The sequence below is a fragment of the Streptomyces sp. NBC_01381 genome (assembly GCF_026340305.1).
Lineage (GTDB): Bacteria > Actinomycetota > Actinomycetes > Streptomycetales > Streptomycetaceae > Streptomyces.
The window spans coordinates 1-56264 of record NZ_JAPEPI010000001.1; the positions used below are offsets into that span (position 1 = coordinate 1).

Here is a 56264-nt window from a genome sequence, read left to right on the forward strand (position 1 = left end):
CCAGGATCTCCTCGTCGTCCACCATGTCGGCCTTGTTCAGGGCGACGACGATGTACGGAACGCCGACCTGGCGGGCCAGGAGCACGTGCTCCTTGGTCTGCGGCATCGGGCCGTCGGTGGCGGCGACCACGAGGATGGCGCCGTCCATCTGCGCGGCACCCGTGATCATGTTCTTGATGTAGTCCGCGTGACCGGGGCAGTCGACGTGGGCGTAGTGACGGGTCTCCGTCTGGTACTCGACGTGCGCGATCGAGATCGTGATACCGCGCTGGCGCTCCTCAGGAGCCTTGTCGATCTGGTCGAAGGCCGAGGCCTCGTTCAGGTCCGGGTACGCGTCGTGCAGCACCTTGGTAATGGCGGCCGTGAGGGTCGTCTTACCGTGGTCAATGTGACCGATGGTGCCGATGTTGACGTGCGGCTTAGTCCGCTCGAACTTCGCCTTCGCCACTGGGTCCTCCTGTGGAGTGGTTCTGTACGCCTTGCTTCATCGGCGCCAGGTGATCTTTGCTGGGATGCCCGGGGCCCGGGACACCCGGCCCGAAGAGGGCCGGAATGCCCCGGAGGCTCCGGAGTCAAGCCTAAAGCGTGAACTCGGGTGAGTTACTCGCCCTTGGCCTTCGCGATGATCTCCTCGGCGACGTTCCGCGGAACCTCGGCGTAGGAGTCGAACTGCATTGAGTAGCTTGCGCGACCCGACGTCTTGCTGCGGAGGTCTCCGACGTAGCCGAACATCTCCGAGAGGGGCACGAGGCCCTTCACGACGCGAGCGCCGCTGCGCTCCTCCATGGCCTGGATCTGGCCACGGCGGGAGTTGATGTCACCGATGACATCGCCCATGTAGTCCTCGGGCGTGGTGACCTCGACGGCCATCATCGGCTCGAGCAGCACGGGCTTGGCCTGGCGCGCGGCCTCCTTGAAGGCCTGCGAACCGGCGATCTTGAACGCCAGCTCGGAGGAGTCGACCTCGTGGTAGGCGCCGTCGAGAAGCGTGATGCGAACACCAGTCATCTCGTAGCCGGCCAGGATGCCGAACTGCATGGCCTCCTGCGCACCGGCGTCCACCGACGGGATGTACTCCCGCGGGATACGGCCACCGGTGACCTTGTTCACGAACTCGTACGACGCCTCGCCGCCCTCGATGGGCTCGATCGCGATCTGCACCTTGGCGAACTGACCGGTACCACCGGTCTGCTTCTTGTGGGTGTAGTCCACGCGCTCGACGGCCCGACGGATCGTCTCGCGGTACGCGACCTGGGGCTTGCCGACGTTCGCCTCGACGCGGAATTCGCGCTTCATGCGGTCGACGAGCACCTCGAGGTGAAGCTCGCCCATACCACCGATGATGGTCTGGCCGGTCTCCTCGTCCGAGTGGACCTGGAAGGAGGGGTCCTCCTCCGAGAGACGCTGGATGGCTACACCCAGCTTCTCCTGGTCACCCTTGGACTTGGGCTCGATGGCGACCTGAATGACCGGCGCCGGGAAGTCCATGGACTCCAGGATGACCGGCTTCTTGTCGTCACACAGCGTCTCACCGGTGGTGGTCTGCTTCAGGCCCATGACGGCGACGATGTCGCCGGCGCCCACCGAGTCGATCTCCTCACGCTTGTTCGCGTGCATGCGGTAGATCTTGCCGATGCGCTCCTTCTTGCCCTTGACGGAGTTCAGCACCGCGGTGCCGGCCTCCAGGCGACCGGAGTAGATCCGGACGAAGGTGAGCTTGCCGAGGTGCGGGTCGGACGCGATCTTGAACGCGAGAGCCGAAAGCGGCTCCTCGTCCGAAGGCTTGCGCTTGACGACGACCTCGGGGTCCTTGACGTCGTGGCCCTCGATGGCCTCGACGTCCAGGGGCGACGGGAGGTAACGCACGACCGCGTCGAGCAGGGGCTGAACGCCCTTGTTCTTGAACGCGGTGCCGCAGAACACGGGGGTGACGGTGGTGTCGCCGCCCTTGCCGGAGGCGATGGTGATGCGACGGATCGCCGCGTACAGCTGCTCCTCGGTGGGCTCCTGGCCCTCGAGGTACAGCTCCATCATCTGCTCGTCGTTCTCGGCGACAGCCTCGAGCAGCTTGCCGCGGTACTCCTCGGCAGCCTCGGTGTGCGTGTCCGGGATGTCGACGATGTCGTACGCCTCGCCCATCTTGGTCTCTGCGGACCAGACGAAGGCCTTCATCGTGACGAGGTCGACGACACCCTTGAAGTCAGCCTCTGCGCCGATGGGCAGCTGCATGACGATGGGGGTCGCACCGAGGCGGTCGACGATCATGTCGACGCAGCGGTGGAACTCGGCACCCGTACGGTCGAGCTTGTTGACGAAGCAGATGCGCGGGACGCCGTAGCGGTCCGCCTGACGCCACACGGTCTCGGACTGGGGCTCAACACCGGCGACGCCGTCGAACACCGTCACGGCACCGTCGAGGACACGGAGCGAACGCTCTACCTCGACGGTGAAGTCGACGTGGCCCGGGGTGTCGATGATGTTGATGGTGTGGTCGACATCGTTCAGCGGCCAGTGACAGGTGGTGGCAGCAGAGGTGATCGTGATGCCACGCTCCTGCTCCTGCTCCATCCAGTCCATCGTGGCGGCACCGTCGTGAACCTCACCGATCTTGTACGAGACACCGGTGTAGAACAGGATCCGCTCGGTGGTCGTCGTCTTGCCCGCGTCGATGTGGGCCATGATGCCGATGTTGCGCACCTTGGCCAGGTCAAGTGAAGTGGTAGCCATATCGGCTCAGTCTTCTCTCGGTCTCGATGTGGGTAGCGACTACCAGCGGTAGTGCGCGAAGGCCTTGTTGGACTCGGCCATCTTGTGGGTGTCCTCGCGCTTCTTCACAGCGGCACCAAGGCCGTTGGAGGCGTCGAGGAGCTCGTTGAGCAGACGCTCGGTCATGGTCTTCTCGCGACGGGCGCGGGAGTAACCCACCAGCCAGCGCAGGGCCAGCGTGTTGGCGCGACCGGGCTTGACCTCGATCGGCACCTGGTAGGTGGCGCCACCGACGCGGCGGGACTTGACCTCGAGGGTCGGCTTGATGTTCTCGAGCGCGCGCTTGAGCGTGATGACCGGGTCGTTGCCGGTCTTCTCGCGCAGGCCCTCCATGGCGCCGTACACGATGCGCTCGGCGGTGGAGCGCTTGCCGTTCAGCAGCACCTTGTTGATGAGGGAGGTCACCAGAGGAGAACCGTAGACCGGGTCGATGATGACCGGGCGCTTCGGGGCGGGGCCCTTACGAGGCATTCTTACTTCTCCTTCTTGGCGCCGTAGCGGCTGCGGGCCTGCTTGCGGTTCTTGACGCCCTGGGTGTCAAGGGAGCCGCGGATGATCTTGTAACGAACACCCGGCAGGTCCTTCACACGGCCACCACGCACGAGCACGATGGAGTGCTCCTGCAGGTTGTGTCCCTCACCCGGAATGTAGGCCGTGACCTCGATCCCGGAGGTCAGACGCACACGCGCGACCTTACGGAGGGCCGAGTTCGGCTTCTTCGGGGTGGTCGTGAACACACGCGTGCAGACGCCACGGCGCTGGGGCGAACCCTCAAGTGCGGGCGTCTTGTTCTTCTCGACCTTGTCCTGCCGGCCCTTCCGGACCAGCTGCTGGATCGTAGGCACTACTTCTCCGGTTTCTGTGTGCCGAATAGTAAAGCTAACCTGGAACGTCGCCGACCCACGCGGTCGGGTGTGTCGAATGCTGCAGACTCCCGCCGCAAGGCGGAAAAGAGCGCAGATTACGGTGGCCGTTCTCGGACTCGCACAGCGGCTGAAGACACGCGCACGAGCCCAGGCACACCCCAGGCACAAGGTCTGAGCGTACCTACCTCATCGGGTTCGGTCAAAACAAATGCAGTCCACCACGACACGCCGGGCTTTTCGCTCCTGATGTGACAGGTGGAGCGCCCTCCTCATGCTCCCGAAGCGCCCCCAAGTGTTTCAGCCCGTCCTGGTGCTCCACACGTACTCGTTTGATGTCATGCGCACAGTCAGTACCTTGATCTGTCCGTTGAGTGACGATCAAGGAGGGCCTATGGCGGGAGCGCGATTACCAGGCGGAGGCCTGGACGACCAGGTGCCCTTCCTCGCGAGGCTGGAGAGAGAGGACCGCTCCGCGCTGCTGAACCTGGGGCACGAACTGCGCTTCGGGCCGCGCGTCGCCCTCCTGCACGAACGCGAGCCGTCGTCTCACGTCCTGTTGATCGTGCAAGGCTGGTCCAAGGTGACCGCTGCCGCACCCAACGGGTACGAGGCCCTGCTCGCCCTGCGGGGTCCCGGCGACATCATCGGTGAGTCCGCCGCGCTGACCGGCCGGCCGCGGTCGGCGACCGTGACGGCTCTTGAGGAGGTCCATGCCCTGGCAGTGGAGCGCGAGGCCTTCACCGACTTCCTTGCCCACTCCCCCGCCGTTTCGTTCGCCCTTCTGGGCCTCACGTCCGACCGAACCCGCGCCGCCGACCGGCGGCGCCTCGAGTTCGCCTCGATGAACGTGCGGGAGCGGTTCGCCGTTCTGCTGCTCGACCTGGCCCGCACCCATGGGCGCCGTACCGACGAGGGCATAGAGCTCTCCGTACCCCTGAGCAAGCAGGAGCTCGCGGGTTCCGTCGGCGCGTCCCGCGAAATGGTCCAGCGCCTCCTCCTCGACATCGAGAAGTACAGCGACCGCGACAACGTCGAGCAGGCGTACCTGCGGCGCATGCTCTACAACATCGCCGACCGCGTCCTGGAGAGCTCGGGCATCGACGAGACCCGGCGGCTGCGTGCCGACCGAGGCGACTCGGTGATGGAGCTGATCGACGCCAGTGCGTCGGTGACAGCGCTTCTGCGGGCCCTGCTGACCGAGGCACCCACAGAGCTGCACGCCGTGAACCGGATGGCTTCGAAGTCCGCGCAGATCAGGTTGCGGGCCGTAGTCGCCACGGGATACGTCACCGTCGACGATCTCGACGGCTGGGTGGGGACCGACCTCAACCATGCCTGCCGGCTGCTCGACGCCGACGTGCTGCGCCTGGCTCTGCGGGAACGCCCGGACGACTTCGCCCTGTGCGTCTCGGAGAGCGTCCACCACGGGATCGTCCAGCACGACTACCCAGGTGTTCCCAAGGACGAGTTCCACGCCATCACGGTGCGGAGCAAGAACGGGCTGCTGCAGGCCTGGCTGCACGGGCCCACGCCGAGGGACATGCAGAGCCCCGACGTGACGAGCAGGCCGGAGGAGGGCGCGGCGTCGACCCCCGCGGCAGGCACCAGGGCCACACCTCCGAGCCCCGTCGATCTCAGCAACGCCTCCTTCGGCGGCAGCTACGTGGCCGGCGACCAGCACGGCGTATCCGGAAACGGCACGGTCTACGGTGACGTGCACCTCGGAGGCGGCGGCGCTGCCAGGCGCGGTGAGCGGGAGTGAGCGCGGGCGAGCCGGGCCCCCGCCAAGGGGCAGCCGGCCCCCGCCAGGGAACAGCCGGCCCACGGCAGCAGGCGGGCGACAAGGACGCCGCCGACAGCCCGCAGCAGACAGGCCCCGAGGCCGCTGAGGCAGAGGACAAGCAGGAAGAACAGGACCAGCCGCAGGACGCGTGGTCCGCCCGCAGGGACCTGGTGGACCACAGCCCCAAGACGATGGGCGTCGGTGACAACGCGCGCTTCGGCGGCAGCCTGGTCGCGGGCGATCAACATGGCGTGAGCGGCGGCCTGGTCGCCGGCGACGTCATCATGGGCAGCAAGACGGAGATCTACCAGTTCGGGGCCTCCGGGGTCTCCGCCACGAGCCACGGCTCCGGCGAGGTGCCGGTGTCGACACTGGACCGCCTCGCCCCGTACTTCGTGACCGACGAGTCCCGCTTCGAGAGCCTCCTGTCACGGCTGCGCACGGAGCGGGTCATCGTGCTTTCCGGTCCGCACTTCACCGGGCGCCGAACCGCCGCGCTGATGCTGCTCCGCCGTCTGGGCGTCTCCCCGATCCGCTCCCTCGTCCGCGACACCACACCCGCACAGCTCGTCCAGCAGCTCAGTGACGGCCAGCACTCGGCCAAGGGGTACGTGCTGTGCGACCTGACCACGCGCCGCGACCAGCCGCTCCGGGAACCGCATCTCCTCGCGGCACGCGATCAACTCGCCGAGGAAGACGCGTACTTGGTCATCACGGTCGGCCCGATGGCCGCCCTGGAGGACATCTCCGCCGTCGAATGGAAGCCGCCGAGCCCCGCCGACGTACTGAAGAGGCACCTGCTGGAGCTGACCGGCGAGGCGACCACGGACCGGCTGCTGGCGCTGCCCGCCGTCTCGACGTTCCTGGAGCGCGACCACCAGCTGCGCGAAGTGGCGTCCTTCGCGAGGCACCTCAAGCGGTACGCGGACGGAGAAGCCACCGAAGAGGCCGTCGGAACCTTCTCGCTGTTCACCCTGGAAAGCCAGGTCCAGGAGTGGTTCGACGAGAACGAGGAGCTGATTCCGTTACGGGACAAGGCGTTCCTCATCGCTCTGGCCGCCTTCGACGGCGGCCCCTACGCACTCACGGCCGAACTGAGCGACCTGCTCTACGCCTTCCTGCAGGACACCGCGGACTCGGCTCTGCAGCCACAGGTCCCCGTCTTCGGCACCCACATCGGCAAGCGCCTCCAACTCGCCCGCGCCCAGGGGTATCTGGAGGAAGAGAACACGGAGTGGGGGCCGGTCACCCAGTCCAAGGCCGCGTTCCTCGACAACCGGGTCTCGCTGGTCCTGCTGCGCGAGGTGTGGACCGGGCACCCCTCGGCCAGGCCCGCGCTCGTGCACTGGCTCCAACAGCTCGCCGGTGACGGAAGGCCCCTGGTGCGCACCCGCGCGGCGTCCACCGTCGCCGTCCTCGCGTACGCGGATCTGCCCTCCACCATGGCGCTGATCATCGAGCCATGGGCGGCCTCCCACCTGTTCCGTCACCGCCTCGTCGCGGTCAACTCACTGACGCTCGCGCACCTCCTGGAGGCGCCCAACATTCCGAGCATCCTCGACGCCTGGTGCGAGAGCGAGGATCCCGCGATGCGCTGGGTGGCCATCCGCGCGTACGGACTGATCGGCGCGGAGCGGCCGAAACAGACCCTCGCCGCCCTGCGGAGCGCCGTCCGCAAGGAGTACGAACCCCTCCTCGACGAGGACGGCGACGAGGAAGACATCGATGAAGTCATGGTGAAGCAGCTCGCGCAGTCCGTGGAACTGCTGCTGCTCTCACCCGCCGGCGAGCAGGTCCTCGCCGAACTGCTGCACCGATTCGACCAGGACCGGGCCGTTCACGATCTCGCCCTGCGCGGCTTTCTCAGCGCGTGCGCGCGCCGGAAGGACGACGCGCGCAACGGACGGCCACTGGTCCTCGACTGGTACGCGACATCGGCGGCCGACGGAGGCCGCGCGGCCGGCGGGATCGCACGGCTCTGGCGTTCGGCGCTCGACGATCGCAGACACACGAGGGCCGCGCTGGAGGAGCTGGGTGACTGGGTACGCGCCGCCGACCACGACCCGGCGACGGAGTGGGCGCTTGCCGGCCTGCTCCCGGCCCTGGTCACCACGGCCTCCGAACACCAGCGCCTGAGTCACCTCCTGCGCACCGTGCGCGGCGAGGACGGCGCTGCCCCGCCTCCCGTCGCGACCCGCCTGCTGACCGTGCTGCCGAACCGCCGCTGAGCACGGACCGAACTCCTAGCTGAGCCACGGACCGACCCCCTGAAGGAGACGCCATGCCCGACTTCCGCCGGCCGCCGGACTGGGATCAATCAGCCGACCGGCACACGTCCCTGATCGATCCCGTCATCACCGTGCGGCAGCTCTCGCGGTTCGGATTCGCCCGCAAGTCGCTGACCCGGATCGACCACGCCCTGGTCTTCTCCACCTCCAGGGGCGGGTACGAGGCCTATCTGCCACCCCTGCGCCCGAGCCGCGGCGAGGTGGCGGCGAAACGCTACACATCGGTGTACGAGGTGGACATGGGCGTCCACCCGCACCAGGCCGAGATCCCCCTGCCCAGCGACAACGACGCCTTCGAGTTCATCGCCGCGGTCGACCTGTCGTGGCAGGTCGTCGCCCCCGCCGACTTCGTCAGGAGCGGCCACCGGAACGTACCGGCCCTGCTTCTCGGCGAACTGCAGCAGGCCGCTCGCTCCCTCACGCGCCGGTTCGCCATCCACGACAGTGCGCGCGCCGAGCGACAGCTGCTGCACGCGCTCTCCGGCCAGGCACCGCTCGGCACGGCCGCGGGCCTGCAGGTGCTCTGGACTCTGCGGCTGCGCCGCGACCAGCAGAACATCGACCACCAGCGGCGGCTCCAGTCCATCGACCACAACGCCGCCGAGCAGATACGCACCGAGCAGCAGGGCGTGGCGTACGACATCGAGCTCGACCGGCGGACCCGCCGGCAGGACGCGCTCCAGGCGGGGCGGGCCACGGAGTACGGACGGCTGGACCACGAGCTCGCGCTCCAGCGGCAGGCCTGGCAGCAGGAGCAGGACCAGTTGCGGGCCCGCCACGAGGCGGAGCTCCGGCAGCTCGAGGCCGAGAAGATCGCGTTCTACCAGGGGTACCTGGAGCAGGGGGGTGTGGTGGCCTGGGCCATGCATCTCGCCAAGAACCCACAGGATTCACGGCTCGTCGTCGACAGCATGCGCGAGGACCAGCTCCGCCTGATCCTCGCCGAGGTGGAGCTGGCGAGGGAACTCCTCAGCGGTGACAGCGCGGAGGACTACGAGCTGGAAGGGCCCAAGCGACGGGCACTGGACTTCATGTACGAGATCTTCAGCCAGCACATACCGGGAATCTCCCGGGACCAGTCCTCATCGCAGCCGGCGACGGCGCCCGCGCCGCCGGAGCCACGGCTCACCCGGGCCGACCCGCCGCAAGACACCCCGCAGCCGGCGCACTCGAACGAGGAGTCGGGCACGGAGACAGCGACAGACCAGGCACCCGCACCCACACCCACACCCACACCCACAGAGCAGACCGGCACCTTCCCCGGCTGGCAACCGCCCCCGGGCTACGGCAGCTCACCGAGCGCGCCACCACCGCAGCGCGACGGCGACGAGCAAGAGAGCGAAGGCCTCGCCCCGTGACCGGCACCCGCGCTCACGCGCCCCTGCCGCCCGACGCCGCGCCCGGAGCCAGGACGGCCGAACGCCTTCTCACCGATCTGCGCACCGAGATCGCCCGCGCGGATGCCAAGGCCGCGGTGCTGGTGGCTGCACTCGGCGTGATGGCGGGCGTCTTCAGCGGTCTGCTCGCCCGACGCGAGTGGACGCCCGCCTCCCTCTCCATGCCCGCCAGTTCGACGTGGTGGGCGGGGGTTCTCGCACTCGCCCTGACGCTGCTCGCGCTCCTCATGGCCGTTGTGCCGCGTTACGGCACGAGCAAATGGACACCGGGCGCCCCCTTGTCGTACTTCGGCGACATCCAACGGGCCGCACGCAGCGGCCAGTTGGCAGAAGCGCTGGCTGCCACCGAGCTCGATCCGACGGCCGACGCGATCGCCGCCCTGTCCACGACCAGCCGTATCGCCCAGCGCAAGCACCAGTGGGTACGCACGGGCCTGATCGCCTTCACCATCGCCGCGGTGCTGCTCCCCGTATCCCTCCTCATCGGCTGACTGCCCCTCTCCCGGAGGCTGACCATGGCCCGACCACACTCACCACAACAGCCCGAACCCCCTGACGACGACACGCCTGCCCCTGACGACCTGGACTACCGGCACCGCGGCGGCCGTCTCCACTTCACCGCCCATCAGCGCGGGCTCGACGCCACGGCCTTCGGCCGGCTCGTCCTGCATCTGCCCGGCACGCTCATGAGCCTGTTGGTCCTGCTCCTGATATCCGGCGGTCTGGATGCCTGGCTGGGCCTTCCGTTCTGGATACTGCCGCTGGTCTGGCTGCTGTCCGGGGCCATGGTCTTCCACCGCCCCACGGAAGACTTCTTCGCCCGGTACCTGCTGCGCCTGCAGCGTCCGATGCCCGAGGAGTACGCGCGTCTCGCTCCCGTCTGGCGCGAGGTGACCGCACGCGCGGGCGTCGACGGCCGGGCGTACGAGCTCTGGGTCGAGGACAGCGACGACCTCAACGCCTATGCCGCCGGCGGTCACATCGTCGGGGTCACCCGGTACGCACTCGACCGGCTGTCGAGCTCGCAGCTCGCCGCCGTACTCGCCCATGAGCTGGGCCATCACACCGGTGGCCACGTCTGGGTCTCACTGCTCGGCTACTGGTACGCGCTGCCGGGGCGTGCGGCCTGGTACGCGATCCGACTGATCGTCGCCTACGCCCTGGCGTTCGCCGGCTACTTCTCCTGGGTGGCGACAGCAGCGCTGGTGTTCGTGATCTGCATCATCAGCTACACCACGATCACCCGCCTGTACGGGCTGCCGCTGCTGCTGCTCGTCACTCCGTATCTGATCGCCGCCGTCGGTCGGCGGGCCGAGCTTCGCGCGGACCAGCACGCCGCCGCGCTCGGATTCGCCCCCATGCTGGCCCAGGTGCTGCAGGCCATGTACGCGACCGAGACCGAAGCCAAACGGCAGACCATGGCTGCCTCCGGGCACAGGCTCGCCGCGCCCAGGCTCCTTGACCAGCTGCTCTCCACGCATCCCGACTACCCGACCCGCATCCACCGTCTACGCCCGTACCTGTGACGGGCCCGGCCGGGAAACGCCGAAGGGCGGCCACCCCGTACGAAACGGGGTGACCGCCCTTCAACTCAACTCAACTCAAGCGACCAACTCGCTCAAGAGGAACCACGCCTACTGGTTGTAAGGCCCGTAGTCGTAGTCCTCCAGCGGAACAGCCTGGCCGGAGCCCGTGCCGAACGGCGAGTAGTCGATGTCGTCGTAACCGACGGCCGAGTACATCGCAGCCTTGGCCTCTTCGGTCGGCTCCACCCGGATGTTGCGGTAGCGGGAGAGACCCGTACCGGCCGGGATGAGCTTACCGATGATGACGTTCTCCTTGAGGCCGATCAGGGAGTCGGACTTGGCGTTGATCGCCGCGTCCGTCAGGACCCTGGTCGTCTCCTGGAAGGAAGCCGCGGACAGCCACGACTCCGTCGCCAGCGAGGCCTTGGTGATACCCATCAGCTGCGGACGGCCGGAGGCCGGGTGGCCGCCTTCCGTCACGACCCGACGGTTCTCGGTCTCGAACTTCGAGCGCTCGACGAGCTCGCCCGGCAGCAGCTCCGCGTCGCCGGACTCGATGATCGTCACGCGGCGCAGCATCTGCCGGATGATGATCTCGATGTGCTTGTCGTGGATCGACACACCCTGCGAGTTGTAGACCTTCTGGACCTCGCCGACCAGGTGGACCTGGACCGCGCGCTGACCGAGGATCCGCAGCACGTCGTGCGGGTTGGTGGCACCGAAGGTGAGCTTCTGGCCCACCTCGACGTGGTCACCCTCGCGCACCAGGACCTTGGCACGCTTCGAGATCGGGAACGCCGTCTCGTCGCTGCCGTCGTCCGGGGTCACGACGAGCTTCTTCGTCTTCTCGGTCTCCTCGATGCGGACACGGCCCGCGGCCTCGGAGATCGGGGCGACACCCTTCGGCGTACGAGCCTCGAAGAGCTCGACGACACGGGGCAGACCCTGGGTGATGTCGTCACCGGCCACACCACCGGTGTGGAAGGTACGCATCGTCAGCTGCGTGCCGGGCTCACCGATGGACTGGGCGGCGATGATGCCGACCGCCTCACCGATGTCGACCAGCTTGCCGGTGGCGAGCGAACGGCCGTAGCAGAAGGCACAGGTGCCGACCGCGGACTCACAGGTCAGGACCGAGCGGGTCTTGACCTCCTCGATGCCGTTGGCGACCAGGGCGTCGATCAGGACATCGCCCAGGTCGACGTTGGCCGGCGCGATGACCTTGCCGTCGATGACGACGTCCTCGGCCAGCATGCGGGCGTACACGGACGTCTCGACGTTCTCCGTCTTGCGGAGCACGCCGTCCTCGCCCTTGACCGCGATCTTCAGCTTCAGACCGCGCTCGGTGCCACAGTCCTCCTCGCGAATGATGACGTCCTGGGAGACGTCGACCAGACGACGGGTGAGGTAACCGGAGTCGGCGGTACGGAGAGCCGTGTCCGCCAGACCCTTACGGGCACCGTGCGTGGAGATGAAGTACTCAAGAACGGTCAGGCCCTCACGGAAGGAGGCCTTGATCGGACGCGGGATGGTCTCGTTCTTCGCGTTCGACACCAGACCACGCATACCGGCGATCTGACGCATCTGCATCATGTTTCCTCGGGCACCCGAGTCAACCATCATGAAGATGGGGTTCGTCTTGGGGAAGTTCGCGTTCATCGCCTCGGCAACCTCGTTGGTCGCCTTGGTCCAGATCGCGATGAGCTCCTGCGTGCGCTCGTCCTTGGTGATCAGACCGCGCTCGTACTGCTTCTGGACCTTCTCGTCCTGCGCCTCGTAGCCCGCGACGATCGCCTTCTTGGCCTCGGGGACCACGACGTCGGAGATGGCCACGGTGACACCGGAACGGGTCGCCCAGTAGAAGCCCGCCGCCTTCAGGTTGTCGAGCGTCGCCGCCACGATGACCTTGGGGTAGCGCTCGGCCAGGTCGTTGACGATCTCGGAGAGCTGCTTCTTGCCCACCGAGTAGTCGACGAACGGGTAGTCCTCGGGCAGCAGCTCGTTGAAGAGCGCGCGGCCCAGGGACGTACGCAGCCGGAAGCTGTCGCCCTGCTGGTACTCCTGCTCGCCCTCTTCGACGGTCGGCGGCACCCAGCCACGCGGCGGGATGGTGCCCACCGGGAAGCGGATGTCGACCTGCGACTGCAGCGCGAGTTCCTTGGCGTCGAACGCCATGGTCGCCTCGGCGGTGGAGCCGAAGGCCCGGCCCTCGCCCTTGACGTCACGCAGCTCACCGTCGGTGGTCAGGAAGAACAGACCAAGGACCATGTCCTGGGTCGGCATCGTGACCGGACGGCCGTCGGCCGGCTTGAGGATGTTGTTCGAGGACAGCATCAGGATGCGGGCCTCGGCCTGCGCCTCCGCGGAGAGCGGCAGGTGCACGGCCATCTGGTCACCGTCGAAGTCCGCGTTGAACGCGGTGCAGACGAGCGGGTGAATCTGAATGGCCTTGCCCTCGACCAGCTGCGGCTCGAAGGCCTGGATGCCGAGGCGGTGCAGCGTGGGCGCACGGTTCAGGAGAACCGGGTGCTCGGCGATGACCTCTTCCAGGACGTCGTACACGACCGTGCGGCCGCGCTCGACCATCCGCTTGGCGCTCTTGATGTTCTGCGCGTGGTTCAGGTCGACCAGGCGCTTCATCACGAACGGCTTGAAGAGCTCCAGTGCCATGGCCTTCGGGAGACCACACTGGTGCAGCTTCAGCTGCGGACCGACGACGATCACGGAACGCGCGGAGTAGTCCACACGCTTACCGAGAAGGTTCTGACGGAATCGACCCTGCTTACCCTTCAGCATGTCGCTGAGGGACTTCAGCGGACGGTTGCCGGGGCCCGTGACCGGGCGACCACGACGGCCGTTGTCGAAGAGGGCGTCGACCGCCTCCTGGAGCATGCGCTTCTCGTTGTTCACGATGATCTCGGGAGCACCGAGGTCGAGAAGCCGCTTCAGGCGGTTGTTGCGGTTGATGACGCGGCGGTACAGGTCGTTCAGGTCGGAGGTCGCGAAGCGGCCACCGTCCAGCTGCACCATCGGACGCAGGTCCGGCGGGATGACCGGCACGCAGTCGAGCACCATGCCCTTGGGGCTGTTGCTGGTCTGCAGGAACGCGGAGACGACCTTGAGGCGCTTGAGCGCACGGGTCTTCTTCTGGCCCTTGCCGGTACGGATGATCTCGCGAAGCCGCTCGGCTTCCTCATCCAGGTCGAACGACTCAAGGCGCTTCTGCAGAGCAGCGGCACCCATCGAACCGTCGAAGTACGTGCCGAAGCGGTCACGCAGCTCGCGGTAGAGCAGCTCGTCACCCTCCAGGTCCTGGACCTTGAGGTTCTTGAAGCGGTTCCAGACCTCGTCGAGACGGTCGATCTCGCGCTGCGCACGGTCACGCAGCTGCTTCATCTCACGCTCGGCACCTTCGCGCACCTTGCGGCGTACGTCGGCCTTGGCGCCCTCGGCCTCGAGCTCGGCCAGGTCGGTCTCGAGCTTCTTGGCGCGGGCCTCCAGGTCGGAGTCGCGACGGTTCTCGACCTGCTGACGCTCCACGGAGACGTGCGCCTCCAGGGAGGGCAGGTCACGCGTACGGCGCTCCTCGTCCACGAACGTGATCATGTACGCCGCGAAGTAGATGACCTTCTCGAGGTCCTTCGGGGCGAGATCAAGCAGGTAGCCGAGGCGCGACGGAACGCCCTTGAAGTACCAGATGTGCGTGACAGGGGCGGCCAGCTCAATGTGGCCCATCCGCTCACGACGCACCTTGGCGCGAGTGACCTCGACGCCGCAGCGCTCGCAGATGATGCCCTTGAAGCGGACACGCTTGTACTTACCGCAGTAGCACTCCCAGTCCCGGGTCGGACCGAAGATCTTCTCGCAGAAGAGTCCGTCCTTTTCGGGCTTCAGGGTGCGGTAGTTGATGGTCTCCGGCTTCTTGACCTCGCCGTGCGACCACTGTCGGATGTCGTCCGCGGTGGCAAGGCCGATCCGCAGCTCGTCGAAGAAGTTGACGTCGAGCACTTGTCGTCAATCCCTCTTTCGGGGTCGTGTCTCAATCATGGTCTGTACGGGTCCGGGGCAGGGCCGGGACCTCACGAGGAGGTCCCGGCCAGACCCGTCAGACCTCTTCGACGCTGCTCGGCTCGCGCCGGGACAGGTCGATGCCGAGCTCTTCCGCAGCGCGGAAGACGTCCTCGTCGGTGTCACGCATCTCGATGGACATGCCGTCCGAGGACAGCACCTCCACGTTGAGGCACAGGGACTGCATTTCCTTGATGAGCACCTTGAAGGACTCAGGAATGCCGGGCTCGGGGATGTTCTCGCCCTTGACGATGGCCTCGTAGACCTTCACGCGGCCGGTCACGTCGTCGGACTTGATCGTCAGCAGCTCCTGGAGTGCGTACGCGGCGCCATAAGCCTCGAGCGCCCACACCTCCATCTCACCGAAGCGCTGACCACCGAACTGAGCCTTACCACCCAGCGGCTGCTGGGTGATCATGGAGTACGGACCGGTCGAGCGGGCGTGCAGCTTGTCGTCGACCAGGTGGTGCAGCTTGAGGATGTACATGTACCCGATCGAGATCGGGTCCGGGAACGGCTCGCCGGAGCGCCCGTCGAACAGCCGCGCCTTGCCGGACGGGAGGACCATGCGGTCGCCGTCGCGGTTCGGGATGGTGTGCTCGAGCAGACCGGCCAGCTCGTCCTCGCGGGCGCCGTCGAAGACCGGAGTCGCGACGTTCGTCCGCGGGTCGACCTGGTCGGCGCCAATGCGCTGCAGGCTCTGCGCCCAGTCCTCGCTGAGACCGGAGACGTCCCAGCCCTGGCTGGCGAGCCAGCCGAGGTGGATCTCCAGGACCTGACCCGGGTTCATTCGGGACGGGACACCCAGCGGGTTGAGGATGATGTCGACGGGCGTGCCGTCCTCAAGGAAGGGCATGTCCTCGATCGGAAGGATCTTGGAGATGACGCCCTTGTTTCCGTGACGACCGGCGAGCTTGTCACCGTCCGTGATCTTGCGCTTCTGCGCCACGTAGACACGAACCAGCTGGTTCACGCCCGGCGGCAGCTCGTCGCCCTCTTCACGGTCGAAGACGCGTACGCCGATGACCTTGCCGATCTCGCCGTGCGGCACCTTCAGCGAGGTGTCGCGCACCTCGCGCGCCTTCTCACCGAAGATCGCGCGGAGCAGGCGCTCCTCCGGCGTCAGCTCGGTCTCACCCTTGGGCGTGACCTTGCCGACGAGGATGTCGCCGGCGACGACCTCGGCACCGATACGGATGATGCCGCGCTCGTCGAGGTCGGCGAGGACCTCCTCGGAGACGTTCGGGATGTCCCGGGTGATCTCCTCCGGGCCGAGCTTGGTGTCACGGGCGTCGACCTCGTGCTCCTCGATGTGGATCGAGGAGAGGACGTCGTCCTGCACGAGGCGCTGCGACAGGATGATCGCGTCCTCGTAGTTGTGACCTTCCCAGGGCATGAAGGCGACGAGCAGGTTCTTGCCCAGCGCCATCTCGCCTTCCTCGGTCGCGGGACCGTCGGCCAGAACCTGGCCCTCGATCACGCGGGCGCCCTCGTCGACGACAACCTTCTGGTTGACGGAGGTGCCCTGGTTCGACCGGGAGAACTTGGCGATGCGGTACGTGGTGTACGTGCCGTCGTCGTTGGTGACCGTGACGTAGTCCGCGGAGACCTCCTGGACCACACCCGCCTTCTCGGCCTTGATCACGTCACCGGCGTCGACCGCACAGCGGTACTCCATGCCGGTGCCGACGAGGGGAGCCTCGGCGGTGATCAGCGGCACGGCCTGACGCATCATGTTCGCGCCCATGAGGGCACGGTTGGCGTCGTCGTGCTCGAGGAACGGGATCATCGCGGTCGCGACCGACACCATCTGGCGCGGCGAGACGTCCATGTAGTCGACGTCGTCACCGGGGATGTAGTCGATCTCGCCGCCACGACGGCGGACCAGGACGCGCGACTCGGTGAAGCGCATGTCCTCACCAAGGACGGCGTTGGCCTGGGCGATCACGAAGCGGTCTTCTTCGTCGGCCGTCAGGTAGTCGACGTCGTCGGTGACGACGCCCTCGACGACCTTGCGGTACGGCGTCTCGACGAAGCCGAACGCGTTGACGCGGCCGTACGAGGCGAGCGAACCGATCAGACCGATGTTCGGGCCTTCAGGGGTCTCAATCGGGCACATGCGGCCGTAGTGAGACGGGTGCACGTCACGGACCTCGAAGCCGGCCCGCTCACGGGAGAGACCACCCGGGCCAAGCGCCGACAGACGGCGCTTGTGGGTGAGACCCGACAGCGGGTTGTTCTGGTCCATGAACTGCGACAGCTGGCTGGTGCCGAAGAACTCCTTGATGGAGGCGACGACCGGCCGGATGTTGATCAGGGTCTGCGGCGTGATCGCCTCGACGTCCTGAGTCGTCATGCGCTCACGCACGACGCGCTCCATACGAGCCAGACCCGTGCGGACCTGGTTCTGGATGAGCTCGCCGACGTTGCGCAGACGACGGTTGCCGAAGTGGTCGATGTCGTCGGTCTCGACGACGATCGACGTGCCGCTGTCGCCAACGGTCTCGGTCTCACCGGCGTGCAGCTTCACCAGGTACTTGATCGAGGCGATGATGTCCTCGACCGTGAGGATGCCCGCGTCGAGCGGAGCGTCCGCACCCAGCTTCTTGTTCACCTTGTAGCGGCCGACCTTCGCGAGGTCGTAGCGCTTCGGGTTGAAGTAGAGGTTCTCAAGAAGCGTCTGGGCGGCCTCACGGGTCGGCGGCTCGCCCGGACGCAGCTTGCGGTAGATGTCGAGCAGCGCGTCGTCCTGGCCCTGGGTGTGGTCCTTCTCCAGGGTGGCGCGCATGGACTCGTACTCGCCGAACTCCTCGAGGATCTGCTCGGTCGTCCAACCGAGAGCCTTGAGCAGAACGGTGACCGACTGCTTGCGCTTGCGGTCGATGCGCACACCGACCATGTCGCGCTTGTCGATCTCCATCTCCAGCCAGGCACCCCGGGACGGGATGATCTTGGCGGAGAAGATGTCCTTGTCGGACGTCTTGTCGATCGAGGAATCGAAGTAAACGCCGGGCGAACGGACCAGCTGCGACACGACGACACGCTCGGTGCCGTTGATGACGAAGGTGCCCTTGTTCGTCATGAGCGGGAAATCGCCCATGAAGACCGTCTGGGACTTGATCTCGCCGGTCTCGTTGTTGGTGAACTCAGCCGTGACGAAGAGCGGGGCGGCGAACGTGAAGTCGCGCTCCTTGCACTCGTCGATGGAGTTCTTCGGAGGCTCAAAACGGTGGTCGCGGAACGTCAGCGACATCGACCCAGAGAAGTCCTCGATCGGAGAGATCTCCTCGAAGATCTCTTCCAGACCGGACTTGGTGGGGACGTCCTGTCCGCTGTCCAGAGCCGCCTCGACACGAGCCTTCCACGCTTCATTGCCGAGCAGCCAGTCAAAGCTCTCGGTCTGCAGCGCAAGAAGGTTCGGAACCTCGAGGGGCTCCTTGATCTTTGCAAAGGAGATGCGCAGCGGGGCGGTGCTGGCGCCGTTGTTCGTATTCGCGGTCGAGGCAGTGCGCGAGGCGGCCAAGAGGGGGTCCTTCCGAGGGCTCGGACTCACTACGCGCGTACCGGTCCCAGGCTGGACACAGAGACAGAATTCCCAGGTCAGGGAAGATTCGGTCCACGGTGCTCAAGCATGGGCATGCCCCTGGTGACGGGCAGGAGGCAGCTAACAGGCAGCGCAAAGGGTCAGTGTAGCCACTAGGCCCACTGATGTCCAGTGCGGGTTCTGGGAGACCCTCATTGTTCTCAACACCTGCGGCAAGCCACGTCCTCAACGCACATCGATACTGCCCTCTTCGCCGCCGATCCATGCCTCGGATGCGGATCGTTGTGACGACGCGTCCTGAGAATTGCGCGCTGCGTGCGGTTCGTCAAGGCCCCCCTGTCACGACGTGGCCGCGACGTGACCCCGACGTGCCCTGAGTCCGTCACCGTCACGGGTCGTCCCGAGGGCACAACGAAGATCACCATACTCGTCGCGACCGGCAGTGCAAGGCAACCGTCACGGGTGCGCCGGGGAACGCCGAAGGGCGACCACCCGGATGGGTGATCGCCCTTGGCAAGCGCCGCTGACGGCGCTCAGAGAGAGCCCAGAAGGCTCTCAGAAAGAGTCAGACGACTCGCAAGGTCACTTGACCTCGACGGAGGCGCCGGCAGCCTTGAGGGACTCGGCAGCCTTCTCGGCGGCGTCCTTGGCGACCTTCTCGAGGACCGGCTTCGGGGTGCCGTCGACGAGGTCCTTGGCCTCCTTCAGACCCAGCGAGGTCAGCTCACGCACGACCTTGATGACCTGGATCTTCTTCTCGCCGGCGCCCGTGAGGATGACGTCGAACTCGTCCTGCTCCTCGACGGCCTCGGCAACGGCGCCCGGGCCGGCGGGGCCGGCAACGGCGACCGCGGCGGCGGCGGTGACGTCGAACTTCTCCTCGAAGGCCTTCACGAACTCGGAGAGCTCGATGAGGGTGAGCTCCTCGAACTGGGCGAGCAGGTCTTCCTGGCTGAGCTTCGCCATGATGGGCGATCCTTCCACTAATTCGGCTGGTGCCGGGTGTATATGAAGGCGGGCGTACGTTGGGCCCGCTGCGACCGGCGCCCTAGCGGGCGTCGATCAATGCGCGAGCCGAATTACTCGGCACCGCCCTGCTCGGCCTTCTTGGCACGAAGCGCCTCCGCGGTGCGGACGAACTTCGACGGCAGAGCCTGGAAGAGCTGTGCAGCCTGAGTCTGCTTGCCCTTCATGGCACCGGCCAGCTTGGCGAGCAGAACCTCGCGGGACTCGAGGTCCGCGAGCTTCTTGATCTCATCGGCGGTCAGCGCCTTACCGTCAAGGACACCGCCCTTGATGATGAGGTCGGGGTTGTCCTTGGCGAAGTCACGAAGACCCTTCGCCGACTCCACCGGGTCACCGGTGACGAAGGCAACTGCCGTCGGACCGTTGAACTGGTCGTCGAGCGAGGTGATCCCGGCCGCATTGGCCGCGATCTTGGTCAGCGTGTTCTTCACCACGGCGTACTCGGAGTTCTCACCGAGCGAACGGCGCAGCTGCTTGAGCTGGGCCACGGTGAGACCCCGGTACTCGGTCAGCACGGCGGCGTTCGAGCTGCGGAACTTGTCCGTGAGCTCGGCTACCGCGGCAGCCTTGTCGGGCGTCGGCATAGAGCGTCGGCCTCCTTCCGGGTGATGAGGACCGCTCAGAAGGGGCTGACAAAACAAAACGCCCCGGCACAGGTGCACGGGGCGTGAGCTCGACCTGACGGAATCCCGTCCGGGAGCACTTCCACAGTCACCTGCGCGGGTCGTCCGCAATTTCAGCGGATCCTTCGGCCACCGCACTCTCTTACGAGCGCACGGCAACGACCAGCGGTCTTTGGCTTCTGTGGAAGAATACGCGAACGGGATCGCGTCAAGCAAATCGGTCAGCGGGCCACTCAGAAGCCGCTGTCGGCTCCGGAGCCTGCACCGTCCTTGCCGAGTTCGCCGAGCTCCTTGAACATCTCCATCAGATCGAAGGTCTCCTTGGCCGGCGGCGCGGTCACCTTGGCGGCGGCGCCGTAGTCGGAGAACTTCTGCGAGGTCTTCATCGTGCCCTCGGGGCTCTTGACGTCGATGTCCATGCGGACGGGGTAGTCGTCCTCGTTGACCCAGACCTCGGTGTCGTACCCCTTGATCCCGGACTTCTCGATGCCCTTGAAGAGCTCATCGCGCTCGCTCTTGCTGAGCACGTCATCGAGCCCCTCGTTGCTCTCCATCATTTCCTTGACGGTGAGCCGGCCCTTGTAGCGCTGCGTCTGTACGCCGTCGACCTTCGCGGAGCCGACGTGCTTCAGGTTCGGCGAGTCCAGGAGCAGCGCGAGCTGCTGCGCCGGGTCCTGGTTCATGCTGTCCAGGCCGCCGGTCATCTGCTTCGCGAGCTTCGGGTCACCGGCCTGCTCGGCGATGGCGTTGAGGTCCATCTTCATCCAGCGCTTGCCGTCCATGCCCATGCCCATGCCCTTGGCCGCAGCCTCGCCCATGTCCATGTACATCACGTTGTCGCGCCAGAGCATCCGGACCTTCTCCGGAGCATCCGGGTCGCCCGCCGTGAGCGCGGAGCCCGTCATCGTCATATCCATGACGGTCGGGTCCCAGCCCATGACGCCGGACATCTTCATCGTGCCGCCGCCGTCCATCTTCGACGGCATCGACATCGTCATCTCGACCTTGGCCGACTTGGCGGCCGACGTCTTCTTGTACGCCGCCGTGATGACCTCGGTCACCTGCGACCGGGACTGGGTCTCCCCCGAGCCCGCCCCCTTGGTCTTCTTGCCGCCGTCGGAGCCCTGGCAGGCCACCGCGCCGGTACAGAGCAGCGCGGTGGCGAGCACGGCGCCCGCCACTCTCTTACGTCCCTTGTCCCCACATACGGAAACAACAGTCATGACCCCACCCCTAGGAACACATGAACGACATATTTCGTGGCGAGACTACCTGACCTCCGGGGTCAGGCCTGCGGCTGCTGCTTCATGAGGTCCTTGAAGCTCACCGTGTCCGAGGCCGGGGGCTTCTCGACGGTGACCGGGGTGCCGTAGTCGCTGTAGTAGACCGTCTGGGAGAAGGCGCCGGTCTTCATGTCGGCCTTCTCGGTCTTCTTGACCAGCAGGTCGTCGCCGTTCACCCAGATGTCGATCGTCTCGGTGCTCATGCCGGCCTGGCTGAACTGCTTCTTCAGCTCGGCCAGTTGACCCGCGTCGAGGTCCGCGTTCTTGCCGGTGAAGTCGGCGACGTCGACGACTCCGGAGTAGTGCGTCGTCTTGGTCCCGCGCACCGTCTCCTCGCCCACGCGCTTCACGTCGCCCGAGGCGAGCAGCATCTTGACCGACTGGTTCGGGGTGGTGTTCTGCATCTGGTCCTTGAAGGCGGAGCCGGCGGCGCCGCCCATCTCGGCCAGCGTGGCGTAGTCGTACTCGATCCAGTGCTTGCCACCGCCCGCCTGGGACGCGAACTCGTCGCCCATGTTGGCGTAGAAGCCGGTCTTCAGATAGCGGTAGTCGATCTCCGACTGCCCCATCTGCTTCATCTGCTCGGCCTGGGTGCCGCCGGTGAGCGTCGCGGTGACGTTGCCGGTGATGCCGTCCTTCCAGGCCATGGCGCCGTCCATGTCCATCGACATCTGGGTGCCCATCACCGTCTTGCCCTCGACCTTGGCCGAGTCGGCGTCGTCGGTCTTGTTCTCGATGGTGCGCAGGGCGGCTATCGGGCTGAGGGCCGGCGAGCCCTTGCCCTTGCCTTCGCTTTCCCCGCCCCCGGAACCACCGGAGGAGCCACAGGCCGCGACCCCGGTCAGCGCGGCGGCCACCGCGATCGAGAGACCCGCACGTCGCATGGTCGTGCTGTTCATGCCGTCCCACCCCTTGTACTCGTGTGAAGCCTGCACGCTAGCGCAGTCCTCTGACACCTCAGACAGACATGCGCTAATACGAGGACGGGCCCCGCACCTCGAAAGGTTGCGGGGCCCGTCCACAGAACGCGTTCGCGACGCGGCTGCCGTCAGATTCAGACGGCGGCCGGGTCCTCCTCGACGAGGAGGTTGCGGGTGCGGTTGCTGTCCAGCGGAATGCCGGGGCCCATCGTGGTGGTGATGGCGGCCTTCTTGATGTAGCGACCCTTGGCGGCCGACGGCTTCAGACGGAGGATCTCCTCCAGGGCCGCGGCGTAGTTCTCCACCAGCTTGGTGTCGTCGAAGGACACCTTGCCGATGATGAAGTGCAGGTTCGAGTGCTTGTCGACGCGGAACTCGATCTTGCCGCCCTTGATGTCGTTGACAGCCTTCACGACGTCGGGGGTGACGGTGCCGGTCTTCGGGTTCGGCATCAGACCACGCGGACCGAGCACGCGGCCGAGGCGGCCGACCTTGCCCATGAGGTCCGGGGTGGCGACGACGGCGTCGAAGTCCAGGCGGCCCTTCGCGACCTCGTCGATGAGCTCGTCGGCGCCGACGATGTCGGCCCCAGCGGCTTCCGCGGCCGCAGCACGGTCACCGGTCGCGAAGACCAGGACCCGGGCGGTCTTGCCGGTGCCGTGCGGGAGGTTCACGGTGCCACGGACCATCTGGTCGGCCTTGCGCGGGTCGACGCCCAGACGCATGGCGACCTCGACGGTGCCGTCGAACTTGGTCGCGGAGGTCTCCTTGGCGAGACGGACGGCCTCGAGCGGGGCGTAGAGCTTCTCCCGGTCGATCTTGGCGTCCGCAGCGCGGAGAGTCTTGCTGCGCTTCACTTCTGCTCCTGTTGGTTCAGGTATGGAGTCGTGGTGCGGACCAGCGCTTGGCCCTACCACTGAGAAAGGTCAGACGGGGGAGGTTCTCAGCCCTCGACCGTGATGCCCATGGAGCGGGCGGTGCCGGCGATGATCTTCGACGCGGCGTCCAGGTCGTTGGCGTTGAGGTCTTCCATCTTGGTCGTGGCGATCTCGCGGACCTGCGCCTCGGTGATCTTGGCGACCTTGGTCTTGTGCGGCTCGCCGGAGCCCTTCTCGACACCCGCGGCCTTGAGGATCATCTTGGCGGCCGGCGGAGTCTTGGTCACGAAGGTGAAGGAACGGTCTTCGTAGACCGTGATCTCCACCGGGATGACCCAGCCACGCTGCGACTCGGTCGCGGCGTTGTAGGCCTTGCAGAACTCCATGATGTTGACGCCGTGCTGGCCCAGCGCGGGGCCGACCGGCGGAGCCGGGTTGGCGGCACCGGCCTGGATCTGGAGCTTGATGAGCCCCGTGACCTTCTTCTTCTTGGGAGGCATTGCTCTCTCCGGGTCCTAGTGAGAGTTTTCAGCCACCGTCCGGTCATCCGGATGGAGGCATACCGCACAACGATAACGGGTATAGTCGCGCAGCTAAAAACCGAGCAGGTCAGACCGGCTTTGACAGCCCGTCTGACCTGGTCGGAAGCGTGTGTTCCAGAGAAAGCCGCGAAGGCTAGTTCTTCTGGATCTGGTCGAAGCTGAGCTCGACCGGGGTCTCGCGGCCGAAGATCTCGACGAGGCCCTTGACCTTCTTCGAGTCGGCGTTGATCTCGTTGATCGTCGCCTGCAGCGTCGCGAACGGACCGTCGGTGACGGTGACCGAGTCGCCCACCTCGAAGTCCAGCACCTGGACCTCGACCTTGCGCTGCGGAGCGGGCTTGCCCTCGGCCTCAGCGGCCTCGCGGGCGGCCTTCTCCTCGGCCTCCGGGGCGAGCATCTTGACGATCTCGTCCAGGGTCAGCGGGTACGGGTCGTAGGCGTTGCCCACGAAGCCGGTGACGCCGGGGGTGTTGCGGACGACGCCCCAGGACTCGTTCGTCAGGTCCATGCGCACCAGGACGTACCCGGGGAGCTTGTTCTGACGGATCGTCTTGCGCTCGCCGTTCTTGATCTGCGCGACTTCTTCCTGCGGCACCTCGGCCTGGAAGATGAAGTCCTCGACGTTCAGCGAGACGGCACGCTGCTCGAGGTTGGTCTTCACGCGGTTCTCGTAACCGGCGTACGTGTGGATGACGTACCACTCGCCGGGGAGGGTGCGGAGCTCCTCGCGCAGGGCGACGATCGGGTCGACCGGCTCGGCCTCCTCCTCGTCCTCGCCGGACTCGGCGGCTTCGCCGGCCTCGGTCTCGTCCTCGGCGACGGCCTCGTCGACCTCGGCGTCGGCTTCGTCACCGGGCTCGGTCTCGACGTGCAGGGCCGCCTCTTCGGCGGCTACGCCCGCGGCGGCGTCGGCAGCCTCGGCCTGGTCCGGGTCCTCGGCGTCCGCCGCCTCGACGATGTCGAGCTGGTCCTCCACGGACTCCGCCGACTCGATGGCGTCGTTCAGGTTCGGGTCAGACACGGTGGCTGCTTCTTCCTGGATACAGAGGGGTGGAACGCGCGAAATGGGCGCCGGGAACGGCGCCCTTCGCTCTCGGCTCAGCCGAAGACGTACTTGACGGCCTGGTTGAACCCATAGTCAATCACGGTCACGAGGCCGATCATGATGACGACGAAGACAATCACCACGGTGGTGTACGTCGTGAGTTGACTGCGAGTCGGCCAGACGACCTTGCGGAGCTCCGCGACGATCTGGCGGTAGAAGAGCGCGAGACGGCCGAAGGGGCCCTTCTTGCCGCGCTTGCCGCCCTTGCGGGCCTTCTTCTTGGACTCCGGCGCCTCGTCCTGGGCATCAGGCATGTCGATGGAGCCCACGGCGTCCGTCACTCGTCCTCACCTGATTCCGGGTCGTGGCCGTGCCGCGCCCGGTATGAGCCGCACGGCGGTGCAATGCAGTACGTACATGCGCACACATCCTGGCGAGAGGTGTGTGTAGCAGGGCCGGAGGGACTTGAACCCCCAACCGCTGGTTTTGGAGACCAGTGCTCTACCAATTGAGCTACGACCCTTTGATTTCCCCCAACCTACCGCATCCGTCCCGGTGCACAGAGTGCGTTGAGAGGGCGCGGCCGGTGAGGGCCAACGAGCAGTGAGTGTACGTGCTCAGCGGCGCCCCGTCGAACAGCTTCAGATCCGGTGGTCATGGAAACGGGCGTGCCGGGGCGGTTTCGGGTCTGGAACGATGGGGTCATGAGCGCTGCCACTTCTCCCACCGAGCGCCGGGTCTCCGCCCGCATCGGCGCGATCTCCGAGTCCGCGACCCTCGCCGTAGACGCCAAGGCGAAGGCCCTCAAGGCCGCAGGACGGCCGGTGATCGGGTTCGGTGCGGGTGAGCCCGACTTCCCGACGCCCGACTACATCGTCGAGGCCGCCATCGAGGCCTGCAAGAACCCGAAGTACCACCGCTACACGCCGGCGGGCGGGCTTCCCGAGCTCAAGGCCGCGATCGCCGCGAAGACGCTGCGCGACTCCGGTTACGAGCCCGAGGTCTCCCAGATCCTGGTGACGAACGGCGGCAAGCAGGCCATCTACGAGGCGTTCGCCGCGATCCTCGACCCGGGCGACGAGGTCATCGTCCCGGCTCCCTACTGGACGACGTACCCGGAGTCGATCCGTCTCGCGGGCGGTGTGCCGGTCGAGGTCGTGGCCGACGAGACCACGGGCTACCGCGTGTCCGTGGAGCAGTTGGAGGCCGCTCGCACGGAGCGCACGAAGGTCGTCCTCTTCGTGTCGCCGTCCAACCCGACGGGCGCGGTCTACAACCGGGCCGACGCCGAGGCGATCGGCCGCTGGGCCGTCGAGCACGGCCTGTGGGTCCTGACCGACGAGATCTACGAACACCTCGTCTACGGAGACGCGGCGTTCACCTCGCTCCCCGCGCTCCTGCCCGAACTGCGCGACAAGTGCATCGTGGTCAACGGCGTGGCCAAGACGTATGCGATGACCGGCTGGCGGGTGGGCTGGATCATCGGCCCGAAGGACGTCGTGAAGGCCGCGACGAACCTCCAGTCGCACGCCACGTCGAACGTCTCCAACGTCGCGCAGGTGGCCGCCATCGCCGCCGTCTCCGGCGATCTGACCGCCGTCGAGAAGATGCGCGAGGCCTTCGACCGGCGCCGCAAGACGATCGTGCGGATGCTGAACGAGATCGACGGCGTGTTCTGCCCGGAGCCCGAGGGCGCCTTCTACGCGTACCCCTCGGTGAAGGCCCTCATCGGCAAGGAGATCCGCGGCAAGCGCCCGCAGAACTCCGTCGAGCTCGCCGCGCTGATCCTGGAGGAGGCCGAGGTCGCGGTCGTTCCGGGCGAGGCCTTCGGGACGCCGGGTTACCTGCGTCTTTCGTACGCCCTGGGTGACGAGGACCTCGTCGAGGGCGTCTCGCGGATCCAGAAGCTGCTGGCCGAGGCCCGCGACTAGGGCCGCCGGTTTTCGCGCTCCACGCGCGCGTGCGGGCCGTCTCCCCTCTCCGGGGAGGCGGCCCGTTTCTTCGTTCGGGGAAGGTCCCGAAGGTGGAAAGGCGCTATCGGGACGCCATGTGCGTACGGCAAGATCCTTGGATGGAGCGTGTACGAGACGTAAGAGAGCTGCCGAAGGCCCATCTGCACCTGCACTTCACCGGGTCGATGCGGCCCACGACCCTGCTCGAACTCGCCGACAAGTACGGCGTGCGGCTCCCGGAGGCGCTGACCGGCGCGGAGCCGCCGAAGCTCCGGGCGACCGATGAGCGCGGCTGGTTCCGCTTCCAGCGTCTCTATGACGCCGCGCGCTCCTGTCTGCGCGAGCCCGAGGACATCCAGCGCCTGGTGCGGGAGGCCGCCGAGGAGGATCTGCGGGACGGGTCGGGGTGGCTGGAGATCCAGGTCGACCCGACGTCGTACGCGCCGCGGCTCGGTGGGCTGATCCCGGCCCTGGAAATCATCCTGGACGCCGTCCAGAGCGCCTCGCGGGAGACCGGCCTCGGAATGCGCGTGCTGGTCGCCGCGAACCGCATGAAGCACCCGCTGGACGCCCGCACGCTGGCGCGGCTCGCGGTGCGGTACGCGGACCGGGGCATCGTCGGCTTCGGGCTCTCGAACGACGAACGCCGGGGCATGGCGCGGGACTTCGACCGGGCCTTCGCGATCGCGCGCGACGGCGGTCTGCTGGCGGCGCCGCACGGCGGTGAGCTGACCGGGCCCGCGTCGGTGCGGGACTGCCTGGACGACCTGCACGCGGCGCGGATCGGGCACGGGGTGCGGGCCGCCGAGGACCCGCGGCTCCTGAAGCGGCTCGCGGACCGGGGCGTGACGTGCGAGGTCTGCCCGGCGTCGAACGTCGCGCTCGGGGTCTACGAGAAGCCCGAGGACGTGCCGCTGCGGACGCTGTTCGACGCCGGGGTGCCGATGGCGCTCGGGGCCGACGACCCGCTGCTCTTCGGGTCACGGCTCGCCGCCCAGTACGAGATCGCGCGGGGGCACCACGACTTCTCGGACGCCGAACTCGCCGAACTGGCCCGGCAGTCGGTCCGCGGCTCGGCGGCCCCCGTCGACGTACAGGAGAAGCTGCTGTCCGGGATCGAGCAGTGGCTCAGCGGCTGATGCCCGCCAGGAGGGTGCGGGCGAGGGCGGCCGCGAACTCGTCGACGGGCTGCGGGGGCCGCTTGCCGACCGTGGAGTCGTAGGCGAAGGCTCGCTGGGCACAGGCGCCCAGGAGCAGTGAGGCGGCGGCGAAGGTGTCGGCCCCTGGGTCGATGCGGCCGGCGTCGCGTTCGGCGCGGAGATAGGCGTCGAGGGCCTCGATGGGCATGTGCGGGCCCGTGCCCATCTCCCGCATGGAGTCCTCGTGGCGACGCTTGAGCTTGGTCTCGGCGTAGAGGGACGCGGCGATCGGGAAGCTCTCGGCGTAGAAGTGGCTGGCCAGGCGGGCGATCTCGGCGAGGTTCTCCTCCACCGGGCGCTCCCCCGGGTCCTCGGCGAGGCGATGGAGCAGCGGGCCCAGGCGGGGCAGCCGCTCCTGGAGGACGCCCACGAACAGCTCTTCCTTGCTGGCGAAGTGCTTGTAGAGCGCCGCTTCGGAGCAGCCCGCCGCTTTCGCGATCTCCTTGGTGGTGGCACGGGAGAGGCCGACGGTGAGCATGAGTTCATGGGCCGCGTCGAGGATGCGGGCCCGGGTGGGCTTCATCTGCATGTGCCGTCCAACCAGGCTTGACGAAGGGGTGAGCAGATACTCACTCTAGGGGTGAGTGAACACTTACCCACCTGGGGAGGGTACGCAATGAAGCTCACGGTTTTCGGTGCGACCGGCGGTGTCGGCGGGGAGATCGTCCGGCAGGCGCTCGCCACGGGGCACGAGGTCACGGCCGTCGTGCGCGATCCCGCGCGGCTCTCGGCGACGGGAGCCGGCCTGGAAGTCTTCCGTGCCGACCTGAAGGACCCGGAGTCGCTGCGGGGCGCGGTGGCCGGGCGGGACGCGGTGCTCTCGGGGCTCGGGGCGCGCAAGAAGGCGGACGCGGGGATCGCGGCCGAGCTCACGCGGTCGGTGGTGCTCGCCATGGAGGCCGAGGGGGTGCGCAGGCTGGTGGTCGTGAGCGCCGCGCCGGTCGGCCCGCCGCCCGAGCGTCAGCCGCTGGCCGACCGGATCGCGGGGGTGCTGGTCAGCAGGATCTTGAAGACCGTCTACGACGATCTGCGGGCCATGGAGGCCGAGCTGGCAAGCAGCGCGACGGACTGGACGTCCGTGCGCCCGCCGCGACTCCAGGACAAGCCGGCGACGGGCGTCTACCGCCGGATGGTCGGGGGCACTCCGGCCAGCGGCAGGTTCATCGGCAGGGCCGATGTGGCGCACGCGATGCTGGCGACCATCGACGACCTGGCGACGGTGAAGCAGGGCGTGGGCGTCGCCTACTAGTGGCGGCCTATTGGCCGCCCAGTGGCCGACCGCCCTCTACGTAGAAGGCGGCTACAGGCTGACGCCCACCGTCACCGGCTCGTTGACCAGCGTGACCCCGAAGGCGTCCCGCACCCCGGCGACGACCTCGCGGGCGAGGGCCAGGAGATCCTCCGTGGTCGCGCCGCCGCGGTTGGTGAGGGCGAGGGTGTGCTTGGTGGAGATGCGGGCCCGGCCTTCGCCGTAGCCCTTGGTGAAGCCCGCCTTGTCGATCAGCCAGGCGGCGGAGGTCTTCACGCGGCCGTCGTCCGTCGGGAAGGCGGGAGGCGCGACATCCGGGCCGAGGCGGTCGGCCACGCGCGCGTGGAAGACGGTGAACTCGTCCTCGGTGAGGATCGGGTTGGTGAAGAACGAGCCGGCCGACCAGCTGTCGTGGTCCTCGGGGTCGAGCACCATGCCCTTGCCCGCACGGAGCTTCAGGACGGTCTCGCGGACGACAGCGGCCGGGACCCGGTCGCCCGCCTGCACGCCGAGCGTGCGGGCCGTCTCCGGGTACTTGATCGGGGCGCTCATCCCCTGGGCGTCCTCCAGGGCGAAGCGCACCCGCAGGACCACGAAGCGGTCTGGATCGGCCTTGAAACGACTGTGGCGGTACGAGAAGTCGCACTCGGCGTTCGCAATGGTGACCGTCTCGTGGGTCTTCCTGTCGTAAGCGATCACCTCGGTGATCGTCGACGAGACCTCCTGGCCATACGCCCCCACGTTCTGGATCGGCGTCGCGCCCGCCGAGCCGGGGATTCCGGCGAGGCACTCGATGCCCGCGAGTCCGGCCTCCACGGCGCGGGCGACGGCGTCGGTCCACACCTCACCGGCGGCAAGCTCCAGCTTCGTACCGTCGAGTTCGAAGCCCTTGGTGGCGATGCGCAGCGCCGTGCCGTCGAAGCCCTTGTCCCCGATGACGAGGTTCGAGCCGCCGCCGATGAGCAGCAGCGGGGTCCCGGAGTCATCGGCCTCACGGACGGCGGCGATCACCTCGGCGTCGGTCGTCGCGGTGATCAGACGGGTCGCGGGGCCACCGAGCCGGAAGGTGGTCAGCGGGGCGAGGGGGGCATCGTGGAGTTCCTGCACGTGCTCAAGAGTACGGTCCGTGGCCCCGCCGCTCGGGCGGGGCCACGGACCGTGCGGGCCGAGGGACGTCAGGGCCGGTCAGCGCCGGTTCACACAGCGGCCACGGAGCGCTTCTCGGCCTTCACACGCCCACCGGAGTGCGCTCGGCCACCGGCCCGTCGGATACCGGAGCCGTGAGGGCCGCGCCCTCGGCCGCGGTCCGCCGGGGCAGGAGCCACGCGGCCGCCGCGCCGAGGGCGACCACCGCGGCGCCCACCCAGAGCGAGGGTCCGAGCCCGTCCACGAAGTTCTGCGGGGACGCGTAGCCGCCCTGGGCGGAGAAGACCGAGGCGAGGGCCGCAATGCCGAGGGCGCCGCCGACCTCGCGCAGGGCGTTGTTGGCGCCGGACGCGATGCCCTGCTCGGACGGAATGACGCTGGCCATCACCAGGCTCGCCGCCGGCGCGAAGTACAGCGCCATGCCGACGCCGCTGATGATCAGGGCGGGCAGCTGGGCGGCGTACGACACATCGGTGGCCACGACGGCCGCGAACCAGCCGAGGCCGATGGCCTGGAGGGCGAGGCCCACGGTGACGACCGGGCGGCCGCCGATCTTGTCCGAGAGATAGCCCGCGATGGGGGCGACGAGCATCGGCATGCCGGTCCAGGGCAGCATCCGCAGTCCGGCCTCGGTGGGCGAGTAGCCGAGCACGGTCTGCAGGAACTGGCTGAGCAGGAAGATCGCGCCGAACATCCCTACGAACATCAGCAGGCTCGCCGCGTTGATCGCGGAGAAGGCACGGCTGCGGAAAAGCCGCATCGGCAGCATCGGGTTCTTGCCCCGGATGCCGTGCCGTACGAATCCGGCGAGCAGCGCGAAGCCCACGATCAGACCGGTGAGAACGGGCACGCTGGTCCAGCCGTCGATGTTGCCGCGGATCAGCGCGTAGACGACCCCGAAAAGGCCGCCGCTGGCCAGCACGGTCCCGGTGAAGTCGAGCGGCGCCCCCGTGCCGTGCGACTCGGCCAGGCGGAGACGTGCGAGCGGCAGCAGCGCGAGGCCGAGCGGGACGTTCAGCCAGAAGATCCACTGCCAGGACACATGTTCGGTCAGGCTGCCGCCGATCAGCGGACCGCTGGCGACCGCGAGGCCGTTGACGGCGCCCCAGATGCCGTACGCCATACCGCGCTTGGCCGCGGGCACCGCCGCCGTCAGCAGGGTCAGCGTCAGCGGCATCATGATCGCGGCGCCGACTCCCTGCACCGCGCGGGCGGCGATCAGCGCCTCGATGCCGGGCGCGAGGGCGGCGGCCGCGGAGGCTGCGGTGAAGATCGCGATGCCCACGACGAAGAGCTTGCGGCGGCCGAAGCGGTCACCCAGGGCGGCGCCGAACATGAGGAGCACGGCGAAGGTGAGCGTGTAGGCGCTCACCGTCCATTCGAGGTCGTGCAGCTCTCCCCCGAAGTCCTCGCGGATGGCGGGCAGGGCCGTGGTGACCACGAGATTGTCGAGTGCCGCCATGAATCCGGCGACGCCGGTGATGACGAGGGCCCAGGCGACTCCCCCGCGCTGTGCCGTCTGCTGAGACATTGCTTTCCCCTGTGGTTAGTTATTGATGACTAACTTGTGTGGGCGCAAAAACGCGCACCTGCGTGACGCGCGTGACTCACCCCTTGGGCCGCACCGACTCGTAGAAGCCGGTCCACACCCGGTGATCGGGCTGGAACCCCATCGACACCAGGACATTGACCAGCATCCCGTACGCAAGAAACTGCGTCGCCTCGTCGACGTCCACCCCCATCGCGAGGCGAACCGTGTCGTACATCTCCATCCAGGCGGCCCGCACCACCTGGCCGAACTCCCGATCGCCGGACTCTTCGGCGGAGGCCACGGCGACGTACGTCTGCATCTGCATGAGCAGCTTGTCCGGGTCATCGGCGATGAGCGCCTGATAGGCCTGGCCCATGGCATGCACCACCTCCTCCCCCTCCAGCCCTTCGGCCGCCTTCTGGAAGACCGCGGCGGTCTCCTGGCAGCAGCGCACGGACGCCGCGAGGAAGATGGCCCGCTTACCCGGGAAGAGCCGGAAGAGATAGGGCTGCGAGACACCCACCCGCTTGGCGATCACCTCGGTGGAGGTGCCCTTGTAGCCGCCGCGGGCGAACTCGATCATCGCCGCGCGAATGACGCTCTCGCGTCGTTCCTCTGCGCTCATCCTGACCATGCGACCAAGTTAGTGGTCAATCACTACTTACGTCAAGAGGGAGCGGCCATGGGCGAGCAGGAGGGGCAGCACACGGGTAAGGGGCACCCGCAATGGACGGGTGCCCCTTACTCTCTGTCACTTCCGCTGCCTTACGCAGCCGCCGTACGGATCAGGCGAGCTGGACCACGGCGCGCGACATCCCGAGCACCTTCTGGCCCGCACTCATCGCCACCAGGTCGACCCGCACGCGGTTGTCGTCCAGCTTCTGGGCGACCTTGCCGCTGACCTCGATCAGCGCGCCCTTGTCGTCGTTCGGGACCACGACGGGCTTGGTGAAGCGCACGCCGTACTCGACGACGGCGGCCGGGTCGCCCGCCCAGTCCGTCACGACGCGGATCGCTTCAGCCATGGTGAACATGCCGTGCGCGATGACGTCGGGCAGACCGACCTCGACCGCGAACTTCTCGTTCCAGTGGATCGGGTTGAAGTCACCGGAGGCGCCCGCGTACCGGACGAGCGTGGCGCGCGTCACGGGGAAGCTCTGGGCCGGCAGCTCGGTGCCGACCTCGACGCCCTCGTACGAAATCTTCGCCGTCATCGCCTCACACTTCCTCTGCCGCGGGCTCCGCCGCACGCGCGACGAGCTTGGTCCACGCGGTCACGACGTGCTCGCCGGCCTCGTCGTGGACCTCACCGCGGATGTCCAGGATGTCGTTGCCCGCCATGGACTTGATGGCCTCGATGGTCGAGGTGACCGCGAGCCGGTCCCCCGCACGCACCGGCCGGGTGTACGCGAACTTCTGGTCACCGTGCACGACGCGGCTGTAGTCGAGCCCCAGCTGCGGGTCCTCGATGACCTGGCCCGCGGCCTTGAAAGTGATCGCAAACACAAAAGTCGGCGGGGCGATCACATCGGAGTGGCCATAAGTCTTGGCCGCTTCCGCGTCGGTGTACGCGGGATTCGCGTCACCCACCGCCTCGGCGAACTCACGGATCTTCTCCCGGCCGACCTCATAGGGGTCGGTGGGCGGGTAGGACCGCCCCACGAAGGACTGGTCGAGCGCCATGGACTCGGCACCTCCTGCAGGTTGGGGTAAACGACACGAGGCCGCCCCCAGCAATCGGGGACGGCCTCGTGTACGAGCCTGTGTTTAGCGCGTTTCGCGGTGCGCAGTGTGCGCGTTGCAGCGCGGGCAGTGCTTCTTCATCTCAAGACGGTCCGGGTCATTACGCCGGTTCTTCTTGGTGATGTAGTTCCGCTCCTTGCACTCCACGCAGGCCAGCGTGATCTTCGGGCGGACGTCTGTGGCAGCCACGTGAGTGCTCCTTGACGGACGGATGGACGGATGAACGCATAAAAGAGTAGCCGATCGGAGGACCGACCCCACAATCGGCTACTACTAGTAGTAGCGGTGACCGGACTTGAACCGGTGACACAGCGATTATGAGCCGCTTGCTCTACCGACTGAGCTACACCGCTGCGATGCCGGATCCCCTCGCCCGAAGGCGAGGATCAACCAACATCAGAGCCCCAATGCGGAATCGAACCGCAGACCTTCTCCTTACCATGGAGACGCTCTACCGACTGAGCTATTGGGGCGAGCGATGAAGACATTACACGGTTGGTCGCCGATCGCCCAAATCCGTTTCGCCGGGGCTGTCCAAGGGCATCGACAGGGCCGCCTCAGCCACCTCACCAGGTCACATCAGCGCCTCTCGGCACACCCGTGAAACGCCTCGCACCACACCGGTACGACTATTGCGCCCTTCCTCGAAGCGGGCCGGTCGTCGCCCTAGGCTCGACTCACGCTGCGTGATCTTGGACGTCCTGATCGGGTACGCCGTGCCGCCGGGACCGCAGCCGCCCCCGAACCTCAGGAGCGCGATGCCCGACAGCCAGCCGCAGCCCCATTCCTCCGGCTCGTCCGGTTCCGGCTCCTCCGGTGACGACGCTCCCGACACCACGGCGCTGCTGCTCTGCGGCGCCCGGCTGACCGACGGCCGGACCGTGGACGTACGACTCGGTTCGGGGCGCATCGAGGCGGTCGGCACGGCGGGCAGCCTCACCGCGCACGCGGCGCGGGTGGACCTCGGCGGCTATCTCCTGCTCCCGGCGGCCGCCGAGCCGCACGCGCACAGCGACACCGCGCTGTCGGCGGACGTGGAAGGACCGATCTCGTACGACCTCCCGGACGTCCAGCGGCGGGCCACCGAAGCGGCTCTGCTGCAGCTCGGGCACGGTGCGACGGCGCTGCGCTCGCATGTGCGGATCGGCGACGTCCAGGGGCTCACGTCGATGGAGGCGGTGCTCCAGGCCCGGCGTTCGCTGCGCGGGCTCGTCGATCTGACGGCCGTGGCCGTGCCCCGGCTGCTGACCGGTGTGGCGGGGGCCGACGGTCTCGCGATGCTGCGGGACGCGGTGAAAATGGGCGCCTCCGTAGTGGGCGGCTGCCCCGATCTGGACCCCGATCCGACGGGGTACGTGGAGGCGGTGCTCGAAGTCGCGGCGGAGCACGGCTGCCCCGTCGACCTGCACACGGACGGCAGCGATCCGGCGCGCCTCGGGCGGCTCGCCGCGATGGCGGGCGGGCTGCGGCCCGGGGTGACGATCGGCCCGTGCGGCGGGCTCGGCCGGCTGCCGTCGGACGTGGCCGCGCGGACCGCCGATCAGCTCGCGGCGGCCGGGGTGACCGTGGTCTGCCTGCCGCAGGGCGGCTGCGGGAGCGTGGACCGGCGTGGCGCGGTCGCCCCGGTGCGGCTGCTGCGGGCCGCCGGGGTGCGGGTGGCCGCCGGCAGCGGGGCCATGCGGGACGTGTCGAACCCGGTGGGGCGCGGCGACCCGCTGGAGGCCGCCTACCTGCTCGCGTCGCGCTGCGGGCTTCGCTCCGAGGACGCCTACGGAGCGGTGAGCGGGGCCGCCCGGTCGGCCATGGGGTTCCCAGAGGTCCGCGTGGAGGCGGGCTTTCCGGCCGAACTCCTCGCGGTGCGGGGCGATCGCCTCTCGGGCGCGCTGTCACTCGCGTACAGCCGCATCGTGGTGCACCGGGGGCGCGTGGTGGCGCGGACGAGTGCGGTGCGGGAGTACTGCGATTCGGCGGCCGCCGTGGCCCTCGATCTGCCGCGCCAGGGGCGGGCGAACGAGGCGGGGCCGGGGCGGCCGAACGGCGAAGAACCGTCCTGAGGGCGCGCGTCCGTTCGATGCGTGCTCCCGCGCGCACGGGGCGATCATGCGAGGGCTGCCGTACGGTCGGAGACATGCGCATTGTCATCGCTGGAGGTCATGGTCAGATCGCGCTGCGGCTCGAGCGGTTGCTCGCCGCACGGGGTGACGAGGCGGTCGGGATCGTCCGCAAGGCCGGGCAGGACGCCGATCTGCGGGCGGCGGGTGCCGAAGCGGTCCTGTGCGACCTGGAGTCGGCGTCCGTCGACGAGGTCGCGCGGCATCTGGAAGGCGCCGACGCGGCCGTGTTCGCTGCGGGCGCCGGGCCGGGCAGCGGGGCTGACCGCAAGATCACCGTGGACCGGGACGCGGCCGTGCTCTTCGCGGACGCGGCCGAGCACGCCGGAGTGCGGCGCTACGTAGTGGTGTCGTCCATGGGCGCGGACCCCGCGCACCAGGGCGACGACATCTTCGACGCCTATCTCCGCGCCAAGGGCGAGGCCGACGCCTACGTACGTGGGCGTGCGGCCCTGGACTGGACGATCCTGCGCCCCGGGATGCTGACGGACGACGCGGGCACCGGTCTGGTCCGTCTGGAGGCGTCGACCGGGCGGGGGCCCATCCCGCGTGACGACGTGGCCGCGGTGCTCGCCGAGCTCGTCGACTCGTCGGCGACGGCGGGGCTGACGCTGGAGCTGATCAGCGGTTCGACGCCGGTGTCGGTGGCGGTCAAGTCCGTTGCGGGGAACTGAAGTCCGCTGACCGGGGGGACCCATTGACCGACGAGGTGCCGGCCGCGCAGGAAGCGCTGCTGCGGCAGATGTACGCCGTCTTCAGTACGGATGAGCGCGATGCGTTCATCCCGCGCTCGCTCGCGCCCGACGTGGACTGGCCGAACCTCCTGGACAACACCCGCGCCCATGGCATCGCGGAGGTCCGGGCCTACTGGGCACGGCAGTTCGCGGTGATGCACCCGCTGGTGCACCTGGAACGGCTGCGGCTCGACGGCGACGGACGCCGGGTCGTGGCGACCGTGCGGCCCGGCCTGCGGGACGAGACGGGCGACCACTGGGCGCCGCAGACGGTCGAGCACGTCTACAGCTTCCGGGCCGACGGTCTGGTGAGCCGGATGGACGTACGACAGCGCTGATCGGGCGGCCTTGACCGTGTCGGCGGCTCCGACGCCCTGTGTGGTCGCGTGAGCGCCTCAGAAGAGCGGGAGCTGGCCGGGGAACTCCGGCACCGCGTAGCCGTCCAGAGCGGGCTGTGCGGCGCCGAGCTGGGCCTGCCTGCGGGAGCCGGGGCAGGAGATCAGCTCGCCGCTGCCGCGCGAGCCCGGCGGGTCGTGGCGGGCGAACCGGCCTCCGACGACAGCGATTTCGCGGCGGCACTCGGGGCAGTTCCTGCGGCGGGACGACATGGCCCCAGCGTACGAAAAGACCCCCTCCGTCTTGCGTTTCCGCAAGATCGGAGAGGGTCTCCTTCGTGTGGCGGCGCCAGGATTCGAACCTGGGAAGGCTGAGCCGGCAGATTTACAGTCCACCCAAGGTCACTCGTGCTCGAAAGTCCTGACCAGGCACTTTGGGTTCGGTGGACGACTCGTGGTCGAATCCCGTCCGCGTCTCGTCCTGATCTTGAAATCCTCAGGGGGTTTCCCATAGATACGGCCGAAGGTAGAGCGACCCTCCCCCGTTACGCTGGTACGCACCACCTCAGAATGGAGAGTGCGCCGCGGATGGGGCCGAAGACAGCCAAGGTTTACGAGACGATTCGTGCGCGGCTCGCGTCTGGCGAGTACGCCCCCGGCGACAAGATGCCCTCGGAGCGAACGCTTTCGGAGGAACTCAGCATCGGCCGGACGGCGCTTCGTCAAGTGCTGGCCCGGCTTGTGTCGGAAGGCGCATTGGAGGTTCGGGGCAGGAGTTCGTACCGAGTGCCCGGCTCGGTGAGTGTCGAGACTCCCGAAGGGCTGGAGCCGTGGCGCATCCACGGCGAACGGGACCTCTATGACAACCGTTGGGTCAAGCTCCAGCTTTGGGACGTAGAGCCTCCTGGCTTGAAGCGTTTCGAGCATCACGTGGTGAAACTCCATCACGTGGCTATCACCGCAGTTCTGGACGACCAGGACCGCGTCCTGATGCTGTGGCGGTACCGCTTTGTTCCCCAGCAGTGGGGTTGGGAACTGCCGGGCGGCATCGTGGACGAGGGAGAGGACCCCGCGACCACGGCACTCCGAGAAGTCGAAGAAGAGACCGGTTGGCGACCGAAGTCGGTGGAGCACGTCGTCAGCTATCAACCCATGGTGGGCATGGTCGACTCCCCCCACGAGATCTTCGTGGGGCACCAGGCGAAGCGGGTCGGCCCGCCGACGGACCTGGAAGAGGCAGGGCACATCGAGTGGGTGCCGCTCGCTGACATTCCGGGGCTGATGGCTCGTGGTGAGCTGATGGGATCCGGCACGCTCGTTGCCCTGCTTCACATTCTGGCAAGCCGCGGGCGACAGGGAGCTACAACCGCGCGCTGAGGAGATCAACGCGGCGACGCTGGCGTACTGAGCCGGTGCGGCTGGCCAACAGCCGCGCCTGCCTCAGGTGGGTGTTCGCATCGTCGTATTCAGCGCGCGCCAAGTGGGCCTGTGCGAGGTCGGTATGCAGGCCGCCTTGCGCGCGGACAAAGGTCGGGTCCACGGCCTCCAAGGCGCCGTACAGGCTGGTCACTGCCTCATCATCCCCGAGCAAGGCAAGGACGTTGCCGCGCCATCGGGTGAGGTGGGCGCCGTTCAGGAAGATGCTCAGCATGTCCGGGTCTCGATCTCCGGATTCGGAAGGGATGGTCGCCCCGGCTGCATCAAGTGCACGCCGGCAGTCATCCGGCATTCCGGCATGGGCACACATCTCGGCTTCAGCCGCATACAGCCACGCCCGGAGGCGGGGAGACCCGTCTCCGGCGAGGGTGCGTTGCGCGTCGCGGACCAATTCAACGGCGAGGGACGGCCGACCGGCCTCACAGAGTACGTACGCCTGCTCTGCCATCGCGTGAGCCAGGTACATCGGAGCCTCAGCGTCTCGCGCCGCACGCTTGGCGAGTTCGTAGTGACGCCAGGCGCGTTGGACCGCCCCGGAGTCAATCGCCTGCCATGCCGCGAGGGTCGACGCCCCCGCAAGCGCGAGAGCGACAGGCCGACGCGCGCTGGGGAGCACGGTGAAGTTCAGTGCGTCTTCAAGGGCCGAGAGATGCCCCGCCATCTGATCCACGAGACCAGCCGCGCCCATCTGCCGGTCCATCGTGCGCAGTAACTCGGTCTGGTCGTTGAACGCTTTCACCATTGGTTCACTGACGCTGCTGGCCGAATCGATCCGGTTCAGCAGTTCGTCGTATCCGTCGGCAGTTGCTGGAGCCGCCGCGACAGGGCCACCTCGCAACTCCGCGTCCGTGGCGCCGAGGAGCTGCCGCAGGATCACCGCGTAGCGGTCCGAGATGGTGCGCTTCCCGTTCTCCCACTCCGACACGTAGACGCGCAAACTCGCGGTCGAAGCGACATCGGTGACATGCCGTCGGGCGTACTGCTCGATCTCGCGAACCAGTCGCTCCTGAGACCAGCCCCGTGCCGTTCGCGCGCTCCGCAGTCCTGTGCTCACAGGCCACCGTCCGGTTAGTCCATGCACTGACTTCCCCAGGATGCCTCACATCACCGCAGGTCAACAGGGGTTAACAGGACGGGAGTTAAGTCCTGTTGGCTACCGACCCACCCACCCCAGCCGGTCTTCTAGAGATGCACCGGAGAGGACGAGTGCGGCTCGACTCTCCACAAGCCCTTGACTCTGGTGCGCACCAGATGCTTCTCTACTGGTGCGCACCAGATGGCGGAGTCGCCTCCGATCCAAGGTGCGCAGGCAGAGGGCGGGGACGCTGCAATCCCGCTAAAGGCCAGAAATCAGGGCTCCGGCCCGACTGGCGAGGTGGCCCGGTGACCGCGAGCAACGGCCGGAGGGTGGGGACTTGGTCCCCCTTGCAGTGCACATCCCCTGTTCAGCGGTCTGAAGGAGTGGCAGTGAGTCGACGAAAGCGTTGGGCGCGGCCGTGATTTGACCGGCATGGCGGCGCCGTTCCATCCCCAGCCCGCAAGCACCGTGGCGGGCGACCGGTCACTTCCACCGACGCGCGGCGAACAGCGCTGCGCCGGTTGCTCGCCCTGCCCGTCCGGGCGTTCTGCGGAGCGGTCCGTACGGGCGGGGTTGAGAGGAGCCGGAGTCGAGATCGGTTGGAGTTCGCATGCTTGAGATGCCGCACGTGCAACAGCGGATCCTCGTTCGCGCTGCTCAGCGCGATGACCACAGGGTGACGTCGAAGAATGCCGACGCCCTGATGAGCCTGTACGCGGCCGACCTGGTCGACCGCGAGCACCTCACCCCGTCCGGGCTCGCCCTCGCGAAGGCCCTGGTGCAGTCCGGAACGACGTCACGACTGGAGGCCGCCGCATGACGGAAGCCGAGTACGACCAGCACAAGGCCGAGTTGGAACAGATGAACGCCGGCTACGAGGCGCTGGACCAGGCCGAGTACGCGGCGTACATGCACGAGCTGCTGGCCAAGGCGATCGAGGAAGACAACCGGCGGGAAGCCGCGGGGATACACGGCGACGACCGCCGGACGTGCTGGACGCATCAGTGCTGGGCCGATGAGTGCGCCGAACACCCGCTGCACACGCACCCGCTGTCCGCCAACTAAGCCCGGTACAGCCCTTCCAAGGGCTGGCCGCTCGCTGCATCACAGCCCCGGCGATCTGCCGCGAGGGTGCCGGATCGAATCCGGCCCGGGGCTCTCTGGTCGCCGTCGGCGGCCGTGCCGCTGTCATGGCGGCTTTCCCCTTCCACGGCGGGCGCCCCCGGAGCGGCTACTCCGAGGGCGCTGTTCGGGCCGTTGCACCGACTAAGGAGACACGACCCATGAAGTGCATCGTTGCTGGTCATATCGCTGTTACCGCAGGCGAGTTCGCGGAGCTGGCGTTGGGCTTCGCTGAGCGTTCGGCGGGGTTCGATGTGGAGCTGTTCATCGGCACGGCCACGGAGTCCGCGAAGGATCGTGCGGCCCGGTTGGACGTGGCCCGCGAAGTGCTCGCGGAGCTGCGGGAGGCGGACCCGATCGCCGCCGCGTACGCCAGGGAGCTGCTGGCGGTGAGCGACCTCCCCAAGCGGGCGCCGCGGCCCCGCAGGTCCCGCAAGGGACGTCGGCCCTCCGTGTGCGCCTCGCAGGGCCTGGCGGTGGCGGCATGAGGTACGCCGACACGATGGATGGCCTGTCGCCCGCGCTGACGGCGCTGCGGGTCCTGTCCGTGGACTTCCCCGAGATGCCAGCGCCCACCGTGCGCGTCACGCCGATTTACCCGACGGTGCTGGATCTCGCCCTGCACGACGACTTGGGGGCGTTCGAGCCGTGGCGGATCGCACTGCGGATCGCCCGTGAGGACATCGACTTCCACACGCAGAGCGACGGCCGTACGTGGGTCCTGTGCGCCAGCACCGACTACGCCGGCGCCCGCGTGAAGCTGATCGCCTACGGCGACGTGCTGCGTCGCCCCCTCACCGTGGTGGGGGGCTGTGATGCGGCGTAAGACATCGCCCGAGGAACAGATCCAGGCGTTGCAGGACCTTCAGTCGAACCTGACGCGCGTCCTGGTCACGGTCGCGGTGGTGGCGATGGCCTTCACAGCGACGAACGTGACGCTGTTCGCCATCGAGCACCACATCCCCGCCGTGATCGCCTGGCTCCTGGATCCGATAGTGGCCGTCGCCCTGGGCGCCGTCCTGATCGTGGACGGCAGGCTCTCGGAGCACGGGGTGCACCCCTCGGGGTGGGCCACTGGGCTGCGCTGGTTCACCGGCCTGAGCACGTGGCTCATGAACTGCTGGTCCTCGCTGTGGCCCTCCGGGGCCCCGTTCGGGGTACCGCGGCAGGTCGACCCGGCCGGGCTGGTGCTGCACTCGATTCCGCCTGTCCTGCTGATCGTTCTGGCGGAAGCCATCACGTTCTACCGGCGCGCGATCCTTGACCGCATCGCCGTCCTGCGTGACCAGGTGGACACCCCGCACCCGACGGTGGACACCCCCGCCGGACACCCGGTGTCCGCCCCGTCCACCCCGCCCGCACCCGCTCCGGTGGAGCGGACGGCTCCGGCCGCATCTGCGCTGGTCATCTGCGGGGCACAGAACGTGTACACGCTGCCTGTCCCCCCGCGCACGGACGAAGAGTCCGACGGCGGGCGGGAGGTGGAGCGGCTGTCCACTGAACAGGCCCTGGACGTCATCCGCGTGTGCTGGATGCAGGGGGAGTCCATCCGGGCGGCTGCTCGGCAGTCCACCCGTTCACCGTCCTACGTCCAGACCGTCTACGCCCGGCTGAACGCCTCGCAGGAAGAGCCCGCGCAACTGGCTCTGACCGTCGGCGGTGGGGGCTGATGTCGGCGGCCTGGGGCAAGTGCTACGACCCCACCGGCGCCCGCTACGGCATCCCCACCTTCCTGTGGCGGCTGGCTCCCGATGGCCTGGCCACCCGGCGGCAGTTACGGGCCCGGGGCCTGCGGCCCGGCGGACAGCCGATCGCCGCACAGGTCATGGTCCAAAACCGTCGCGCCGGCGGAGTCCGGGTCGCCTACCTCTACCGCATCGACCGCGCGGCCAAAGTCCGTCCGATGACCTCGCGCAAGTGGGGTGCACTGGCGCTGGCGATGCTCGCTCGCCGCACCTGCCCGCGCTGCGAGCTGGATGTCGGCTACTGCATCCCGCGCTCGAAAGGCATCTGCGGCCTGTGCATCGCCACCGAGGAACAGCGCATCGCCTGAACCCACTTCACCTGGGAGTTTCCCGTGAAAACCACGTCTGTGCGCCGTCGCGTCATCTCGCTGCTCATCATCGGCATGGCCCTGACGGTCGCCGTCTCCATCGGTGTCCGGCTCGCCTCCTACGGCGTGCCGCTCGCCCTGATCATCCCGTGCGTGCTCGCGGTCCTGTCGTCCTCCGTGTGGCTGCTGATCCGCGTGGAAGAGGCCATCGGCGCGACGGTGCACCGCTGCACCGCGCACGGCTGCACCTTCCAGGTCCGCCTGCAGAACGCGGATGCGGTCGAGGAACGGCGTTGGCAGGAGATCGCCGCCGCGCACCCCGCCCACCGTGTCTGACCGGCCGATGCCCGTGAGGAGTCCCGCCGTGACCGCTCCGACCGCTGCTGACACTGCCGTTGGGCTGGTCAGCTTCCACTACATCCTGACCGCGCAGCTCCGTGACGGCGATCGGGCGACGCTCTCCGACGTCATCCAGGCCGACCCGGCGCGCGTTTCCCGCGCGGACCTGTACCAGCACATCCGCGAGTTCGCGGCCCGCAAGTTCGGCTACGGCGCCTTCCTCGTTCTGTTCTTCTCGCTCGAACGCAACGCGCTCTGACCTGCACGTTCCCGAAGCCATGCGCAGGGCCCGGCCGCCTCCCTTCGACCGGTGCGACCGGGCCCTGCCTCCTCCCGAAGGAGTGCACACAGCATGACCGACCTGAGTACCGAACCGGTAGTGGCCCCGGCCGCTCCCGAAGCACCCCCCGACACCCCACCCACTCCCGACACTGCCCCGGCAGACGACACGACGGGCGAGTTGGCGCACACACCGGGCGGCTACCCGGTGCTGCCCCTGGCCTTGTCCGGTGCGAACACCACCGCGGGCGTCATCGGCGCAGGTGGCTTGGCCGGTGGCCCGATCGGCGCCGCCGCTGCGGCTGGCGGAGTGGCGCTGCTCGGCAGCATCGCCGCCCTGACTCGCGCCCGCCGTCTGGCCGCCGAGGAGCGGAAGACGGATCCCCGCGCAGCCACCACCGGCCGCACTACTACCCCCGCCAAAGGCGCTGGTACTGGCAGCGGTGCCCGCAAGCCCGCCTCGCCCGCCCCCTCGCAGGGCCGCGGCTCGCGTGCGGGCGGCACGAGCAGCAACGGCTCGCGCACCGGCGGCCCCGCTGGCCGGGGGAAGACAGGCAATGCGCGTACGGCGTCGCCCAGTTCGGGCCGCAGCGGTCCGTCCAAGGCGGGCGGGCGCACCGGCTCCGGACGGGGCGGCCTGGGCAAGCACAAGGCGCCCGCAGGCCGAACCGACCGTGCGGGCGGCGCCCACAAGGCCCCCAAGGGGCTGGGAGCCCGTTCCGGGACGGCCGGAGGCGGTGCGGGGAAGCTGAGCCAGGCGCGCGCGGCGCGCGCGGCCAACACCCGGCAGAACCCAACCCGTTCGGCCGCCCGCAACCAGGCCAAACAGGACCGGCGGGCGGTCGCCGATGCCCGCCGGGACGCCAAGACGGCTGCTCGGCAGGCCAAGGACGACCAGGGCCGCGGGCGGCTTGGCCGCGCCGCTGCCTGGGGTGGCCGCAAGGCCGCCTCCGGAGCGCGTGCACTGATCAACCGGGCGCGCGATCGCCGCGATCGGGCCACCGACGCCAAGCTCGCCGACCAGCGAGCCGCCGCGAGGAAGGCGCCTGCACGCAGGAAGGCCCGGTGGGCGCTGTGGCGCTCCGCGGCCCGGATGTTCGGCCGACGGGTGCTGGCCGGGGTCCTGGGCGGTGCGCTGGGACTGGTCGGCTTCGTGACCAGCCCGATCGGCCGCAAGCTCGGCATCCCCTGGCTCATCCACCCCGGCCGTCGCCTCTACCGGCGGATGGTCGATGCGGCCCGCATGGATCGCGCCCTGCGGGACGCGCAGATCCGCAAGACCCGTGGCGAGGAAGAGGCCAAGGCCGACGCCGACGCTGCGGGCCACGACGCGATCGGGGATCGCGTCGAACGCCCCGCCCGCCTCATCCCGGTGTCCTACCCGACTGCTTCGGAGGTTGTGAACGTGTCTGGTTTCAAGTTCGAAGAGGCCGCGAGCGAGATGCAGAACGCCGCGGCGACGTACGACCCGGACACCAACATGGAGGTCGTCGAGATGATCGACAACCTTCCCGCCGCGCTGGAGTGCGTCGCCAAGACCTTCCTGATCCTCGCGGAGCGCTCAGATCAGGAGTTCGCCTTCGAGAAGCAGGTCGCCGACGGCTTCGACGACATCTACAAGACCCTGCTCAACGCCGTGGACTCTGCGGTCGAGCTGGGCCCGTTCTTCCGCCAGGTCCACGAGCAGGACATCGCCCGCCACGAAGACCCCCGCAACGGGTCCGAGGCCGAGAAGAAGTGGAACGTCTGACCATGTCGACACACACCGAGGCCAGCGTGACCAGGAAGAACTCCAAGACCACGAAGGCCGATTCCGCGGTGGACCTGCCTACTGGCCCGGTGTGGGACTGGGCGGCCGGTCACGGACCTGTGACCGGCGCCCTGTCCGCCACCACCGGCGCCTTCGCGGTGGCCACCTGCGGCACCGCCACCGGCATGCCGCCCGGCTGGGCCCTGGCCGTCGGCACCGCCGGCGCACTGGGCCATGCTGCGGCCGGGATCCGGCTGCGCAACGCGGGACGCACCATCGCCGCCCGCGCCGCCTCCTGGCTCGTAGGAGGCGGCTGGACCACGTGGGCGATGACGCAGGGCCCGCTCACCTGGCAGGCCCTGGGCTCCCTGGCCGCTATCGGCGTGGGCATGGGCGCGGCCACCCGCTCAACCAACCTCTACGAAGAGGCCCGCGAGGAAGAAGCCCTCGCGGCCGGACAGCGGCAGGTCGTCGCGGAGTTGTCCGCCGAGCGCCGTGCGGTCGCTGAGGAGTGGGCGGCCCGCATCGAGCGCGTCTGTGGTCTGCGTATCCGGATCCTGGCCATCGAGAAGTGGGCGGCCGGGACCGGGTTCACCATCGACGCGGAGCTGCCCGGCGGTGCCACCTACGACGCGATCGCCAAGAAGTCCGCGGCCCTGTCTGCCGACGCGCAACTCCCGCACGGCTGCACCGTCACCTCCGGACCTGGTGTCCACCAGGGCCGCACCCTCATCGACGTGGGCACCGTCAACGTCCTGATGAAGGAATCCACCTACCCCACCGGGTATGGGCCGCTGTCCATCCACACCGGCATCCCGTGGGGGTATCGTTCCAACGCGGAGGAGATCCTCACCTACCTGCGCGAGCAGTGCGCGCTGGTGGTCGGTCCGACCGGGTCGGGCAAGACGAACATGGTGCACGTCATCCTGGCCGGGTTCGCCCGCGCCACCGACGTCCTGACGTGGGTGATCGACCTGAACGCCGGGTCGGCGGGCCTGCCTTGGGTGCTGCCCGCGCTCGAATCGAGCGGGTCCGGGCGTCCGGTGCGGCCGGGCATTGACTGGCTCGCCTCCACCTACGACGAAGCCCTCACGATGCTCGAGACCGCGCTCGCGGTGGCCCGGCATCGCAAGGTGGCCTACCAGGAGCTGCTCGCGCGGGAGAACACCGACCTGCTGCCGATCAGCCCGTCGATTCCGCAGATCGAGCTGGTCATCGACGAGGGCGCGGAGATCCTGGTCAGCACCGACCGCCAGATGCGCAAGCTCGCCGAGAAGATCCTGGAGACGATCCGGATCGCCCGCGCGATGGGCCTGCGCACCGTGCTCACCGCGCTGGGGGCCACCGGCTCCGTGCTCGGCAACCTGATGATCCGCCGGGAAGCCAAGGTGCGCGCCGCGCTCACCGGCGGCGAGACCGAGGGCATGGACCTCTCCAAGATGTTCCCCGGATCGCGCGGCCTGCGTCCCGAGCAGGCGCCGTACAAGGGCTCGGGGTTCATGGCCACTCCGGAATCACCGGCCGGGCTGTTCAAGGTGTGGCGGATCCTGCCTCAGCAGATCAGCGAGATCGTCACCGCCACCTCGGAACGGCACCCGCGCATGGATGCCGTGTCCGCCAAGGCCGCCGGAGAGGCATACGCGCGGCGCTGGGACGCCGACCGCATCGCCTGGATGCGCTCGCCCGACGCCGCCCCCGCCGACACCGGGCAAGGCCCGGCGGTGCCCGGTGTCGAGACACCGGGTGAGCGGCGCGGACTGAACCTGTCCGCGCTGCGCGAGCCGGACCAGAGCGCCGGATCCGAACCGAGCGCGGAGGACGAACTCGCCGCCCGCTTCCTGGAACAGATCGACAAGCAGTTCGGCACCACCGAAGAACCCCGCCCCAAGCGCGAGCCGCGCCCGGAGCGGCCGGGCCTGAACCTGTCCGCCTTCCGCAAGACCGACAACGACCAGCCCGCCGAGAAGGCCGCTGGAAGCGAGAGCGGCCCGGAGTGGCTCGGGGAGGCGATCGACGCGATCGAATCGGCCGGCGCGATGGGCATGCGGCCCTCCGCCGTCGCGGACCTGGTCCGCAAGGACCGCAAGACGGTCCGCGCCGCCCTGCAAGAGGCGGTCGCCCGCGGTGAGTTGGTCTACCGCGAGAACGGCCCGCATTCCGCCTACATCCACCCCGACCACGCCTGAAGCCGGTCACTCACCGCTACCGGGTAGTGGGTAGTGGGGCACACCCCACTACCCACTAGAACACCCCACTAGCGGGCCACATCCCGTGAACAGGCGTATTTCTACTCGGGACCCCACTACCCACTACCCAGTATCCCCACCCCACTACAACCACACACAGTAACCATCCGGCAGGCGGCATCACCTCAGTGATGCCGCCTGTTCTGCGTTCCCGGGAGGCCGCTTGTGCTCGTGACTCTGTCCGCCGTCGCCCTCTTTGGGGTGCTGACCTTCGTCCTGATGCGCGGTCGCTACGTCGGCCCGCTCGCCGCACTCGTGCTCTTCCTGTTCGGCTTCTTCACCGCCGACACCGGCGCGGCCGATGCCGTCCGCGCCATCTGCCGCGCGTTGGTCGGCGCCCTCAGCTCCGTCTCCTGACAACCCGGCACGGTCCGGAAGGGAGCACCCTATGCACCACACCGAACCGCCCGGAATCCTCGCCCCGCACATCCCCGCCGATGCCTACCGGCGCGCGGAAGCCACCGGGCAGCCCGTCGTCATCGTTGTCCAGTCCACCCCGCAGACCGGACGCCCGCTGCGCCACTACCTCTACCCCATCGCCGTCGCCACCGCCGGATCCATCGGCCTGCTCGGCACCGTCGCCATGTTCCTGGCCCTGATCGACTTCGCCGCCCACACCGCCGAACTCCTCGCCGGAAGCGCAGCGGGCTCCCTCGGCATCGGCGGGATCACCCTCAAACTCGCCCGCACCAAGGGCGAATGACACCAAGGAGAATCAGCATGTCGCTCGGAGAAACCCCGATCAGCATCGTCGGCAACCTGACCGCCGACCCCGAGATCAAGTTCACCACCGGCGGGGCCGCGCTCGCCAAGTTCACCATCGCCGCCACCCCGCGCGTCTTCGACCGCGAGAGCAATCAGTGGAAGGACGGCACGTCCACGTTCTTCCGCTGCTCGGCCTGGCGCCGCCTTGCTGAACACATCGCGGAGTCCCTGACCAAGGGCTCCCACGTCGTCGCCTTCGGGCGCATCCGACAGCACAACTGGGAGACCCCCGAGGGCGAGAACCGCTCGATGCTTGCCGTCGAGGTCGACGAGATCGGCGCCTCGCTGCGCTTCACCACCGTCGCCATCAACGGCAAGACCGCAGCCAAGGCCGGTGCGTCCAGCGACGCGTGGGCCACCGACGGCGCCTCTGCCGACGCGAAGTTCAGCGAGAAGCCCCCGTTCTAGATCCGCCCGGGGCGGGCCGCCCATCTCGCCAAAGACTTCGCGGCTCGCCCCGGTCTCCCGTTCTGATCACACAAGAGGAGACCCGTGTGGTGAACACTCCCGCCTTACCGCGGCTCGGTTCGCTGTGCACCGGCTACGGCGGCCTGGACATGGCCGTACAGCAGACCTTCGGCGGCTCCCTCGCCTGGGTCGCGGACAACGACGCCGGAGCCGCCCGCATCCTGGCCCACCGCTACCCGGACGTACCCAACCTGGGCGACATCACCGCCGTCCGCTGGGCCGCCCTGGAGCCGGTCGACATCGTCACCGGCGGCTACCCGTGCCAGCCCTTCAGCTCCGCCGGCCATCGGAAGGGAACCAAAGATGCCCGCCACATCTGGCCCGACATTGCCCGTGCCCTTGGCGTTCTACGACCCCGGCTCGCGGTCTTTGAAAACGTCGCAGGGCACCTTTCTCTCGGATTCGACACTGTCCTCGCTGACCTTGCCCGCATCCGGTTCGATGCGGACTGGATCTGTGTACGCGCGTCCGACATCGGCGCCGCCCACCAGCGCAACCGGCTCTTCCTGCTCGCCTGGCCTGCCGACCCCGGCCGCCAGGGACTGGCGCGGTGGCGGGCAGAGCGGACAGCTCCCCACCGCGGTCTCCCTGCTGCCGACGCCTTCTACATCCGAGAACACCGGTCCGGGGCACGCGGCGCAGGGCGGGATGAACCTGCGGCACGTCGTCTCCCTGCTGCCCACCCCCAGGGCGTCGGAGAGCGAGAACCGGCAGACCAAGCGCAGCCCGTCACAGGAAGCCGGGACACACGGCAAATGCCTGGCCGCAGAGGTGGCCAGCCTGCCGGTCCCGGCGGCGCCGACTGGGCCGAGTACGGCCCCGCCATCGCCCGCTGGGAAGCCGCCTGCGGACGCCCCGCTCCCCGGCCAACTGACGCTGTGGGACGCCTGAACCCGCCGTTCGTGGAATGGCTCATGGGCCTGCCCGCCGGGCACGTCACCGACGTGCCGGGACTCTCCCGCAGCGCACAGCTCAAGGCACTCGGCAACGGTGTGCTGCCGCACCAGGCCGTGCACGCCCTGCGGCTGCTGCTCGCACCTGCACGGGCCGAGCACTTCACGTCCGCCGCATAGACGCCCGGAGCGGGCCGCCCATCTCGCCAAAGACTTCGCGGCCCGCCCCGGTCTCCCGTCCTCATCACAGAAGAGGAGACCCCCAGCATGACCCATCCACCCGCCCCCACGCTGCTCTCCGCAGCGCTCAATGCCGCCGCCCGCGGCTGGCCCGTCCACCCGCTGCGCCCTCGCGCCAAGGGTTCGGCCCTGCACGGCGAACGCGCTTGCACCGGCCGCGGACCCTGCACCAACGGGCATGTGAAGTGGGAGCAGCGCGCCACCTGTGACCCCGAGCGCATCCGCCGAACCTGGCAGACCGGTGCGTTCAACGTCGGCATCGCCCCCGGCCCTGCCCGCCTCTTGGTCGTCGATCTCGACATTCCCAAGGGGAAGGACGGTTCGGACGCGCCTTGCGGCGCGACGAACTTCCAGGCGCTCTGCGAGCGCGCCGACGCCCGGTGGCCTGCCACCTACACGGTGCGGACCCCCAGCGGCGGCCTGCACCTGTACTTCCACACCCGCCACCACCTGCCGAGCACAGCGGGAACCCTCGCCGACCACATCGACACCCGCGCCTGGGGCGGCAACATCGTCGCCGCCGGAAGCCACACCCCCCAGGGTGCGTACGCGGTCGACGTCGACGGCCCCGTCGCAGAGTTGCCCGGCTGGCTCCACACACTCCTCCAGGCCCCGGCCGCGGCATCCGGTCCGGCGCGGCTCGCGCCGCTGCTCGTACCCGGCACGGCAAGTCGTCGCGCGAAAGCCGCCCTGGATCGGGAGGCCGACCAGGTCGCCCGGACCGGTGAAGGGGGCCGCAATCAGCGGCTGTTGGAGGGCGCCCGCGCGCTGGGTCGCTTCGTGGCCTGGGGCGAGATCCCCCGGCACGTGGTGGAGGAGGCTTTTCAGGCGGCCGGGGAGGCGGCCGGACTGTCCGTGTCCGAGTGCAGGGCCACCATTCGCAGCGCCCTGAACTGGTCGATTCGCACCGCCCGCCCGCGGGAGGCCGCATGACCACCTCACCCCGCGCGCGCCTGAAAAGCCTCCCCAGCACGCCATCCCCGCTCGACTCCGCGGACAGCGCCGGAGCCCCGGATCGGGTGGGCGGCCGAAAGGAAGTCGCCCGTCAGGGCGTCCTTTCAGCCCTTCCCCACGAACAGCACCGAAGCGGCCCGTCTGCCGGTGATGGGCGCTATCCCGTGGCCTGGCTGAGCATCCACGCGCCCCGCGGCGCCACCCCCACCGCCACTTCCAAGTGCCTGTGCGGCTGGGACCGCAGTGCCGTCGGCCACCGCAAGGTTCTCGCCCTCATTGACCACCACACCGCCCACCGCGACCACTGCCCGCTCCGCACCACTCAGGAAGGGAGGAACGCCGCATGACCAGCACCCCCGAGGCCGCGCCGTCCATCGACGGAGCCGCCCTGCTCGACGAGGTCGAAGCGTTCCACCGACGCTTCAACGTCTTTCCCCGTGAGGCCGCCTACGTCGCCGTCGCGCTCTGGGACGCGCACGCCCACCTGATCGACGCGTTCGACTCCACTCCGCGCATCGCCTTCCTTTCCCCGGAGCCCGGCTCCGGGAAGAGCAGGGCGCTGGAGATCGTGGAAACGCTCGTGCCCAACCGCATGGTTGCCGCACAGGCTTCTGCCTCAGCCATGTTCCGCTCGGTCGCCGGCGATGCCCGTCCCACGATCCTCTTTGACGAGGTCGACACGGTGTTCGGCCCCAAGGCAGGGGACAACGAACCCCTGCGGGGATTCCTGAACGCCGGGCACCGCCGCGGCGTTGGGATGTGGCGCTGCGTCGGTGACGGGGCCAACCAGACCGTGCAGGAGTTCTCCTCCTACTGCGCCGTCGCCATGGCCGGGCTCGGCTCGCTGCCGGACACGATCCTGACGCGCTCGATCATCGTCCGGATGCGCAAGCGCGCCCCCAACGAAACGATCGAGCCCTACCGGCGGCGCGTGCACGAGCAGCAGGGCAACGCGCTGCGTGACTCTCTCGCGCAGTGGGCCGACACCGTGCGCGAGAGCCTCCAAGATGCCTGGCCGGCCATGCCCGAGGGCGTGACCGACCGCCCCGCCGATGTGTGGGAGCCCCTGCTCGCCGTCGCCGACGCGGCAGGAGGCGACTGGCCCGAGCGGGCACGGGCCGCCTGCATCGATCTCGTCATCACCGCCAGAGAAGAGGACAAAGCCTCTCTCGGGGTGCAGCTCCTGACGGACCTGCGCGACCGCGTGTTCTGCGGCGCCGACCGGTTGGCCACCGCCGAGATCATCAAGGCGCTCTGCGCGATCGACGACGCCCCCTGGGCCGATCTGGACGGCAACGGCAAGGTCCTCACGCCGCGCGTGCTGTCCAAGATGCTCGGGGAGTACGTCACGGCCGACAACAAGGCCATCCGGCCCCGCTCGATCCGCACTCCACTGGGCGTCCCGAAGGGCTACTACGCCGAAGATCTCGCCGACGCGTGGCTCCGCTACTGCCCCCCACCCCCCGAGAAGTCCGCTACACCCGCTACATCCGCTACACCGCAGGTCAGCGGGGGTGAAAACGTAGCGGAAGAGCTTCCCGGCATCCGCTACATCTCCGCAGAAGCCGCTACATCCGCCGCAGCTCACCGCAGCGCGTAGCGCCACCTATCCGCTACATCCCGCCCATCCGCTACAGGAAACAGGCCCCTGACCTGCCCTGTAGCGGATGTAGCGGATGTAGCGGACCTGGGAGGGAGGGGCCCGAGCTCCTCCCTCCCTTCGTCTGTCCCTCCTTCTGTCCAAGGAGATCCCGCATGGCAACCGCTACCCGCCGGCGACGCGCCCCCATCGACGAATGGGTGCCCCTCACCGACGCGCTCGAAGAAATCGGCATAAGCCGCGCCACTTGGTACCGCTGGCGCGATCGGGGCTACGGCCCCCTGGCGAAACACACACCGACCGGCCGCGTACGGATGCGCCGCAGCGTTCTGGACGCCTTCCTGGAAGAACTGGACGCCGCGTGACCGAGTGGAGCTACACCGTCAAGATCTGGGCCATCCGGAAGCGCGACTACCGGAAGCCGTACCAACTCCGCTGGAAGGTGGGCCTACGCCCTCACTCGGAGTCGTTCCTGACGCTGGGCCTGGCGGAGAGCCGCCGGGCCCAGCTCATCACCGCAGCCCGCGAGGGAGAGCCGTTCGATGTCACCAGCGGGCTGCCTAAATCCCTGGTCGTAAAGGAACGGGACATCTCTTGGTACGAGCACGCCCGCCGGTACATCGAGATGAAGTGGACCCACTCCCCCGGCTCCACCCGGCGGACCCTGGCCGAAGCGATGGCGACCGTCACGCCCGCTCTGGTGAAGGACACGAAGGGCATGGCCGATGCCAGAGCCGTACGCACCGCCCTCTATAGCTGGGCGTTCAACAAGAACCGCTGGGACGAAGAGCCGCCGCCCGAGGTCGCCAAGGTTCTCGCCTGGTTCGAGCGGAAGTCCCTCCCCGCGTCGGCACTCTCAGACCGCCTGGTCGCGCGGGCCGCCCTCGATGCTGCCTCGAAGAAACTGGACGGCAAGACTGCGGCCGCCGGAACGATCCGCAGGAAGAGGGCGATCTTCTACAACGCTCTGGAGTACGCGGTAGAGGCCGATCTCATCTCGGAGAACCCGCTCCCCCGGCTCAATTGGAAGGCTCCCGAGCAAGTCGAAGAGGAGGTCGACCCGGCCTGCGTGCCGGACCCCGGGCAGGCTGCGAAGCTCCTGGCGGCCGTACGGGACCAGAGTCCCCGCGGTCGTCGTCTGGTGGGGTTCTTCGGTTGCATGTACTACGCCGCAGCACGGCCGGCGGAAGTCATCGGGCTCCGGCTCCAAGACTGCGACCTGCCGCGCCGTGGGTGGGGCATGCTGCGGATCCGCGAGACACGCCCACGATCGGGTTCAGCGTGGACGGACAGCGGCGAATCCCACGAGAAGCGGGGACTGAAGCACCGCCCGCGCAAGGCGGTCCGGCCGGTCCCCATCCCGCCCGACCTGGTCGCTCTGCTCCGGTGGCACGTCACGGCGTACGGCGTGGCCCCTGACGGCCGCCTGTTCCGCACCCAGCGCGGCGGGCTGATCCAGGACACCGGATACGGCGAAGTCTGGGCAGAAGCCCGATCACGGGCGCTCACGCCCGGACAACGGGAGTCGTCACTGGCCAAGCGGCCGTATGACCTTCGTCACGCGGCTGTCTCCACCTGGCTCAGCTCAGGCGTGGAGCCCCAGCTCGTGGCCAAGCGCGCCGGCCACAGCATCGCCGTACTGTTCCGCGTCTACGCCAAGTTCCTCAGCGGCGGAGACGAGGCCGCTAACGCCAAGATCTCCGCTCGCCTGGGGCTGCACGGCTGACCAGCCGCCCAAGCCCGTCCACGGCCCGTCCACACACTTCGAGACGGGGCGTTCGAATGCGAGACGGAGTGAGACAGAAAGTCTGTCGCAGGGAGACATGACGAAGGGCCCGTGACCTGGATTTCTCGCAGGTCACGGGCCCTTCGTTCCCGTGTGGCGGCGCCAGGATTCGAACCTGGGAAGGCTGAGCCGGCAGATTTACAGTCTGCTCCCTTTGGCCGCTCGGGCACACCGCCAAGTTTGCTGCCCCTGTTCCGCTTGCGCGGCGCTCCGTGGCAACGACGTAAACCTTACCTGATGGGTAGGGGTGCTTCGCCACCCGATTGATCAGCGCCCGGCCGGGGGGCGGTGGCTAGGCTTTGCGGGTGCGGCCAGGGACCGACGGCCGTGCACCAGCTGAGTACGCAGACCCCGATACAAGGAGCCACAGGACATGGCCGACTCCAGTTTCGACATCGTCTCGAAGGTCGAGCGGCAGGAGGTCGACAACGCCCTCAACCAGGCCGCCAAGGAGATCTCGCAGCGCTACGACTTCAAGGGCACGGGCGCCTCGATCGCCTGGTCCGGCGAGAAGATCCTGATGGAGGCGAACGGCGAGGAGCGGGTCAAGGCGATCCTCGACATCTTCCAGTCCAAGCTGATCAAGCGTGGCATCTCGCTGAAGTCGCTGGACGCGGGCGAGCCGCAGTTGTCCGGCAAGGAGTACAAGATCTTCGCCTCGATCGAGGAGGGCATCTCCCAGGAGAATGCCAAGAAGGTCGCCAAGATCATCCGTGATGAGGGCCCCAAGGGCGTCAAGGCGCAGGTCCAGGGCGACGAGCTGCGGGTCAGCTCGAAGAGCCGGGACGACCTGCAGGCCGTGCAGGCGCTGCTCAAGGGGCAGGACTTCGACTTCGCGGTGCAGTTCGCCAACTACCGGTAGTTCACGGTCGTACGACTACGGAGGGCGGGCACCCAGGCCGGGTGCCCGCCCTCGCTGCTGGCCGCAGATCGGGGGAACGGCGCCTGGTCTCAGCGGCGTGAGTGGCCGAAGAGGATGCGGTAGCCGACGAGCAGGACGAGGGAGCCGCCGATGGCCGCCGCCCAGGTGGCGCCGTCGTAGAAGTGGTTGGTGATCGGGCGGTCGAGGTAGCGGGCGGAGATCCAGCCGCCGATGAAGGCGCCCGCGATGCCGATGACGGTCGTGCCGATGAAGCCGCCCGGGTCGCGGCCGGGGAGCAGCAGTTTGGCGGCGGCGCCGGCCAGCAGCCCCAGAACGATCCAGCTGATGATGCCCATGCAGTGACCCGGCCTTTCTCGCGCGGTGAGCTTTTGTGCGCTGTTGTCCTGAAGGACGTCACTGCGGAGTGGCGCGGTTGCGGTGATCGATTAGGTGCGGTGTACGACACAGGGGGGAAGGTCCAGGTCGTCGTTGTCCTCCTCGTACCAGCCGGTGCCGTCGAGCCAGGTGGTCAGCCAGTCGGCGAGGCTCGGGGAGTCGAGGAACCAGACGTGGTCCGGGTCGCCGCCGTTCGGCTCGAACAGCAGGACCTGGGCGGACTCGCCGCGGCAGTCCACGCAGGCGTACATCCCGCAGCCCCAGTGGGATATCGGAAGCACGCCCTCGGGCCAGCCCCAGTCGGAGCCGCGCATCCCGGCGTACTTCTCGACGACGGAGGGCTCACCTCCGGACGAGTTGCCCTCGAGCAGGGGCAACAGGCCGTATTCCGGGCCGAATCCGCCGTCGCCTATCCGGGTGTAGAGGGCGGCGAGCAGCGGCGGGACGCGGAAACCGAGGGCGGCCTCCGCCCCGGCCAGGGTGCTCGCGCTCGCGGGAGCGGGCAGCGCGTCCCAGCCCCAGGGCCGGGTGGTCCGGGCCTCGGCGGCGACGCGGGCCAGCAACTCCTCGATGTCCGTCATGCGTTCATGGTGGACCACGGCACTGACAATCGAGCTCCGCGTGGCCGCCGAGGCGGCAGTCGGCTCTAGCGCGAGGCGAACGGCTGGTCCGTGCGCACGATTTCGCGGCCCAGCGGCATCAACGACACCGGGATGAGCTTGAAGTTGGCGACGCCGAGCGGGATGCCGATGATCGTGACGCACAGGAGGAATCCGGTGACGATGTGGCCGATGGCGAGCCACCAGCCCGCCAGGATCAGCCACAGGACGTTGCCGACGCAGGACGGCGCGCCCGCGTCGCGGCGCTCAACTGTCGTGTAGCCGAAGGGCCACAGGGCATAGCGGCCGATCCGGAAGCTGGCGAGGCCGAACGGGATGCCGATGATCGTGATGCACAGGAGCAGCCCCGCCACCAGATAACCGATGAACATCCAGAACCCGCACAGGACGAGCCAAATGACGTTGAGGATTGTCTTCACTGCTGGCGACCTGCCATCTGCTCGAGCCGGGAGATGCGCTCCGCCATCGGCGGATGCGTGGAGAACATCTTGGACATGCCCTGCCCCGGACGGAAAGGGTTCGCAATCATCATGTGACTTGCCGTCTCAAGGCGTGGCTCAGGAGGCAGCGGGAGCTGCTTCGTGCCCACGTCGAGCTTACGCAGGGCGCTCGCAAGGGCCAGCGGATCGCCGGTGAGTTGCGCACCGGCCGCGTCGGCCTCGTACTCCCTGGAGCGGCTGATCGCGAGCTGGATGACGGAGGCGGCGAGCGGTCCGAGGAGCATGATCAGGAGCATGCCGAAGATGCCGGGGCCTTCGTTGTCGTTCGAGCGGCCGATGGGGATCAGCCAGGCGAAGTTGACCAGGAACATGATCACCGAG

59 protein-coding genes, 4 tRNA genes and 1 pseudogene (1 of these 64 running past the window's edge) are annotated in these 56264 nt (G+C 68.3%); 33 read left to right on the top strand and 31 right to left on the bottom strand.

From position 1 onward, the window contains the following. The 4 genes from OG453_RS00005 to rpsL form a co-directional block, all read right to left on the bottom strand. A partial coding sequence (locus tag OG453_RS00005; protein WP_266863165.1) for a GTP-binding protein occupies positions 1-448 on the bottom strand: 448 nt, incomplete at its 3' end. 152 nt (positions 449-600) lie between these two features. Then, the gene (gene fusA, locus OG453_RS00010; RefSeq protein WP_266863167.1) at positions 601-2727 is read right to left on the bottom strand and encodes an elongation factor G; all 2127 of its coding nucleotides are present in this window, start codon (positions 2725-2727) and stop codon (positions 601-603) included. 39 nt (positions 2728-2766) lie between these two features. After that, complete coding sequence (gene rpsG / locus OG453_RS00015) at positions 2767-3237, bottom strand: 30S ribosomal protein S7 (protein WP_003974303.1); 471 nt, start codon at positions 3235-3237, stop codon at positions 2767-2769. A gap of 2 nt (positions 3238-3239) precedes the next feature. Further along, the gene (gene rpsL, locus OG453_RS00020; protein WP_003948652.1) at positions 3240-3611 is read right to left on the bottom strand and encodes a 30S ribosomal protein S12; all 372 of its coding nucleotides are present in this window, start codon (positions 3609-3611) and stop codon (positions 3240-3242) included. 412 nt (positions 3612-4023) lie between these two features. Here rpsL and OG453_RS00025 point away from each other — a divergent pair. The 6 genes and pseudogenes from OG453_RS00025 to OG453_RS00050 form a co-directional block, all read left to right on the top strand. Next, a pseudogene (locus OG453_RS00025) lies at positions 4024-4377 on the top strand (cyclic nucleotide-binding domain-containing protein); the annotation flags it as partial. 96 nt (positions 4378-4473) lie between these two features. Beyond that, positions 4474-5394: a helix-turn-helix domain-containing protein gene (locus OG453_RS00030; protein ID WP_266869649.1), complete on the top strand. Its 921-nt coding sequence runs from the start codon at positions 4474-4476 to the stop codon at positions 5392-5394. Beyond that, on the top strand, positions 5391-7643 hold the full coding sequence (locus OG453_RS00035) for a hypothetical protein (protein ID WP_266863169.1): 2253 nt from the start codon (positions 5391-5393) through the stop codon (positions 7641-7643). Before OG453_RS00030 ends, OG453_RS00035 begins: the two co-directional genes overlap by 4 nt. 53 nt (positions 7644-7696) lie before the next feature. Then, positions 7697-9061 carry a hypothetical protein gene (locus OG453_RS00040; RefSeq protein ID WP_266863171.1) on the top strand — a complete coding sequence of 455 codons (1365 nt, stop codon included), beginning with the start codon at positions 7697-7699 and terminating at the stop codon, positions 9059-9061. Further along, positions 9058-9591, top strand: coding sequence for a Pycsar system effector family protein (locus OG453_RS00045; RefSeq protein ID WP_266863173.1), 534 nt, complete (start codon positions 9058-9060; stop codon positions 9589-9591). The genes OG453_RS00040 and OG453_RS00045 overlap by 4 nt, the downstream gene beginning before the upstream one ends. 24 nt (positions 9592-9615) lie before the next feature. Beyond that, entirely contained in the window at positions 9616-10626 is a 1011-nt protein-coding gene (locus tag OG453_RS00050) for a M48 family metalloprotease (protein WP_266863175.1), read from the top strand. Positions 10627-10734: 108 nt separating this feature from the next. On the opposite strand, the gene OG453_RS00055 is transcribed toward OG453_RS00050, so the two are convergent. The 11 genes from OG453_RS00055 to OG453_RS00105 all read right to left on the bottom strand — a co-directional run bounded on the left by OG453_RS00055 (position 10735) and on the right by OG453_RS00105 (position 25078). Beyond that, positions 10735-14634, bottom strand: coding sequence for a DNA-directed RNA polymerase subunit beta' (locus OG453_RS00055; protein ID WP_266863177.1), 3900 nt, complete (start codon positions 14632-14634; stop codon positions 10735-10737). Positions 14635-14731: 97 nt separating this feature from the next. Further along, entirely contained in the window at positions 14732-18217 is a 3486-nt protein-coding gene (rpoB, locus tag OG453_RS00060; RefSeq protein ID WP_266863179.1) for a DNA-directed RNA polymerase subunit beta, read from the bottom strand. 603 nt (positions 18218-18820) lie between these two features. Then, a complete protein-coding gene (rplL, locus tag OG453_RS00065) occupies positions 18821-19204 on the bottom strand; it encodes a 50S ribosomal protein L7/L12 (protein WP_266863181.1) in 384 nt (127 codons plus the stop codon). Between the two features lie 113 nt (positions 19205-19317). Beyond that, positions 19318-19848 carry a 50S ribosomal protein L10 gene (gene rplJ, locus OG453_RS00070; RefSeq protein ID WP_266863183.1) on the bottom strand — a complete coding sequence of 177 codons (531 nt, stop codon included), beginning with the start codon at positions 19846-19848 and terminating at the stop codon, positions 19318-19320. A gap of 272 nt (positions 19849-20120) precedes the next feature. Further along, positions 20121-21110: a hypothetical protein gene (locus tag OG453_RS00075; RefSeq protein WP_266863188.1), complete on the bottom strand. Its 990-nt coding sequence runs from the start codon at positions 21108-21110 to the stop codon at positions 20121-20123. A 62-nt stretch (positions 21111-21172) separates the two neighbouring features. Further along, on the bottom strand, positions 21173-22069 hold the full coding sequence (locus OG453_RS00080) for a hypothetical protein (RefSeq protein WP_266863191.1): 897 nt from the start codon (positions 22067-22069) through the stop codon (positions 21173-21175). A 155-nt stretch (positions 22070-22224) separates the two neighbouring features. Further along, positions 22225-22947, bottom strand: a complete 723-nt coding sequence (rplA, locus tag OG453_RS00085; RefSeq protein ID WP_055698213.1) for a 50S ribosomal protein L1 — start codon at positions 22945-22947, stop codon at positions 22225-22227. An 86-nt stretch (positions 22948-23033) separates the two neighbouring features. Next, positions 23034-23468 carry a 50S ribosomal protein L11 gene (gene rplK / locus OG453_RS00090; protein ID WP_160506641.1) on the bottom strand — a complete coding sequence of 145 codons (435 nt, stop codon included), beginning with the start codon at positions 23466-23468 and terminating at the stop codon, positions 23034-23036. A gap of 175 nt (positions 23469-23643) precedes the next feature. Continuing rightward, a complete protein-coding gene (gene nusG, locus OG453_RS00095) occupies positions 23644-24531 on the bottom strand; it encodes a transcription termination/antitermination protein NusG (RefSeq protein ID WP_266863198.1) in 888 nt (295 codons plus the stop codon). 77 nt (positions 24532-24608) lie between these two features. Then, entirely contained in the window at positions 24609-24896 is a 288-nt protein-coding gene (gene secE / locus OG453_RS00100; protein ID WP_190084400.1) for a preprotein translocase subunit SecE, read from the bottom strand. 109 nt (positions 24897-25005) lie between these two features. Then, positions 25006-25078: transfer RNA gene (locus tag OG453_RS00105), tRNA-Trp, on the bottom strand. A gap of 181 nt (positions 25079-25259) precedes the next feature. Between OG453_RS00105 and OG453_RS00110 the strand changes: the two genes are divergently transcribed. Continuing rightward, positions 25260-26486 (top strand): pyridoxal phosphate-dependent aminotransferase, encoded by a 1227-nt coding sequence (locus OG453_RS00110; RefSeq protein WP_266863202.1) that lies wholly within the window; start codon positions 25260-25262, stop codon positions 26484-26486. A 140-nt stretch (positions 26487-26626) separates the two neighbouring features. Continuing rightward, positions 26627-27646 (top strand): adenosine deaminase, encoded by a 1020-nt coding sequence (locus tag OG453_RS00115; RefSeq protein WP_266863204.1) that lies wholly within the window; start codon positions 26627-26629, stop codon positions 27644-27646. Here OG453_RS00115 and OG453_RS00120 read toward each other — a convergent pair. Continuing rightward, complete coding sequence (locus OG453_RS00120) at positions 27636-28235, bottom strand: TetR/AcrR family transcriptional regulator (RefSeq protein WP_266863206.1); 600 nt, start codon at positions 28233-28235, stop codon at positions 27636-27638. The genes OG453_RS00115 and OG453_RS00120 overlap by 11 nt on opposite strands. An 87-nt stretch (positions 28236-28322) precedes the next feature. On the opposite strand from OG453_RS00120, the gene OG453_RS00125 reads away from it, so the two are divergent. Next, positions 28323-28955, top strand: a complete 633-nt coding sequence (locus OG453_RS00125; protein ID WP_266863208.1) for an NAD(P)-dependent oxidoreductase — start codon at positions 28323-28325, stop codon at positions 28953-28955. A 51-nt stretch (positions 28956-29006) separates the two neighbouring features. Here the strand turns inward: OG453_RS00125 and OG453_RS00130 are convergent, their stop codons facing one another. The 8 genes from OG453_RS00130 to OG453_RS00165 all read right to left on the bottom strand — a co-directional run bounded on the left by OG453_RS00130 (position 29007) and on the right by OG453_RS00165 (position 33848). Next, positions 29007-30062, bottom strand: coding sequence for a UDP-N-acetylmuramate dehydrogenase (locus OG453_RS00130; protein ID WP_266863210.1), 1056 nt, complete (start codon positions 30060-30062; stop codon positions 29007-29009). Between the two features lie 121 nt (positions 30063-30183). Then, positions 30184-31632, bottom strand: coding sequence for a DHA2 family efflux MFS transporter permease subunit (locus OG453_RS00135; protein WP_266863212.1), 1449 nt, complete (start codon positions 31630-31632; stop codon positions 30184-30186). A 76-nt stretch (positions 31633-31708) separates the two neighbouring features. Then, complete coding sequence (locus OG453_RS00140; protein WP_266863213.1) at positions 31709-32266, bottom strand: TetR/AcrR family transcriptional regulator; 558 nt, start codon at positions 32264-32266, stop codon at positions 31709-31711. Positions 32267-32417: 151 nt separating this feature from the next. Further along, a complete protein-coding gene (locus OG453_RS00145; RefSeq protein ID WP_266863215.1) occupies positions 32418-32846 on the bottom strand; it encodes a MaoC family dehydratase in 429 nt (142 codons plus the stop codon). Positions 32847-32850: 4 nt separating this feature from the next. Further along, complete coding sequence (locus OG453_RS00150) at positions 32851-33315, bottom strand: MaoC family dehydratase N-terminal domain-containing protein (protein ID WP_266863217.1); 465 nt, start codon at positions 33313-33315, stop codon at positions 32851-32853. 84 nt (positions 33316-33399) lie between these two features. Beyond that, the gene (rpmG, locus tag OG453_RS00155) at positions 33400-33564 is read right to left on the bottom strand and encodes a 50S ribosomal protein L33 (RefSeq protein ID WP_004571794.1); all 165 of its coding nucleotides are present in this window, start codon (positions 33562-33564) and stop codon (positions 33400-33402) included. A gap of 91 nt (positions 33565-33655) precedes the next feature. Further along, positions 33656-33728, bottom strand: a tRNA-Met gene (locus OG453_RS00160). Between the two features lie 47 nt (positions 33729-33775). Continuing rightward, positions 33776-33848: transfer RNA gene (locus OG453_RS00165), tRNA-Thr, on the bottom strand. A gap of 285 nt (positions 33849-34133) precedes the next feature. Between OG453_RS00165 and OG453_RS00170 the strand changes: the two genes are divergently transcribed. From OG453_RS00170 to OG453_RS00180, 3 genes are all read left to right on the top strand, one after another. Beyond that, positions 34134-35429, top strand: coding sequence for an amidohydrolase family protein (locus OG453_RS00170; protein ID WP_266869650.1), 1296 nt, complete (start codon positions 34134-34136; stop codon positions 35427-35429). 74 nt (positions 35430-35503) lie between these two features. Beyond that, positions 35504-36160: an SDR family oxidoreductase gene (locus OG453_RS00175; protein ID WP_266863218.1), complete on the top strand. Its 657-nt coding sequence runs from the start codon at positions 35504-35506 to the stop codon at positions 36158-36160. 23 nt (positions 36161-36183) lie between these two features. Beyond that, positions 36184-36558 (top strand): nuclear transport factor 2 family protein, encoded by a 375-nt coding sequence (locus OG453_RS00180; RefSeq protein ID WP_266863220.1) that lies wholly within the window; start codon positions 36184-36186, stop codon positions 36556-36558. Positions 36559-36615: 57 nt separating this feature from the next. Here OG453_RS00180 and OG453_RS00185 read toward each other — a convergent pair whose 3' ends face one another. Then, positions 36616-36828 carry a hypothetical protein gene (locus OG453_RS00185; protein WP_266863222.1) on the bottom strand — a complete coding sequence of 71 codons (213 nt, stop codon included), beginning with the start codon at positions 36826-36828 and terminating at the stop codon, positions 36616-36618. A 315-nt stretch (positions 36829-37143) separates the two neighbouring features. Between OG453_RS00185 and OG453_RS00190 the strand changes: the two genes are divergently transcribed. Continuing rightward, complete coding sequence (locus OG453_RS00190; protein WP_266863224.1) at positions 37144-37932, top strand: NUDIX domain-containing protein; 789 nt, start codon at positions 37144-37146, stop codon at positions 37930-37932. On the opposite strand, the gene OG453_RS00195 is transcribed toward OG453_RS00190, so the two are convergent. Next, positions 37916-39046: a helix-turn-helix transcriptional regulator gene (locus OG453_RS00195; protein WP_266863226.1), complete on the bottom strand. Its 1131-nt coding sequence runs from the start codon at positions 39044-39046 to the stop codon at positions 37916-37918. The genes OG453_RS00190 and OG453_RS00195 overlap by 17 nt on opposite strands. Positions 39047-39746: 700 nt before the next feature. Here OG453_RS00195 and OG453_RS00200 point away from each other — a divergent pair. From OG453_RS00200 to OG453_RS00290, 19 genes are all read left to right on the top strand, one after another. Beyond that, complete coding sequence (locus OG453_RS00200; protein WP_266863228.1) at positions 39747-39890, top strand: hypothetical protein; 144 nt, start codon at positions 39747-39749, stop codon at positions 39888-39890. After that, entirely contained in the window at positions 39887-40135 is a 249-nt protein-coding gene (locus OG453_RS00205; RefSeq protein ID WP_266863230.1) for a hypothetical protein, read from the top strand. The genes OG453_RS00200 and OG453_RS00205 overlap by 4 nt, the downstream gene beginning before the upstream one ends. Positions 40136-40353: 218 nt before the next feature. After that, positions 40354-40680 (top strand): hypothetical protein, encoded by a 327-nt coding sequence (locus OG453_RS00210; protein ID WP_266863232.1) that lies wholly within the window; start codon positions 40354-40356, stop codon positions 40678-40680. Continuing rightward, positions 40677-41018 (top strand): hypothetical protein, encoded by a 342-nt coding sequence (locus OG453_RS00215; protein ID WP_266863234.1) that lies wholly within the window; start codon positions 40677-40679, stop codon positions 41016-41018. The genes OG453_RS00210 and OG453_RS00215 overlap by 4 nt, the downstream gene beginning before the upstream one ends. Next, the gene (locus OG453_RS00220; RefSeq protein WP_266863236.1) at positions 41008-41862 is read left to right on the top strand and encodes a hypothetical protein; all 855 of its coding nucleotides are present in this window, start codon (positions 41008-41010) and stop codon (positions 41860-41862) included. The genes OG453_RS00215 and OG453_RS00220 overlap by 11 nt, the downstream gene beginning before the upstream one ends. After that, a complete protein-coding gene (locus OG453_RS00225; RefSeq protein ID WP_266863238.1) occupies positions 41862-42245 on the top strand; it encodes an RRQRL motif-containing zinc-binding protein in 384 nt (127 codons plus the stop codon). The genes OG453_RS00220 and OG453_RS00225 overlap by 1 nt, the downstream gene beginning before the upstream one ends. Before the next feature lie 24 nt (positions 42246-42269). After that, positions 42270-42581 (top strand): hypothetical protein, encoded by a 312-nt coding sequence (locus OG453_RS00230; protein ID WP_266863240.1) that lies wholly within the window; start codon positions 42270-42272, stop codon positions 42579-42581. Between the two features lie 28 nt (positions 42582-42609). Continuing rightward, positions 42610-42843 carry a hypothetical protein gene (locus tag OG453_RS00235; RefSeq protein WP_266863241.1) on the top strand — a complete coding sequence of 78 codons (234 nt, stop codon included), beginning with the start codon at positions 42610-42612 and terminating at the stop codon, positions 42841-42843. Positions 42844-42936: 93 nt separating this feature from the next. After that, the gene (locus OG453_RS00240; RefSeq protein WP_266863243.1) at positions 42937-44613 is read left to right on the top strand and encodes a hypothetical protein; all 1677 of its coding nucleotides are present in this window, start codon (positions 42937-42939) and stop codon (positions 44611-44613) included. 2 nt (positions 44614-44615) lie between these two features. Continuing rightward, positions 44616-46799, top strand: a complete 2184-nt coding sequence (locus tag OG453_RS00245) for a hypothetical protein (protein ID WP_266863245.1) — start codon at positions 44616-44618, stop codon at positions 46797-46799. 225 nt (positions 46800-47024) lie between these two features. Next, the gene (locus OG453_RS00250) at positions 47025-47216 is read left to right on the top strand and encodes a hypothetical protein (protein ID WP_266863247.1); all 192 of its coding nucleotides are present in this window, start codon (positions 47025-47027) and stop codon (positions 47214-47216) included. Positions 47217-47247: 31 nt separating this feature from the next. Then, positions 47248-47562, top strand: a complete 315-nt coding sequence (locus OG453_RS00255) for a hypothetical protein (protein ID WP_266863249.1) — start codon at positions 47248-47250, stop codon at positions 47560-47562. Between the two features lie 17 nt (positions 47563-47579). Next, positions 47580-48032, top strand: coding sequence for a single-stranded DNA-binding protein (ssb, locus tag OG453_RS00260; protein ID WP_266863251.1), 453 nt, complete (start codon positions 47580-47582; stop codon positions 48030-48032). An 86-nt stretch (positions 48033-48118) separates the two neighbouring features. Beyond that, entirely contained in the window at positions 48119-49165 is a 1047-nt protein-coding gene (locus OG453_RS00265) for a DNA cytosine methyltransferase (RefSeq protein WP_266863253.1), read from the top strand. An 87-nt stretch (positions 49166-49252) separates the two neighbouring features. Further along, the gene (locus OG453_RS00270) at positions 49253-50158 is read left to right on the top strand and encodes a bifunctional DNA primase/polymerase (protein ID WP_266863254.1); all 906 of its coding nucleotides are present in this window, start codon (positions 49253-49255) and stop codon (positions 50156-50158) included. Positions 50159-50343: 185 nt separating this feature from the next. Beyond that, positions 50344-50526: a hypothetical protein gene (locus tag OG453_RS00275; RefSeq protein WP_266863256.1), complete on the top strand. Its 183-nt coding sequence runs from the start codon at positions 50344-50346 to the stop codon at positions 50524-50526. Further along, a complete protein-coding gene (locus OG453_RS00280) occupies positions 50523-51779 on the top strand; it encodes a DUF3631 domain-containing protein (RefSeq protein WP_266863258.1) in 1257 nt (418 codons plus the stop codon). The genes OG453_RS00275 and OG453_RS00280 overlap by 4 nt, the downstream gene beginning before the upstream one ends. A gap of 155 nt (positions 51780-51934) precedes the next feature. After that, the gene (locus OG453_RS00285; protein ID WP_266863259.1) at positions 51935-52144 is read left to right on the top strand and encodes an AlpA family transcriptional regulator; all 210 of its coding nucleotides are present in this window, start codon (positions 51935-51937) and stop codon (positions 52142-52144) included. Then, a complete protein-coding gene (locus OG453_RS00290) occupies positions 52141-53505 on the top strand; it encodes a tyrosine-type recombinase/integrase (RefSeq protein ID WP_266863261.1) in 1365 nt (454 codons plus the stop codon). Before OG453_RS00285 ends, OG453_RS00290 begins: the two co-directional genes overlap by 4 nt. Before the next feature lie 154 nt (positions 53506-53659). Here the strand turns inward: OG453_RS00290 and OG453_RS00295 are convergent. Continuing rightward, positions 53660-53741 (bottom strand) — tRNA-Tyr (locus tag OG453_RS00295). A gap of 197 nt (positions 53742-53938) precedes the next feature. Between OG453_RS00295 and OG453_RS00300 the strand changes: the two genes are divergently transcribed. Next, the gene (locus OG453_RS00300; protein ID WP_249588357.1) at positions 53939-54427 is read left to right on the top strand and encodes a YajQ family cyclic di-GMP-binding protein; all 489 of its coding nucleotides are present in this window, start codon (positions 53939-53941) and stop codon (positions 54425-54427) included. Positions 54428-54516: 89 nt separating this feature from the next. On the opposite strand, the gene OG453_RS00305 is transcribed toward OG453_RS00300, so the two are convergent. The 4 genes from OG453_RS00305 to htpX all read right to left on the bottom strand — a co-directional run. Next, positions 54517-54783: a GlsB/YeaQ/YmgE family stress response membrane protein gene (locus tag OG453_RS00305; protein WP_266863265.1), complete on the bottom strand. Its 267-nt coding sequence runs from the start codon at positions 54781-54783 to the stop codon at positions 54517-54519. A gap of 90 nt (positions 54784-54873) precedes the next feature. After that, positions 54874-55404, bottom strand: coding sequence for an SMI1/KNR4 family protein (locus OG453_RS00310; protein WP_266863267.1), 531 nt, complete (start codon positions 55402-55404; stop codon positions 54874-54876). Between the two features lie 65 nt (positions 55405-55469). After that, positions 55470-55862 (bottom strand): YccF domain-containing protein, encoded by a 393-nt coding sequence (locus OG453_RS00315; RefSeq protein ID WP_266863269.1) that lies wholly within the window; start codon positions 55860-55862, stop codon positions 55470-55472. Beyond that, positions 55859-56264, bottom strand: partial view of a zinc metalloprotease HtpX gene (gene htpX / locus OG453_RS00320; protein ID WP_266863271.1) — the end only. 458 nt of this gene lie beyond the right edge of the window; the window shows 406 of its 864 coding nt (coding positions 459-864); its start codon lies beyond the right edge, outside the window; it ends in the stop codon at positions 55859-55861. The genes OG453_RS00315 and htpX overlap by 4 nt, the downstream gene beginning before the upstream one ends.

Coding starts and splice junctions, on each gene's coding strand:
- OG453_RS00205 (WP_266863230.1), top strand. CDS start 39,887: ATGACGGAAGCCGAGTACGACCAGCACAAGGCCGAGTTGGAACAGATG.
- rpsG (WP_003974303.1), bottom strand. CDS start 3,237: ATGCCTCGTAAGGGCCCCGCCCCGAAGCGCCCGGTCATCATCGACCCG.
- OG453_RS00080 (WP_266863191.1), bottom strand. CDS start 22,069: ATGAACAGCACGACCATGCGACGTGCGGGTCTCTCGATCGCGGTGGCC.
- OG453_RS00040 (WP_266863171.1), top strand. CDS start 7,697: ATGCCCGACTTCCGCCGGCCGCCGGACTGGGATCAATCAGCCGACCGG.
- rplJ (WP_266863183.1), bottom strand. CDS start 19,848: ATGCCGACGCCCGACAAGGCTGCCGCGGTAGCCGAGCTCACGGACAAG.
- OG453_RS00240 (WP_266863243.1), top strand. CDS start 42,937: ATGACCGACCTGAGTACCGAACCGGTAGTGGCCCCGGCCGCTCCCGAA.
- OG453_RS00150 (WP_266863217.1), bottom strand. CDS start 33,315: ATGGCGCTCGACCAGTCCTTCGTGGGGCGGTCCTACCCGCCCACCGAC.
- OG453_RS00285 (WP_266863259.1), top strand. CDS start 51,935: ATGGCAACCGCTACCCGCCGGCGACGCGCCCCCATCGACGAATGGGTG.
- OG453_RS00245 (WP_266863245.1), top strand. CDS start 44,616: ATGTCGACACACACCGAGGCCAGCGTGACCAGGAAGAACTCCAAGACC.
- ssb (WP_266863251.1), top strand. CDS start 47,580: ATGTCGCTCGGAGAAACCCCGATCAGCATCGTCGGCAACCTGACCGCC.
- OG453_RS00225 (WP_266863238.1), top strand. CDS start 41,862: ATGTCGGCGGCCTGGGGCAAGTGCTACGACCCCACCGGCGCCCGCTAC.
- OG453_RS00170 (WP_266869650.1), top strand. CDS start 34,134: ATGCCCGACAGCCAGCCGCAGCCCCATTCCTCCGGCTCGTCCGGTTCC.
- fusA (WP_266863167.1), bottom strand. CDS start 2,727: ATGGCTACCACTTCACTTGACCTGGCCAAGGTGCGCAACATCGGCATC.
- OG453_RS00215 (WP_266863234.1), top strand. CDS start 40,677: ATGAGGTACGCCGACACGATGGATGGCCTGTCGCCCGCGCTGACGGCG.
- OG453_RS00300 (WP_249588357.1), top strand. CDS start 53,939: ATGGCCGACTCCAGTTTCGACATCGTCTCGAAGGTCGAGCGGCAGGAG.
- OG453_RS00135 (WP_266863212.1), bottom strand. CDS start 31,632: ATGTCTCAGCAGACGGCACAGCGCGGGGGAGTCGCCTGGGCCCTCGTC.
- OG453_RS00270 (WP_266863254.1), top strand. CDS start 49,253: ATGACCCATCCACCCGCCCCCACGCTGCTCTCCGCAGCGCTCAATGCC.
- OG453_RS00175 (WP_266863218.1), top strand. CDS start 35,504: ATGCGCATTGTCATCGCTGGAGGTCATGGTCAGATCGCGCTGCGGCTC.
- OG453_RS00125 (WP_266863208.1), top strand. CDS start 28,323: ATGAAGCTCACGGTTTTCGGTGCGACCGGCGGTGTCGGCGGGGAGATC.
- OG453_RS00120 (WP_266863206.1), bottom strand. CDS start 28,235: ATGCAGATGAAGCCCACCCGGGCCCGCATCCTCGACGCGGCCCATGAA.
- OG453_RS00185 (WP_266863222.1), bottom strand. CDS start 36,828: ATGTCGTCCCGCCGCAGGAACTGCCCCGAGTGCCGCCGCGAAATCGCT.
- OG453_RS00210 (WP_266863232.1), top strand. CDS start 40,354: ATGAAGTGCATCGTTGCTGGTCATATCGCTGTTACCGCAGGCGAGTTC.
- OG453_RS00310 (WP_266863267.1), bottom strand. CDS start 55,404: ATGACGGACATCGAGGAGTTGCTGGCCCGCGTCGCCGCCGAGGCCCGG.
- OG453_RS00220 (WP_266863236.1), top strand. CDS start 41,008: ATGCGGCGTAAGACATCGCCCGAGGAACAGATCCAGGCGTTGCAGGAC.
- OG453_RS00030 (WP_266869649.1), top strand. CDS start 4,474: ATGAACGTGCGGGAGCGGTTCGCCGTTCTGCTGCTCGACCTGGCCCGC.
- rplK (WP_160506641.1), bottom strand. CDS start 23,468: ATGCCTCCCAAGAAGAAGAAGGTCACGGGGCTCATCAAGCTCCAGATC.
- OG453_RS00050 (WP_266863175.1), top strand. CDS start 9,616: ATGGCCCGACCACACTCACCACAACAGCCCGAACCCCCTGACGACGAC.
- OG453_RS00255 (WP_266863249.1), top strand. CDS start 47,248: ATGCACCACACCGAACCGCCCGGAATCCTCGCCCCGCACATCCCCGCC.
- OG453_RS00115 (WP_266863204.1), top strand. CDS start 26,627: ATGGAGCGTGTACGAGACGTAAGAGAGCTGCCGAAGGCCCATCTGCAC.
- OG453_RS00190 (WP_266863224.1), top strand. CDS start 37,144: ATGGGGCCGAAGACAGCCAAGGTTTACGAGACGATTCGTGCGCGGCTC.
- OG453_RS00075 (WP_266863188.1), bottom strand. CDS start 21,110: ATGACTGTTGTTTCCGTATGTGGGGACAAGGGACGTAAGAGAGTGGCG.
- OG453_RS00110 (WP_266863202.1), top strand. CDS start 25,260: ATGAGCGCTGCCACTTCTCCCACCGAGCGCCGGGTCTCCGCCCGCATC.
- OG453_RS00145 (WP_266863215.1), bottom strand. CDS start 32,846: ATGACGGCGAAGATTTCGTACGAGGGCGTCGAGGTCGGCACCGAGCTG.
- rplL (WP_266863181.1), bottom strand. CDS start 19,204: ATGGCGAAGCTCAGCCAGGAAGACCTGCTCGCCCAGTTCGAGGAGCTC.
- OG453_RS00140 (WP_266863213.1), bottom strand. CDS start 32,266: ATGGTCAGGATGAGCGCAGAGGAACGACGCGAGAGCGTCATTCGCGCG.
- OG453_RS00280 (WP_266863258.1), top strand. CDS start 50,523: ATGACCAGCACCCCCGAGGCCGCGCCGTCCATCGACGGAGCCGCCCTG.
- OG453_RS00305 (WP_266863265.1), bottom strand. CDS start 54,783: ATGGGCATCATCAGCTGGATCGTTCTGGGGCTGCTGGCCGGCGCCGCC.